Source organism: Allobosea sp. 10N428 (genome assembly GCF_056394545.1).
This window is the reverse complement of sequence record NZ_JBFTIC010000010.1, coordinates 55,892-109,916: the sequence shown is the minus strand read 5'-3', so window position 1 is coordinate 109,916 and position 54,025 is coordinate 55,892. Positions and strand designations below refer to the sequence as shown.

At 66.0% G+C, this 54,025-nt stretch carries 59 protein-coding genes and 1 tRNA gene (2 of these 60 cut by a window edge); 43 read left to right on the top strand and 17 right to left on the bottom strand.

Annotated elements, in window-relative coordinates:
• The 3 genes from AC1DDA_RS23790 to AC1DDA_RS23780 form a co-directional block, all read left to right on the top strand.
• Positions 1-213 carry the 3' portion of a Tim44 domain-containing protein gene (locus AC1DDA_RS23790; protein WP_476797644.1) on the top strand. It extends 762 nt beyond the left edge of the window, so only the last 213 of its 975 coding nucleotides appear in the window; the start codon falls outside the window, past its left edge; its stop codon occupies positions 211-213.
• A 162-nt stretch (positions 214-375) separates the two neighbouring features.
• Positions 376-1,182 carry a 4-hydroxy-tetrahydrodipicolinate reductase gene (gene dapB, locus AC1DDA_RS23785; protein WP_476797689.1) on the top strand — a complete coding sequence of 269 codons (807 nt, stop codon included), beginning with the start codon at positions 376-378 and terminating at the stop codon, positions 1,180-1,182.
• A gap of 2 nt (positions 1,183-1,184) precedes the next feature.
• Positions 1,185-1,802 (top strand): alpha-ketoglutarate-dependent dioxygenase AlkB family protein, encoded by a 618-nt coding sequence (locus AC1DDA_RS23780; RefSeq protein ID WP_476797643.1) that lies wholly within the window; start codon positions 1,185-1,187, stop codon positions 1,800-1,802.
• Between the two features lie 63 nt (positions 1,803-1,865).
• Here the strand turns inward: AC1DDA_RS23780 and AC1DDA_RS23775 are convergent, their stop codons facing one another.
• From AC1DDA_RS23775 to AC1DDA_RS23765, 3 genes are all read right to left on the bottom strand, one after another.
• Positions 1,866-2,480: a trimeric intracellular cation channel family protein gene (locus AC1DDA_RS23775; protein ID WP_476797642.1), complete on the bottom strand. Its 615-nt coding sequence runs from the start codon at positions 2,478-2,480 to the stop codon at positions 1,866-1,868.
• 4 nt (positions 2,481-2,484) lie between these two features.
• Positions 2,485-3,084, bottom strand: coding sequence for a nucleotide exchange factor GrpE (gene grpE / locus AC1DDA_RS23770; RefSeq protein WP_441513611.1), 600 nt, complete (start codon positions 3,082-3,084; stop codon positions 2,485-2,487).
• 114 nt (positions 3,085-3,198) lie between these two features.
• Complete coding sequence (locus AC1DDA_RS23765) at positions 3,199-5,967, bottom strand: [protein-PII] uridylyltransferase (protein ID WP_476797688.1); 2,769 nt, start codon at positions 5,965-5,967, stop codon at positions 3,199-3,201.
• A gap of 421 nt (positions 5,968-6,388) precedes the next feature.
• Between AC1DDA_RS23765 and AC1DDA_RS23760 the strand changes: the two genes are divergently transcribed.
• Both AC1DDA_RS23760 and AC1DDA_RS23755 read left to right on the top strand, forming a co-directional pair.
• A complete protein-coding gene (locus tag AC1DDA_RS23760) occupies positions 6,389-7,099 on the top strand; it encodes an ATP-binding cassette domain-containing protein (RefSeq protein WP_476797641.1) in 711 nt (236 codons plus the stop codon).
• Positions 7,100-7,141: 42 nt separating this feature from the next.
• Positions 7,142-7,651: an OsmC family protein gene (locus AC1DDA_RS23755; protein ID WP_476797687.1), complete on the top strand. Its 510-nt coding sequence runs from the start codon at positions 7,142-7,144 to the stop codon at positions 7,649-7,651.
• On the opposite strand, the gene AC1DDA_RS23750 is transcribed toward AC1DDA_RS23755, so the two are convergent.
• Positions 7,652-8,836, bottom strand: coding sequence for a DNA recombination protein RmuC (locus AC1DDA_RS23750; protein WP_476797640.1), 1,185 nt, complete (start codon positions 8,834-8,836; stop codon positions 7,652-7,654).
• A gap of 113 nt (positions 8,837-8,949) precedes the next feature.
• On the opposite strand from AC1DDA_RS23750, the gene def reads away from it, so the two are divergent.
• The 3 genes from def to truA are packed head-to-tail and all read left to right on the top strand — an operon-like array spanning position 8,950 to position 11,270.
• Positions 8,950-9,489, top strand: coding sequence for a peptide deformylase (def, locus tag AC1DDA_RS23745; RefSeq protein WP_476797639.1), 540 nt, complete (start codon positions 8,950-8,952; stop codon positions 9,487-9,489).
• A gap of 57 nt (positions 9,490-9,546) precedes the next feature.
• On the top strand, positions 9,547-10,476 hold the full coding sequence (gene fmt, locus AC1DDA_RS23740; protein WP_476797638.1) for a methionyl-tRNA formyltransferase: 930 nt from the start codon (positions 9,547-9,549) through the stop codon (positions 10,474-10,476).
• A gap of 53 nt (positions 10,477-10,529) precedes the next feature.
• The gene (truA, locus tag AC1DDA_RS23735; RefSeq protein WP_476797637.1) at positions 10,530-11,270 is read left to right on the top strand and encodes a tRNA pseudouridine(38-40) synthase TruA; all 741 of its coding nucleotides are present in this window, start codon (positions 10,530-10,532) and stop codon (positions 11,268-11,270) included.
• A gap of 7 nt (positions 11,271-11,277) precedes the next feature.
• On the opposite strand, the gene AC1DDA_RS23730 is transcribed toward truA, so the two are convergent.
• The 3 genes from AC1DDA_RS23730 to AC1DDA_RS23720 all read right to left on the bottom strand — a co-directional run bounded on the left by AC1DDA_RS23730 (position 11,278) and on the right by AC1DDA_RS23720 (position 13,695).
• Positions 11,278-11,862 (bottom strand): hypothetical protein, encoded by a 585-nt coding sequence (locus tag AC1DDA_RS23730; RefSeq protein ID WP_441513617.1) that lies wholly within the window; start codon positions 11,860-11,862, stop codon positions 11,278-11,280.
• Between the two features lie 68 nt (positions 11,863-11,930).
• Entirely contained in the window at positions 11,931-13,142 is a 1,212-nt protein-coding gene (gene dapE, locus AC1DDA_RS23725) for a succinyl-diaminopimelate desuccinylase (RefSeq protein ID WP_476797636.1), read from the bottom strand.
• A 121-nt stretch (positions 13,143-13,263) separates the two neighbouring features.
• Positions 13,264-13,695, bottom strand: a complete 432-nt coding sequence (locus AC1DDA_RS23720; RefSeq protein WP_476797635.1) for a DUF805 domain-containing protein — start codon at positions 13,693-13,695, stop codon at positions 13,264-13,266.
• A gap of 234 nt (positions 13,696-13,929) precedes the next feature.
• On the opposite strand from AC1DDA_RS23720, the gene AC1DDA_RS23715 reads away from it, so the two are divergent.
• The 11 genes from AC1DDA_RS23715 to AC1DDA_RS23665 all read left to right on the top strand — a co-directional run bounded on the left by AC1DDA_RS23715 (position 13,930) and on the right by AC1DDA_RS23665 (position 23,324).
• Positions 13,930-14,544 (top strand): ribonuclease D, encoded by a 615-nt coding sequence (locus AC1DDA_RS23715; protein ID WP_476797634.1) that lies wholly within the window; start codon positions 13,930-13,932, stop codon positions 14,542-14,544.
• Positions 14,545-14,702: 158 nt separating this feature from the next.
• On the top strand, positions 14,703-15,479 hold the full coding sequence (gene lptC / locus AC1DDA_RS23710; RefSeq protein ID WP_476797633.1) for an LPS export ABC transporter periplasmic protein LptC: 777 nt from the start codon (positions 14,703-14,705) through the stop codon (positions 15,477-15,479).
• Position 15,480: 1 nt separating this feature from the next.
• A complete protein-coding gene (locus AC1DDA_RS23705) occupies positions 15,481-16,179 on the top strand; it encodes an LptA/OstA family protein (RefSeq protein ID WP_476797632.1) in 699 nt (232 codons plus the stop codon).
• Between the two features lie 56 nt (positions 16,180-16,235).
• Positions 16,236-17,084 (top strand): LPS export ABC transporter ATP-binding protein, encoded by an 849-nt coding sequence (gene lptB, locus AC1DDA_RS23700; RefSeq protein WP_441513711.1) that lies wholly within the window; start codon positions 16,236-16,238, stop codon positions 17,082-17,084.
• 162 nt (positions 17,085-17,246) lie between these two features.
• Positions 17,247-18,779, top strand: coding sequence for an RNA polymerase factor sigma-54 (rpoN, locus tag AC1DDA_RS23695; RefSeq protein WP_476797686.1), 1,533 nt, complete (start codon positions 17,247-17,249; stop codon positions 18,777-18,779).
• Positions 18,780-18,909: 130 nt separating this feature from the next.
• On the top strand, positions 18,910-19,494 hold the full coding sequence (gene hpf, locus AC1DDA_RS23690) for a ribosome hibernation-promoting factor, HPF/YfiA family (protein ID WP_476797631.1): 585 nt from the start codon (positions 18,910-18,912) through the stop codon (positions 19,492-19,494).
• A gap of 84 nt (positions 19,495-19,578) precedes the next feature.
• Positions 19,579-20,046 (top strand): PTS IIA-like nitrogen regulatory protein PtsN, encoded by a 468-nt coding sequence (gene ptsN / locus AC1DDA_RS23685; RefSeq protein WP_441513624.1) that lies wholly within the window; start codon positions 19,579-19,581, stop codon positions 20,044-20,046.
• Between the two features lie 167 nt (positions 20,047-20,213).
• Positions 20,214-21,830: a fumarate hydratase gene (locus tag AC1DDA_RS23680; RefSeq protein WP_476797630.1), complete on the top strand. Its 1,617-nt coding sequence runs from the start codon at positions 20,214-20,216 to the stop codon at positions 21,828-21,830.
• The gene (locus tag AC1DDA_RS23675; protein WP_476797629.1) at positions 21,827-22,153 is read left to right on the top strand and encodes a hypothetical protein; all 327 of its coding nucleotides are present in this window, start codon (positions 21,827-21,829) and stop codon (positions 22,151-22,153) included. Before AC1DDA_RS23680 ends, AC1DDA_RS23675 begins: the two co-directional genes overlap by 4 nt.
• A gap of 35 nt (positions 22,154-22,188) precedes the next feature.
• Positions 22,189-22,845, top strand: a complete 657-nt coding sequence (locus tag AC1DDA_RS23670) for an MBL fold metallo-hydrolase (protein ID WP_476797628.1) — start codon at positions 22,189-22,191, stop codon at positions 22,843-22,845.
• Positions 22,846-22,919: 74 nt separating this feature from the next.
• On the top strand, positions 22,920-23,324 hold the full coding sequence (locus AC1DDA_RS23665; RefSeq protein ID WP_476797627.1) for a YgaP family membrane protein: 405 nt from the start codon (positions 22,920-22,922) through the stop codon (positions 23,322-23,324).
• On the opposite strand, the gene AC1DDA_RS23660 is transcribed toward AC1DDA_RS23665, so the two are convergent.
• From AC1DDA_RS23660 to efp, 4 genes are all read right to left on the bottom strand, one after another.
• Complete coding sequence (locus AC1DDA_RS23660; RefSeq protein ID WP_476797626.1) at positions 23,288-23,767, bottom strand: hypothetical protein; 480 nt, start codon at positions 23,765-23,767, stop codon at positions 23,288-23,290. The genes AC1DDA_RS23665 and AC1DDA_RS23660 overlap by 37 nt on opposite strands.
• Before the next feature lie 247 nt (positions 23,768-24,014).
• Positions 24,015-24,530 carry an N-acetyltransferase family protein gene (locus AC1DDA_RS23655; protein ID WP_476797625.1) on the bottom strand — a complete coding sequence of 172 codons (516 nt, stop codon included), beginning with the start codon at positions 24,528-24,530 and terminating at the stop codon, positions 24,015-24,017.
• A gap of 18 nt (positions 24,531-24,548) precedes the next feature.
• Positions 24,549-25,067 carry a DUF1993 domain-containing protein gene (locus tag AC1DDA_RS23650; protein WP_476797624.1) on the bottom strand — a complete coding sequence of 173 codons (519 nt, stop codon included), beginning with the start codon at positions 25,065-25,067 and terminating at the stop codon, positions 24,549-24,551.
• Between the two features lie 90 nt (positions 25,068-25,157).
• Positions 25,158-25,727 (bottom strand): elongation factor P, encoded by a 570-nt coding sequence (gene efp / locus AC1DDA_RS23645; RefSeq protein ID WP_441513632.1) that lies wholly within the window; start codon positions 25,725-25,727, stop codon positions 25,158-25,160.
• Positions 25,728-25,843: 116 nt separating this feature from the next.
• On the opposite strand from efp, the gene epmA reads away from it, so the two are divergent.
• From epmA to AC1DDA_RS23630, 3 genes are read left to right on the top strand one after another with little or no spacing between them, the layout of a single operon-like run.
• The gene (gene epmA / locus AC1DDA_RS23640) at positions 25,844-26,908 is read left to right on the top strand and encodes an EF-P lysine aminoacylase EpmA (RefSeq protein WP_476797623.1); all 1,065 of its coding nucleotides are present in this window, start codon (positions 25,844-25,846) and stop codon (positions 26,906-26,908) included.
• Positions 26,905-27,969 carry a lysine-2,3-aminomutase-like protein gene (locus tag AC1DDA_RS23635; RefSeq protein WP_476797622.1) on the top strand — a complete coding sequence of 355 codons (1,065 nt, stop codon included), beginning with the start codon at positions 26,905-26,907 and terminating at the stop codon, positions 27,967-27,969. The genes epmA and AC1DDA_RS23635 overlap by 4 nt, the downstream gene beginning before the upstream one ends.
• Positions 27,941-28,651 (top strand): DsbA family oxidoreductase, encoded by a 711-nt coding sequence (locus tag AC1DDA_RS23630; RefSeq protein WP_476797621.1) that lies wholly within the window; start codon positions 27,941-27,943, stop codon positions 28,649-28,651. Before AC1DDA_RS23635 ends, AC1DDA_RS23630 begins: the two co-directional genes overlap by 29 nt.
• A gap of 25 nt (positions 28,652-28,676) precedes the next feature.
• Here the strand turns inward: AC1DDA_RS23630 and AC1DDA_RS23625 are convergent, their stop codons facing one another.
• On the bottom strand, positions 28,677-29,441 hold the full coding sequence (locus AC1DDA_RS23625; protein WP_476797620.1) for a TSUP family transporter: 765 nt from the start codon (positions 29,439-29,441) through the stop codon (positions 28,677-28,679).
• 239 nt (positions 29,442-29,680) lie between these two features.
• Here AC1DDA_RS23625 and AC1DDA_RS23620 point away from each other — a divergent pair, with 239 nt between their 5' ends.
• A complete protein-coding gene (locus tag AC1DDA_RS23620; protein WP_476797619.1) occupies positions 29,681-30,157 on the top strand; it encodes a hypothetical protein in 477 nt (158 codons plus the stop codon).
• A 288-nt stretch (positions 30,158-30,445) separates the two neighbouring features.
• On the opposite strand, the gene AC1DDA_RS23615 is transcribed toward AC1DDA_RS23620, so the two are convergent.
• Positions 30,446-30,661, bottom strand: a complete 216-nt coding sequence (locus AC1DDA_RS23615) for a hypothetical protein (protein WP_476797618.1) — start codon at positions 30,659-30,661, stop codon at positions 30,446-30,448.
• 247 nt (positions 30,662-30,908) lie between these two features.
• Between AC1DDA_RS23615 and AC1DDA_RS23610 the strand changes: the two genes are divergently transcribed.
• Positions 30,909-31,523 carry an LbetaH domain-containing protein gene (locus AC1DDA_RS23610; RefSeq protein ID WP_476797617.1) on the top strand — a complete coding sequence of 205 codons (615 nt, stop codon included), beginning with the start codon at positions 30,909-30,911 and terminating at the stop codon, positions 31,521-31,523.
• Between the two features lie 151 nt (positions 31,524-31,674).
• On the opposite strand, the gene AC1DDA_RS23605 is transcribed toward AC1DDA_RS23610, so the two are convergent.
• Positions 31,675-33,462 (bottom strand): peptide ABC transporter substrate-binding protein, encoded by a 1,788-nt coding sequence (locus tag AC1DDA_RS23605; RefSeq protein ID WP_476797616.1) that lies wholly within the window; start codon positions 33,460-33,462, stop codon positions 31,675-31,677.
• Positions 33,463-34,129: 667 nt separating this feature from the next.
• On the opposite strand from AC1DDA_RS23605, the gene AC1DDA_RS23600 reads away from it, so the two are divergent.
• The 5 genes from AC1DDA_RS23600 to AC1DDA_RS23580 all read left to right on the top strand — a co-directional run bounded on the left by AC1DDA_RS23600 (position 34,130) and on the right by AC1DDA_RS23580 (position 37,075).
• The gene (locus AC1DDA_RS23600; protein ID WP_476797615.1) at positions 34,130-34,465 is read left to right on the top strand and encodes a hypothetical protein; all 336 of its coding nucleotides are present in this window, start codon (positions 34,130-34,132) and stop codon (positions 34,463-34,465) included.
• Between the two features lie 140 nt (positions 34,466-34,605).
• The gene (gene pyrF, locus AC1DDA_RS23595) at positions 34,606-35,313 is read left to right on the top strand and encodes an orotidine-5'-phosphate decarboxylase (protein WP_476797614.1); all 708 of its coding nucleotides are present in this window, start codon (positions 34,606-34,608) and stop codon (positions 35,311-35,313) included.
• Positions 35,314-35,351: 38 nt separating this feature from the next.
• The gene (locus AC1DDA_RS23590; RefSeq protein WP_441513643.1) at positions 35,352-35,639 is read left to right on the top strand and encodes a DUF1330 domain-containing protein; all 288 of its coding nucleotides are present in this window, start codon (positions 35,352-35,354) and stop codon (positions 35,637-35,639) included.
• A 3-nt stretch (positions 35,640-35,642) separates the two neighbouring features.
• Positions 35,643-35,954, top strand: coding sequence for a DUF1330 domain-containing protein (locus AC1DDA_RS23585; protein WP_476797613.1), 312 nt, complete (start codon positions 35,643-35,645; stop codon positions 35,952-35,954).
• Positions 35,951-37,075 carry an anhydro-N-acetylmuramic acid kinase gene (locus tag AC1DDA_RS23580; protein ID WP_476797612.1) on the top strand — a complete coding sequence of 375 codons (1,125 nt, stop codon included), beginning with the start codon at positions 35,951-35,953 and terminating at the stop codon, positions 37,073-37,075. The genes AC1DDA_RS23585 and AC1DDA_RS23580 overlap by 4 nt, the downstream gene beginning before the upstream one ends.
• Positions 37,076-37,216: 141 nt before the next feature.
• Here AC1DDA_RS23580 and AC1DDA_RS23575 read toward each other — a convergent pair whose 3' ends face one another.
• Positions 37,217-38,356, bottom strand: a complete 1,140-nt coding sequence (locus AC1DDA_RS23575) for a helix-turn-helix transcriptional regulator (RefSeq protein ID WP_476797611.1) — start codon at positions 38,354-38,356, stop codon at positions 37,217-37,219.
• Positions 38,357-38,451: 95 nt separating this feature from the next.
• Positions 38,452-39,423: a PfkB family carbohydrate kinase gene (locus AC1DDA_RS23570; protein ID WP_476797610.1), complete on the bottom strand. Its 972-nt coding sequence runs from the start codon at positions 39,421-39,423 to the stop codon at positions 38,452-38,454.
• A 50-nt stretch (positions 39,424-39,473) separates the two neighbouring features.
• Between AC1DDA_RS23570 and AC1DDA_RS23565 the strand changes: the two genes are divergently transcribed.
• From AC1DDA_RS23565 to AC1DDA_RS23515, 11 genes are all read left to right on the top strand, one after another.
• The gene (locus AC1DDA_RS23565; protein WP_476797609.1) at positions 39,474-40,256 is read left to right on the top strand and encodes a GntR family transcriptional regulator; all 783 of its coding nucleotides are present in this window, start codon (positions 39,474-39,476) and stop codon (positions 40,254-40,256) included.
• Positions 40,257-40,410: 154 nt separating this feature from the next.
• Positions 40,411-41,016, top strand: coding sequence for a helix-turn-helix transcriptional regulator (locus AC1DDA_RS23560; protein WP_476797608.1), 606 nt, complete (start codon positions 40,411-40,413; stop codon positions 41,014-41,016).
• A 116-nt stretch (positions 41,017-41,132) separates the two neighbouring features.
• Positions 41,133-41,927 (top strand): bestrophin-like domain, encoded by a 795-nt coding sequence (locus AC1DDA_RS23555; protein ID WP_476780895.1) that lies wholly within the window; start codon positions 41,133-41,135, stop codon positions 41,925-41,927.
• A 141-nt stretch (positions 41,928-42,068) separates the two neighbouring features.
• Complete coding sequence (locus tag AC1DDA_RS23550; protein WP_476797607.1) at positions 42,069-43,625, top strand: ABC transporter substrate-binding protein; 1,557 nt, start codon at positions 42,069-42,071, stop codon at positions 43,623-43,625.
• A gap of 168 nt (positions 43,626-43,793) precedes the next feature.
• Complete coding sequence (locus AC1DDA_RS23545) at positions 43,794-44,771, top strand: ABC transporter permease (protein WP_476797606.1); 978 nt, start codon at positions 43,794-43,796, stop codon at positions 44,769-44,771.
• Positions 44,772-44,925: 154 nt separating this feature from the next.
• Complete coding sequence (locus AC1DDA_RS23540) at positions 44,926-45,762, top strand: ABC transporter permease (protein WP_476797605.1); 837 nt, start codon at positions 44,926-44,928, stop codon at positions 45,760-45,762.
• A gap of 8 nt (positions 45,763-45,770) precedes the next feature.
• A complete protein-coding gene (locus AC1DDA_RS23535; RefSeq protein ID WP_476797604.1) occupies positions 45,771-47,378 on the top strand; it encodes an ABC transporter ATP-binding protein in 1,608 nt (535 codons plus the stop codon).
• Positions 47,379-47,499: 121 nt separating this feature from the next.
• Positions 47,500-48,789: an ArgE/DapE family deacylase gene (locus tag AC1DDA_RS23530; RefSeq protein ID WP_476797603.1), complete on the top strand. Its 1,290-nt coding sequence runs from the start codon at positions 47,500-47,502 to the stop codon at positions 48,787-48,789.
• Between the two features lie 52 nt (positions 48,790-48,841).
• A complete protein-coding gene (locus AC1DDA_RS23525; protein ID WP_476797602.1) occupies positions 48,842-49,762 on the top strand; it encodes a DMT family transporter in 921 nt (306 codons plus the stop codon).
• 196 nt (positions 49,763-49,958) lie between these two features.
• Positions 49,959-50,600 (top strand): ankyrin repeat domain-containing protein, encoded by a 642-nt coding sequence (locus AC1DDA_RS23520; protein WP_476797685.1) that lies wholly within the window; start codon positions 49,959-49,961, stop codon positions 50,598-50,600.
• A 10-nt stretch (positions 50,601-50,610) separates the two neighbouring features.
• Complete coding sequence (locus AC1DDA_RS23515) at positions 50,611-51,084, top strand: nucleoside deaminase (protein ID WP_476797601.1); 474 nt, start codon at positions 50,611-50,613, stop codon at positions 51,082-51,084.
• Between the two features lie 102 nt (positions 51,085-51,186).
• Here the strand turns inward: AC1DDA_RS23515 and AC1DDA_RS23510 are convergent.
• Positions 51,187-51,261: transfer RNA gene (locus AC1DDA_RS23510), tRNA-Gly, on the bottom strand.
• 183 nt (positions 51,262-51,444) lie between these two features.
• Between AC1DDA_RS23510 and AC1DDA_RS23505 the strand changes: the two genes are divergently transcribed.
• From AC1DDA_RS23505 to AC1DDA_RS23495, 3 genes are all read left to right on the top strand, one after another.
• Entirely contained in the window at positions 51,445-52,602 is a 1,158-nt protein-coding gene (locus AC1DDA_RS23505; RefSeq protein ID WP_476797600.1) for a VOC family protein, read from the top strand.
• Between the two features lie 303 nt (positions 52,603-52,905).
• Positions 52,906-53,169 (top strand): PilZ domain-containing protein, encoded by a 264-nt coding sequence (locus AC1DDA_RS23500; protein ID WP_476797599.1) that lies wholly within the window; start codon positions 52,906-52,908, stop codon positions 53,167-53,169.
• Between the two features lie 232 nt (positions 53,170-53,401).
• On the top strand, positions 53,402-54,025 hold the beginning of the coding sequence (locus AC1DDA_RS23495; protein WP_476797598.1) for an HAL/PAL/TAL family ammonia-lyase. Its footprint extends 978 nt past the window's final position; the window shows 624 of its 1,602 coding nt (coding positions 1-624); it begins with the start codon at positions 53,402-53,404; its stop codon lies off the right edge, out of view.

Genomic DNA, 54,025 nt, shown 5'->3' with positions numbered 1-54,025 from the left:
CAGGGCGACCTGTCGCAGGCCTGGCACGAGGGCGGTGCCGACTATGCCACCGTCGCGATGCGCTTCAGCCTGGTCAACGCGCTCTACGATCGCAAGAGCGGCCAGGTCGTCGAGGGCAACCCGGCGCAGACCCAGGAGGTCAAGGAATACTGGACCTTCCTGCGCGAGCGTGGCGGCGCGTGGAAGCTCTCGGGTATCCAGCAGGCGGCCTGATCCGCTATCGCGCGAGAAACCAGAACGGCCGGGGCAACCCGGCCGTTTTGCTTTGCGCGGCTTTCGGGTGTTGCGCTGGCGGAAGCCGGCCTATTGCGATACTGGCCAAGTCATGGCGTCTTTGCCGTCGAAGGAGCCCGGAGCCTGCCTGCCATGAGTGACATGCGTCTCGTTGTCGTCGGAGCCGCCGGGCGCATGGGGCGGATGCTGATCCGTACCATCGCGCAGGCCGAAGGCTGCCGGCTGGTGGCGGCCATCGAGCGGCCGGGCTCCGCTGCCCTTGGAACGGATGCGGGCGTGCTCGCCGGTCTGCCTCCGCTCGGCATTGCCGTGACGAGCGATCCCGCCGCCGCCTTCGCCGCTGCAGATGGCGTGCTCGATTTCACGGCGCCGGAAGCGACAATGGCCTTCGCCGATCTCGCTGCCGAGGCCGGCATCCTGCATGTCGTCGGCACGACCGGGCTGGAGCCTGCGCATCTCGCCCGGCTGGCCGATGTCGCGCGCCGCACCCCGATCATCCGCTCCGGCAATATGAGCCTCGGCGTCAACCTGCTGGCGGCGCTGGTGCGCAAGGTCGCGGCGACCCTGGGCACGGACTGGGACATCGAGATCCTCGAGATGCATCACCGCATGAAGGTCGATGCGCCGTCAGGAACGGCGGTGCTGCTGGGCGAGGCGGCCGCGGAAGGCCGCGCCGTCGATCTGGCGCAGCATCGCGTCGCCGTGCGCGACGGCATCACCGGCGCACGCGAGCCCGGCACGATCGGCTTTGCCGCCCTGCGCGGCGGCACGGTGGTCGGCGATCACAAGGTGATCTTCGCCGGCGCGGGCGAGCGGCTCGAACTTGCCCATGTCGCCGAGGATCGCAGCCTGTTCGCACAGGGGGCGGTCAAGGCCGCGCTCTGGGGGCGAGGGAGGGCGCCCGGCCTCTACTCCATGGCCGACGTGCTCGGCCTCGATACGCTCTGACCATGACCCGCCTCGTCGTCGCGCCGGGCGTCGTCCATTGGCCGGGCAAGCTCGCCCCGGTGGAGCAGGCGGCGCTGCTGGCGGAGCTGCGCGCGGTAGCCCGCAAGGCACCGTTCTTCCAGCCGCGCATGCCGAAGACGGGCAAACCCTTCTCGGTGCGGATGACCAATTGCGGCCCGCTCGGCTGGGTTTCCGACAGCAGCGGCTATCGCTATCAGCCGGAACACCCGGAGACCGGTGAGCCCTGGCCGATCATGCCGGCGCCTTTGCTGGATCTGTGGAGCGAACTCTCCGGCTATCCTCATCCGCCGGAGGCCTGCCTCGTCAATTTCTATGCGAGCAACGCGAAGATGGGGCTGCATCAGGATCGCGACGAGCAGGAGTTCGATGCCCCGGTCCTCTCGGTCTCGCTCGGCGACGCCGCGATCTTTCGCATCGGCGGCACGGAGCGCGGCGGCAAGACCACCTCGCTCAAGCTGTCCTCCGGGGATGTGCTGCTCTTCGGCGGCGAGGCGCGGCTCGCCTATCACGGCATCGACCGCATCCTCTCCGGCTCCTCGACGCTTCTGCCGGAAGGCGGGCGGATCAATCTGACGCTCAGGCGCGTGACGAAGCCCTGACCCGGAGCGTTTCGCGTGAGCCGGATGCCGGGACGTGCGAAGAAAACACGATAAAACAAAGGCCTAGAGTTTTCCGGGCAGGCCCGGGAATGCCCAGCCCCACAGCAGCGAGCCGGCCCTGAGCCCGAATCCGGCTGTCAGGCCGCCCAGCATGACGACCGCGGTCGGAACGCCGAGCCCCACCAGCAGGGCTGTGACGGCCGCTCCGGCTGTCGCCGCGGTGACATAGAAATCGCGGCTCCAGAGCACCATCGGCCTGTCGCCGGCCAGAATGTCGCGCAGGATGCCGCCGAAACTGGCGGTCATGGCCCCGAGCGCCACGGCTGACAGGACCGGCGCGCCGGCCGAAAGTCCCTTGAAGGTGCCGACGACGGCGAAAAGGGAAAGCCCGGCCGCGTCGGCCCAGATCAGCACCTTGCGGCCGGCCCAGCCCTCGAGGAGCCCGGGCCGGAAATAGGCCGTCGTCCAGGCGCTGAGCGCCACTACGACGCAGACCGCGACATCGGACGGGTCGTTCACCCAGAACGCGCTGTTCCCGAGCAGGACGTCCCGCAACGTGCCGCCGCCGGCGCCGGTCACGGTCGCCAGCAGGATGAAGCCGAAGGGGTCCATCCCCTTGCGGGCCGCGACGATCGCGCCGGTCAGCGCGAAGATGGCGACGCCGGCGGCCTCGAACACGGCGTCAGTGCTTGGGTGCGTCGCCGGCCGGCGGTTCCGCAGCCTTCGGCGCGCCGGCCGAGACGCCGACCAGCGCCGGGCGCAGGACGCGCTCGCCGATCTTGTAGCCGACCTGCACCACCTTCGAGACGAGGCCCTTGGCGATCGCGGCGTCGGGCGCCTCGAACATAGCCTGGTGCAGGTGCGGGTCGAACTTCTCGCCCTGCGGGTCGATACGGCGCACGCCGTGACGTTCCAGCGTTTTCAGCAACTCGCGCTCGGTCAGCTCGACGCCTTCATGCAGTGCCTTGGTGGCAGCATCGGCCGTCGTCAGGGCTCCCTCCGGCATGCTTTCCAGGGCGCGCCGCAGATTGTCCGAGGAGCCGAGCATGTCGCGCGCGAAGCTCGTCACCGCATAGGCTTTCGCATCGGCGATCTCGCGCTCGGTGCGGCGGCGCAGATTCTCCATCTCGGCCAGGGTGCGCAGCAGCTTGTCCTTGAGGTCGTCGCGCTCGGCCTGGAGCTTCGCGACCAGGGCTTCGGTGCCCTCGGTGGCCGCGGCCTGCTCGGGGGCATCGGCCGCGGCTTCGAGATTGGGGTCTTGCGTCGCAGGGTTCTGCGTCATTGTGTCTTCAGGTCCCTTTGTCTGGCTGGCTGCGCCGCTCCTTGCCGAGCCGGGGCCGGTCACGTCGGGGCGCTGCCGCGTTCGTGCCGGATATCGGCCTTATAGCCCGTTAAATCAAGCGCGAGCTGGCATTTTGACCTTGGTGGGTGCCGGCTTCTCGGCCTCGAGCGTGAAGACGTCGAGCAGCGCCTTGCGGATCGAGAGCTGCCGTCCTGTCGAGACGATCTTTGCATGGGTCAGGTCGGTGACGTAGAACACGTCGACCGCCTTCTCGCCGAAGGTCGCGATATGGGCCGAGGCGATATTGAGGTTGAGCTTTCCGATTGCGGTGGTGAGATCGTAGAGCAGCCCCGGTCGGTCGAGGCCGGAGACCTCCAGCACGGTGTGGCGCGTCGAGAGCACGTTGTCGATGATGACCTCGGGCTGCACCTGGAAGGTCTGGCCGCGGGGCGGCGGCGCCCGGCGCTGGGCCACCAGATCGGCGATCTTGATCTCGCCCTTCAGCGCCCGCTCGATCGCAGCCGCGATCCGCTCGGCGCGGCGCAGTTCGTCGTCATCGCGGTCGAAGGCGCGCGAAACCGAGATGGTATCGAGCACGAGCCCGTCGCTGGTGGTGAAGATCTGGGCGTCGACGATGTTGCCGCCGGCCGCCGCGCAAGCCCCGGTGACGATGGCGAGCAGCCGCGGATGGTCGGGCGCGAGAACGGTAAGCTCGGTGACGCCGCGGAACTGGTCGGTCTCGACGATGGTCGCGGTGGTCCGCCCTGCCTGCTCGGCCTCGCGCAGGAAGCGGGCGTGCTTCTCCTGGCGGTCGGGATCGACCTTGATCCAGTAGGCCGGGTAATGGCGCGCAATATAGGCGTCGCGCTCCTCGCTGCTCCAATCCGCCAGGCGCTGGCGCAGCGCGTCCTGCTTCACGGTGACCCGTGCCTTGCGCTCGACGGCCGAATGGCCGCCGGCCAGCACCAGCTCGGTCTCGTAATAGAGGGTGCGCAGCAACTGGCCCTTCCAGCCGTTCCAGACGCCGGGGCCGACTGCCTTGATGTCCGCCACGGTGAGAACGAGCAACAGCTTCAGCCGCTCCAGCGTCTGCACCGTCGCGGCGAAGCTCTCGATCGTCTTGGGGTCGCCGAGGTCGCGGCTCTGCGCCACGGTCGACATGTCGAGATGGTGCTCGACGAGCCACGCCACCGTCTCGGTCTGGGCGCTGGTCAGGCCGAAGCGCGGGCCGAGCTTGCGTGCGATGCGGGCACCGGCAAGCGAATGGTCGTCCGGCCGCCCCTTGGCGATGTCGTGCAGGAACAGCGCGACATAAAGCGCGCGCCGGTTGGCGATGGTCGGCATGATCTCGTTGGCGAGCGGGTGCTCCGCCTCGAGCGCGCCGGCATCGATCTCGGCGAGAACGCCGATCGCCCGGATCAGATGCTCGTCCACCGTATAGTGGTGGTACATGTTGAACTGCATCATCGCCACGACCCGGCCGAAATCCGGGATGAAGCGGCCGAGCAGGCCCGATTCGTTCATGCGACGCAGCACAACCTCCGGCGAGCGCCGGGCGGTGAGGATTTCGAGGAAGATGCGGTTGGCTTCCGGGTCGTTGCGCAAGCCCGGCGTCACCAGCCTCAGCGATTGCGTCACCAGACGGCTTGCGCCGGGGTGGATCGCGAGATCCTCGCGGCTGGCGATTTCGTAGAGCCTGAGCAGATTGACCGGATCACGTTCGAAGGCGCTGTCGTCGACGACGTTGAGGCGCTGGCTCGTCAGCTTGAAGTCGCGATGGCCGAGGGAGCGTTCGCGCTTGCGCTTCGCCAGGGTGTCGAACAGCCGCGAGAGCGTCGCGCGCGGCTTCTGCTGGCGCGCTTCCAGCGCGGCGCAGACGATGGCGGTGAGGTCGCCGACGTCCTTGGCGATCAGGAAGTAGGCCTTCATGAAGCGCTCGACGGGGGCCTGGCCGCTGCGGCCGACATAGCCGATGGCGGCGGCGACCTGGCGCTGCAGGTCGAAGGAGAGCCGCTCCTCGGCGCGTCCGGTGATGAAATGCAGCCAGCAGCGCACGCGCCAGAGGAATTCCTCCGAGCGCTGGAACATCTGCAGTTCGTCCTCGTCGAAGAGCCCGGCCGCGACCAACTCGCGCACGTCGTCGACGCGGTAGGAGTATTTGGCGATCCAGAACAGCGTGTTGAGATCCCGCAGCCCGCCCTTGCCGTCCTTGACGTTCGGCTCGACCAGATAGCGGGAGGCGCCGGCCCGTTGCACCCGCGTCTCGCGCTCGGCGAGCTTCGCCTCGGTAAAGGCCGCGGCCGTGCCCTCCACCACCTCGGCATTGAAGCGGCGGGTCATCTCGTCGAACAGCGCCCGGTCGCCCACCAGGAAACGCGCTTCCAGCAAGGCCGTGCGGATCGTCATGTCCGCCCGCGCCTCGCGCACGCAATCGTCGATCGAGCGTACGGAATGGCCGACCTTCAGCTTCAGGTCCCAGAGCGGATAGAGCATGGATTCGACCACGCTCTCGCCCCAGGCCGTCTGCTTGTGCGGGAAGAGGAAAAGCAAATCCACGTCGGAGCCCGGCGCCAGCGTGCCGCGGCCATAGCCGCCGACGGCGACGACCGCGATCCGCTCCGATTGCGAGGGGTTGTCGGCCGGATAGAAATAAGAGGCCGCGGCCTTGTGCAGCCCGATGACGACGGCATCCATCACCGCCGAGAGCCGGTGCGCGCAGGCGAGGCCGCCGCGCGGACCCGTCAGGATTGCCTTGGCCGAAACCCGGCCGTCCTCTAGCAACTGCCGCAGCCCGGCCACGAGCAACTGCCGCTTCTCCGCCTTGTCCTTGCGCCGTGCCGCCTCGAACAGCTTCGCGATGCCCGCCTCCGGGTCGTGCAACATGTCGGAGAGGGCGAGCGCGGGCGTTGTGGAGGAGGCTGTCACGTGGGCACGGTTCCGTCGTCTGGGGCTGTTCTAGCACGCGTGGAAAGGGGACGAGAGGGTTAAAATCCACGGAAGTTTCCTGGTGATTGGCCAATTGACGGTCGTGATTGTGTTGATTGGCCAGCAGAACGATCGGACCTGAAGGACTGATGCGCGTCTCTGCGCGACGAGGCCCCGCATCAGGAAAAGGCGGCCGAAAATGCCGGCATGTGGCGGTAAGTGCCGTTTGACAAAAAGGACGATCGGACCTTAGAAGAGGACACGCGCCGATTTGAGCCTCAGCTTGCGGGCGCGAAACAAATGCAGCTAAAGCGCGGGAACGACGGGACGGCCCGATGCCGTCTGCGCTCCTTCCGCCTTGTTATGGATGGAGCCAGCGATGTCGGCCGCTCTTCACGATTTCTCCCGCTCTCCCGAATACGCTCCGCCGCGCCCCAGGGCTGGCGAGGTCGTCGCCCTGCTCGGTGCTCCGGAGGTGCGTGGGGCGGCGCTGCGAGCGTTCGCCGGTCTGCGGGCCGATGAGGAAGCGATACCGACGACTGAGATCGGCCTGCTCTGCGCCCGGCCGCGCTTCTTTCCCTGGCTCGATCTCACCGAGAACCTGGCTTTTGTCCTCCCGAATGTGACGCCGTTCGAGCGCGAGGGCCTGATCGCCAATGTGCTGGTTCGCCTCGGCCTCTCCGGGCAGGCGAAGCAGCGGCCCGCTGCGCTCTCGCCCGAGGAGCTGCTTCGGCTCGCCATCGCCCGCCTCTTGCTGGTCAGACCGCGGCTGCTGTTGATCGACGAGCCCTTTGCGGCGCTCAATGCCGATGCGCGCGTTCGGCTCACCGCCTTCCTGCCGGAACTATGTATGCAAGCGCGCCCCGCCGTCGTCATCGCCACGGGCTCCGTCGAGGAGGCCCTGCGCCTGGCCGATCGCATCCTCGTCCTGCCGCGGCAGCCGGGGCCGGCCGCCTTCAACCTCGACAATCTGCTGGCGCGTCCGCGCGAGGAGGGCTCCGTCGGCTTCGTCACCTTGCGTCGCGAATTGCGCCGGGCGCTCGAAAAGGAAAGCCAGCCCGCTGCGCCGGAGGTGGAGGCGGCGGCCTGAAGCGGCTACAAGCCGGCTGACCGCTTCAGAAGGATCACGATGATGGACGTCACCGCGCTGCGTGCCTTGCAGGCTCCTCTCAAGGACGAATACCGCACCAATCCTGAGGCTGCGGTCATCACGCTCAAGGCCCATGGCGAGCTCGACGACCAGCACATCGCCTGCAAGGTCGAGACCGGCCGCGCTATCGCGCTTGCCGGCCTGCATCCCGCCTCAGGCGGCTCGGGCGCCGAGCTCTGCTCCGGCGACATGCTGCTGGAGGCGCTGGTCGCCTGCGCCGGTGTGACGCTGAAGGCGGTCGCCACCGCGCTCGAGATCGAGCTGAAGAAGGGCGTCGTCCGGGCCGAGGGCGATCTCGATTTCCGTGGCACGCTCGGCGTCGCCAAGGATGCGCCGGTCGGCTTCCAGGCCATCCGCCTCTTCTTCGACGTCGAGAGCGACGCGCCGCAGGAGAAGCTCGACACGCTGCTCAAGCTTACCGAGCGCTACTGTGTCGTTTTCCAGACGCTGAACGTGAAGCCGGAGCTTTCGGCGGTGCTCAGCCGCGGCTGATTACTCCGCCGCGGCCTTCAGCTCCAGCCCCTTGGCGAAGGGCAGCTTCGGCTCGCTCTTTTCGTCGTCGAAATCGAGCGCGCCGATCTTCTCGGCGCGGCTGGTGACCTTGCCGGCCGAGGTTTTGATCTGGCCGACATCGTCCTGAGCCTGGCGGAAATGGGTATCGAGCTTGTCGACCCGCTCGCCCAGCCGGCGGACGTCGTCGAGCAGCTTGCCGACCTCGGTCTGGATGACCTGCGCCTCTTCCCGCATGCGCGCATCGCGCACCAGCGACTGCATCAGCTGGATCGCCAGCGCCAGCAGCGAGGGCGAGACGATCATCACCCGCGCCCGGTGCGCGCGCTGCACGACATCGTCGAAATGCTCGTGCAGATCGGCATAGATCGATTCCGACGGAACGAAGAGCAGCGCGACATCCTGCGTCTCGCCGGGCAGGAAATAGCGTTCGGCGATATCCCTCACATGCACGCCGACATCGCTGCGCACGCGCTGACCGGCGGCCTTGCGCGCGTCGTCGCCGCGCGCCTCGCGCAGCAGCGTGAAGCTCTCCAGCGGGAACTTGGCGTCGATGACGAGGCCGCGCCCGTCGCCCGGCAGGGTCACGAGGCAGTCCGGCCGGCGCCCGTTCGAGAGCTGCGGCTGGAAGGTGAAGAAGGCGGCGGGCAGGCCGTCGCGGACGATCGCTTCCATGCGGCCCTGGCCATAGGCCCCGCGCGCCTGCTTGTTGGCGAGCACGTCCCTGAGCGTCACCACTTCGGAGGTCAGGTCGGTCAGGTTCTTCTGGGCGGTGTCGATGACCGCCAGTCGCTCCTGCAGCTTGCCGAGGCTTTCGGTGGTCTGGCGGACATTTTGTTCGAGGCCCTGGCCAACCTTGTGGCTCAGCCCGTCCATCCGGTCGGCTACGAGCCGGGCAAGATCGCCCTGCCGCGTCGAGAGGATTTCGGCCATGGACTGCATCCGGCCGGCGAGTTCCGCCTGCTGGCGGTTCATCTCCGCGACCTTGTCGTCCATTTCGCGGGCACGCTCGGCCGCCATCGCGACCTCGATCGCGCGGCTCCTGCCGCCCCGCCAGCCGGCGATCACGGCCATGAGCAGGAGCACAAGGCTCAGGGCTGCAAAGCCGAGGGCGGCTTCGGCCCAGCTCACCGGGCGCTCCAACAGGGTGAAGGCGATCTCGTTCATGCGCCGAGCCTAGCCGATTCGATGGCGAATGGCGAACGAAAGCGGAACAGTTTGACCGCTTGCCCACAAATGCTTATGTCCCGGGCTCAACAGCTCTTTCTCCTTGGAATCCCATGTCCGTTCGCCCGCTCGTCATCCTGCCCGACGCCCAGCTTCGCCTCGTTTCGAAGTCGGTCGCAGCTGTCACGCCCGAGATCAAGGCGCTGGTCGCGGACATGTTTGAGACGATGTACGACGCACCGGGCATTGGGCTCGCCGCCATCCAGATCGGCGTGCCGCTGCGCGTGGTGACGATCGACCTCTCGAAGCCGGAGGCGAAGGAGGGCGAGGAGCCGGAACCCAGGAAGCCGCAGGTCTTCATAAATCCGGAGGTCACCTGGTCCTCGGAGGAATTCAACGTCTATGAGGAAGGCTGCCTCTCGATCCCGGAATATTACGAGGAGGTCGAGCGTCCCTCAGAGGTGAAGGTCCGTTATATGGATCTCAACGGCAAGACGCTGGAGATCGCGGCCGATGGCCTGCTCGCCACCTGCCTGCAGCACGAGATCGACCATCTCGATGGCGTGCTCTTCATCGATCATCTCTCGCGGCTGAAGCGCGAGCGCGTCACCAAGAAATTCGCCAAGGCGGCCAAGCGCGAGCGGGCTGCGTAATCGGCAGGCTGTTTCATTCTTCCGGTGCCATGCCGGAGCTGAGGTAAAGTCGAGCGTATGAGTTTGCGCGTCATTTTCATGGGCACGCCGGATTTCGCCGTGCCGGTCCTGACCGAGATCGTCGGGCAGGGGCATGAGGTCGTCTCCTGCTACACCCGCGCCCCGGCGCAGGCCGGCCGCGGCCTCGATCTCAAGCCCTCGCCGGTGCACAGGGCGGCGGAGCGCTTCGGCATCCCGGTCTTCACGCCCGCGACGCTGAAGACGCCGGAGCAGGCCGAGATCATCGCCTCGCATCAAGCCGATGTCGCCGTCGTCGTCGCCTATGGCATGATCCTGCCTCAGGCGATCCTCGATCTGCCCGAGCTCGGCTGCCTCAACCTCCATGCCTCGCTGCTGCCGCGCTGGCGCGGCGCGGCGCCGCTCCAGCGTGCGATCATGGCCGGCGATGCCGAAACCGGCGTCTGCGTGATGAAGATGGAGGCGGGGCTCGACACCGGCCCTGTCGCCATGGTCGAGACGCTGCCGATCGGGCCCGACCTGACCGCCGGCGAACTCCACGACCGGCTCAGCATCCTCGGTGCCGATCTGATGGTGCGCGCACTCGCGGCGCTGGGCCGAGGCGGCCTGCAGTTCACGCCGCAGCCGGAAGACGGCGTCACCTATGCCGCCAAGATCACCAATGCCGAGGCCAAGCTGAACTGGACGCTGCCGGCGCAACTGGTGCATGACCGGGTGCGCGGCCTCTCGCCCTTCCCGGGCGCCTTCGCCGAGATCGACCTCGGCAAGGGGCCGGAGCGGCTGAAGATCCTGCGCACGGCGCGCGCCGGCGGCGCAGCCGAGCCGGGCACGCTGCTCGATGACGAGGGCACCGTCGCTTGCGCCGTCGGGGCGGTGAAGCTGCTGCAGGTCCAGCGCGCCGGGAAGGCGCCGATGAGCGGGGCCGAGTTCCTGCGCGGCGCGCGGCTCGGGGCCGGCGACAAGCTTTAACGGAGCGGGCCGTTGTCCAAAAACCGCTTCGCACTTTTTGGCGGCCACCTCTGATGCCGCGCTATAAGCTCGTCATCGAATATGACGGCACGCCGTTTTCGGGCTGGCAGCGCCAGGCGAGCGACCCGTCCGTGCAGCAGAGCGTCGAGGAGGCGGTCGAGGCCTTCTGCGGCCACCCCGTCCGGCTGCACTGCGCCGGGCGCACGGATGCCGGCGTCCACGCCACGCATCAGGTCGCCCATGTCGATATCGACAGGGAATGGCGGACCGACGTCGTACGCGATGCGAGCAATGCCCGGCTGAAGGCGCGCTTTCCGGTCAGCGTGCTCAGCGCCGAGATCGTCCCCGATGATTTCGACGCCCGCATTTCGGCAAAGCGCCGCTACTACATCTACCGCATTCTCGACAGGCGGGCGCCGCCCGCTCTCGATCGCGGCCGCGTCTGGCACGTTCCGGTGAAGCTCGACCACGAGGCGATGGACCGCGCCGCCAAGGCTCTGCTTGGAAAGCACGATTTCACGACCTTCCGCGCTGCCGAATGCCAGGCCAACAGCCCGATCCGTACGATCGACCGGCTCGATGTCCGGCGCGAGGGCGCGGAGATCGTGGTCTACGCCCACGCCCGCTCCTTCTTGCATCATCAGGTCCGCTCGATCGTCGGCAGCCTGAAGATGGTCGGGGCGGGGCGCTGGCCCGAGGAGAAGCTCGGCCAGATACTGGCGGCGCGCGACCGTGCGCAATGCGCCGCCCTCGCGCCGTCCTGCGGGCTCTACCTCGCAGGTGTAGACTACTGAGACGGGCTCAGAACAGGCTGAACAGCCGAATCACGCCATAGTCGAGCACGATGCTGGCGATGACCAGCGGCAGCGCGATGCTGTGCCCTTCCGGGCCAAAGGCCGCACGCGCCACGCAATAGCGCAAGCGCAGCACGATCGCCGCGAAGAATGCCGCCTGCACCAGCGCCAGCTCCGGTGTCGACCACCCCAGCGCGAAGACGGCGGCGGGCACCGCCATGAGGCTCGCCGAAACGATGCCGGCCCAGTTCCAGGCGATGACGAAGCTGGTGAACCGCGGCGCCTGCGCAAGCTCCGGGCGCAGCGCGATCAGCAGGGCCGGCACGGCGAGGATGGCGAGGCAGAGCGCGCCAATCACCGCCAGCACGAGCTCAGGCACGGTGAAGAGGCCGGCGCTGTTCGGCAGGCCGGCGAACAGGCGGGCCGCGGCGAGGATCGCGACGGTCGCCGGCAACATCAGCGCGAAGGCGAGGAAGGAGCGCCAGAAGCCGTCGCGGCTGAGGTCGAGTTCGGCAAGCGCTTCAGTGCCGCGGGTCATTAGATGCCAGGAACCGCGCAGCGAGCGCGCGATGTCGTCGGCGGCAAGCCTCATCACGATCTCCATTATCTGCGTTCTTAGACTTTCGTCTAACGGCGATAATGGCTCGCAGTTCCGGCGCGTCAAGCTTTATGTTGCGCTGCAAAATAGCTGGCGAGTAACCGATGCGTGATCCGCTCCAGCGCAGCGAGGTCGGCGACGGCCACGCTTTCGTCGATCTGGTGCATCGTCTTGCCGACGACGCCGTACTCGACGACAGGGCAAAAGCTTTTGATGAAGCGCGCGTCGGATGTGCCGCCGGTCGTCGACAGGGCGGGGCGCTTGCCGGTCTCGGCTTCGACGGCATCGCCGACCATCGCCACGAACGGGCCGGGCGCGGTCAGGAAGGCGACGGCGTTGGTCGGCTGGAAGCCGACCTCGTAGCGCACGGTGTTGCCCGCGGCCTCGTGCAGACGCCGCTCGATCTCGGCTGCGAGCGTCTCGGGCGTCCAGACGTCGTTGAAGCGGATGTTGAAGACGGCCCTGGCCTGGGCGGGGATGACGTTCGACGCGGGGTTGCCGACATCGACCGTCGTGACTTCGAGATTGCTCGGGTCGAAATGCTCCGTGCCGGTGTCGAGCGGCCCGGCGTCGAGCGCCGCCAGCAGCCGGACCATGCCGCGGATCGGGTTATCGGCGAGGTGCGGGTAGCCGACATGGCCCTGGATACCATGGACGGTGATCTGGCCGGTCAGCGAGCCGCGCCGGCCGATCTTGATCATGTCGCTCATCGTTGCCGGGTTGGTCGGCTCGCCGAGGATGCAATGGTCGAAGCGCTCGCCACGCTCATGCGCCCAGGCCAGCAGCTTCACCGTGCCGTTGACGGCGGGGCCCTCCTCGTCGCCTGTGACCAGAAAGGCGATGGAGCCGGGCGCATCGGGGTTCTCGCGGCGATAGCGGATCGCCGCCGCAACCATGGCGGCGAGGCCGCCCTTCATGTCGCAGGCGCCGCGCCCGTAGAGGGTGCCGTTCTCGATTGCGCCGTCGAAGGGCGCGCGTGTCCAGGCCGCCTCGTTGCCGACGGGCACGACGTCGGTATGCCCGGCGATGACGAAGACCGGGGCCTCGCTGCCGATGCGGGCATAGAGATTCTCGACATCCGGTGTGCCCGGCTCGCTGAAGACCGGGCGGTGGACTTCATAGCCTTCGGCCGTGAGCACGGCGGCGAGCAGGGCGAGCGCGCCGCCTTCCTGCGGCGTGACGGAGGGACAGCGCACCAGCGCCTGCGTCAGCGCGACCGGATCGGCGGGATCGAAGGAAAGGGCAGGGGCAGAGGCGGAGGGCGTCGTCGTCATGCCGCCGCTTTAAAGCATCGGACCAAAAAGTGGAATCGGCTCTTCGAAGAGATCCGATGCTCCGACAAAGAGTTAGATCGCAGCTTCCGGGCCGGCAGGACGCGCCGAGATCCGGCGCGCTTCAGGCTGAGCGGGAACCGGCCTCGACGGCGACCAATGCCTCCGCCGGCCCGTCCTTGGCCGAAGGCATCAGGCCGAGATCGATGAGGGCGACCACCCAGGCGATGGTCGAGATCGCTTCCAGCGAAGGCCGCCAGCCGAATGGCATGTAGAGACGCAGGTGCTCCGGCAGCACGATCGCGCAGATCAGCAGGATGCCGAAAAGCGGGCTGCCGCCCCGGTCAGTGGCGCGCTTGGCGGCCAGCGCCACCCAGGGAAACAGGGCAAAAGCGTTTGTGAAGGCAAGGACGGTTCGCGCGGTCTGGGGATCCGTCAGTTGGGGCAGGATCCGCTGCAAGGCAAGCAGCGTGAACGCGACGGCGGCGCTGCCGAGCCAGAAGGCCCGCAGACCGATGCGGCCATCGAGATCGCAGAAAAGGCGAATCGGGGACATGCGTCGTGCTCCATTGTCACTCTTGTCGCATGCCTTAACGAAAGCTTGAAGCTTATAGTGAATAAAAGGTTAACGATGGGGTCGGCCAGTTGTGCCAAATCAGAAAGGGCTTGAACCAGCCATACGAGGCCGCTAGCTGCGGAAGGCGCGCCGTTTCGGCGCGGTCTGCTGCCGTTCCATTCCCGTGAGTACCGTTTAAGGGCGCTTCAGCGCGGCCCGAGTGAGGTTTCGAGCATGACCATCCGTTTTCATCGCGGCGATCTGCCTGACGGCTACGAGGCCGGTTCGAGCGTCGCGATCGACACCGAGACGCTCGGCCTCAATCCGCATCGCGATCGGCTCTGCGTGGTTCAGCTCTCGCGTGGCGACGGCACGGCGGACGTCGTCCAGATCCTGAAGAATGGCGAGCGGCCCAAGAACCTGATCCGCCTGCTCGAAGACCCGGCCGTGCTGAAGCTCTTCCACTTCGCGCGCTTCGACGTGGCCGTGTTGCGCCACGCTTTCGGCGTGGTAACGGCCCCGGTCTACTGCACCAAGATCGCCTCGAAGCTGGTCCGCACCTATACGGATCGCCACGGCCTGAAGGATCTGGTGCGCGAGTTGCTCGGCGTCGAGCTCTCGAAGCAGCAGCAATCCTCGGATTGGGGTGCGGACACGCTCAGCGAGGCCCAGCTCGCCTACGCTGCCTCCGACGTGCTGCATCTTCACGCGCTCCACGCCAAGCTTGAGGCGATGCTGGCGCGCGAGGGCCGCAGCCATCTCGCCCAGGCCTGCTTCAACTTCCTGCCTTACCGCGCCGAGCTCGATCTGGCCGGCTGGGGCGAGACCGACATTTTCGCTCACACTTGACAATTTCGAAGGGTTCTTGCGTCAGTCTGCGGCGAAGACTGGCGCGAGGGGCGCGCCCGTCCGGTCTGGAGCGGGCGGCGCGGGGGCGCGTTGCGGTTCGCCCTAGCGACACGAAAAAGCCGTGAGCGGCTGCCATTGCGCGGGGCATGACTGTGGCAATGACATTGAACGACCCGGCGGGAAGGATTTCCGCGCAGGCGCTGAGCCGTCGCGCGGCGTTTGCCGCGGCGCGTCGCCACACCCGGGCCGTTCACATCCTGCGCACGCTTATTCCCCTGACCGCAGTGACGCTGGTGGTCGCGCTGGTCGTCGTCCCCTTTCTCAACCCGCTCCGCGGCAAGCTCGCCAATGTCTCGGTCAGCTCGGTCGGCATCACCGGCGGCAAGGTGCGGATGGAGACGCCCAAGCTCTCCGGCTACCGCAAGAATAACCTGCCCTATCAGGTCACGGCCGAGAATGCCTTTCAGGAGATCAAGAACCCAACCCAGATCGAGCTTCAGATCCTGACCGCACGCATCCAGATGGAGCGGGAGGGCTGGGTGACGGTCAACGCGAAGACAGGCCTGTTCGACACCCAGAAAGAAAAGCTCAAGCTCGTCGACGATGTGAAGGTTCGGACCGAGAGCGGCCACGACATGCAGATGAGGACGGCCGATGTCGACTTCAAATCCGGCGCCGTGACTTCGACGGAACCGGTCAAGGTCTCGCTCGGCGAGACGACTGTGGACGCCAACACGCTTGACGTGAAGAACAATGGCGAGTTGATCGCATTCGAGGGGCGGGTCCGGGTCTTCATCAGGAACGCGCCAGCAGGTACGATCGCCGGGCCCGAGCGCGAGGGCAGCACGCCGATGCCGGAACTGCTGAACGCGAATCGGGCTGCTCCGGCAGGCGACACGCCCGCCAACGATGCTGGCAACGGGAAGAGACAGTGACATGAGCACGGCAAGCCACAGTTTCCGTTTCGCCAAGGGGTTCCGCGGCGCCGCTCTGCTGCTGGTGGCGGGCGTGGTTTTGGCCGCGGCTCCGCAAACGGCGTTTGCGCAGGCCGCGCAGGGCAAGGCGCGCGGCGGCAATGCCTCGTCCCCGCTGGGCGGTCTCGGCGGCGACAGCAAGGAGCCCATCAAGATCGATGCTGACAAGCTCGATGTGCTCGACAAGGAGAACAAGGCCGTCTTCACGGGCAATGTCGTCGCGGTCCAGGGCGAGACCACGGTGCGCTGCACCGTGATGACCGTGCTCTATGAGGGCCGCAATGGCGGGCAGGGCGGCGCCGGCGCTGCCAAGCCGGCAGCCGCGACTCCGGCCGCGCCGAACGGCAATGACAGCTCGATCAAGCGCATCCTCTGCAAGGGGCCGGTGACGGTCGTCTCCAAGACCCAGGCTGCGACCTCCGACAATGCCGAGTTCGACCGCGCCAACAACGTCGTGATCATGACGGGCAATGTCGCCTTGAATGACGGACCGAACATCACCCGCGGCGAGAAGCTGACCTACAATACGGTGACCGGCGTCGCGAATGTCGAGACCACCAAGGGCGGACGGGTCCAGGGCTTCTTCGTGCCGAACTCGGAAACGAACAAGCCGGACGCGACCAAGCCTGGCGCCAAGCCGGCTCCCAAGCCCACCAACTGAGCTCAACAAGCGACCGTGCCGCAGTGACCGTCTCCGAAGCGCCTCGCCCCGCCGCCATGCCCGCACGCACCCAGGCTCCGAGTCCGGGTGGAGTCTTCGGCCGCCTGCGTGGGCTTTTTGGCAGTGGAAGGCGCGCCGCAGGCGAGGGGGCGATGCGCTCGACGGCCGCCGAGATCGGCGGGCCGGGGATTCTCGCCGTCAGCAATCTGCGCAAGAGTTATGGCGGCCGCACCGTGGTGTCGGACGCCAGCCTCTATCTGCGTCAGGGGGAGGCGGTCGGCCTGCTCGGCCCGAACGGCGCCGGCAAGACCACGATCTTCTACATGATCACCGGTCTGGTCGGGGCCGATTTCGGTGTCATTTCGCTCGAGGGCAACGACATAACCGGGCTGCCCATGTACCAGCGCGCCCGGCTCGGCATCGGCTATCTGCCGCAGGAGGCCTCGATCTTCCGCGGGCTCTCCGTTGAGGACAACATCCGCGCCGTGCTCGAGGTGGTCGAGCCTGACCGCAAGGCGCGCGAGCGTCAGCTCGACCAGCTGCTCGAGGAATTTACCATTTCGCGGCTGAGGAAGGCGCCGTCGATCGCGCTCTCCGGCGGCGAGCGCCGCCGCTGCGAGATCGCCCGCGCGCTCGCCGGAAAGCCATCCTTCATCTTGCTCGACGAGCCCTTCGCGGGCATCGATCCGATCGCGGTGGGCGACATTCAGGCGCTGGTGCGTCAGCTGACCGACCGCGGCATCGGCGTGCTCATCACCGACCACAACGTCCGCGAGACGCTCGGCCTCGTCGACCGCGCCTACATCATCCATTCCGGCCGGGTTCTGACGGAAGGCTCGCCGGCCGAGATTATCGCCAATCCCGATGTCCGCCGTGTCTATCTCGGTGAGGATTTCCGCCTCTGATCGGCGGCGTCTGCCTCGATTTCCATCGGTTTGTTGCGGTGCATCAAATTTCCTGCCTGCAAACGAGGCATGGGCTTTGACGCGGCGCCGAGCAGGCGCTAGGGTCTTCTCACAAGCAAGAAGCGTGCCGTGTGGCGCGCGATCGAGAAGGGCCTTTCGCGCATGGCGATGATGCCGCGCATGGAGTTGCGTCAGGGCCAGTCCCTGGTGATGACGCCGCAGCTGCTGCAGGCGATCAAGCTCCTGCAGCTCTCGCATCTGGAACTCCAGAACTTCGTCGACGGCGAGCTTGAGCGGAACCCGCTGCTCGAGCGGAACGACGGCCCGGAAGTCCCGCTAGGCGGCGGTGCGGAGGCCGAGAGCCCGCACGCCGCCGATCCCGAGAGCTTTGCCCGCGCCGAAAGCCTGCATACCCAGGAGGGCATGGAAGGCCGGCTCGGCACCGGCCTCGACAATGTCTTTCAGAGCGAGCAGCCGAGCGCGGCGCGCAGCGATTCAGGCGGCGCCGACAGTCTTCCGGTCATCGGCGGAGCCTATGGCTCCCGCGGCGGCTCCTTCGAAGACGGGCCCGAAGGCTTCGAGAGCGGGCTGACGGCTGAAGCCTCGCTGCACGACCATCTCAGTGCCCAGCTCGACCTCGCCGTCACCGACCCGGCAGAGCGCATCATCGGCCGGCACCTCATCGATGCGGTGGATGACAGCGGCTATCTCGCCGAACCCGTTCCGGACATCGCCGAACGTCTCGGCATCGGTGTCGAGCGGGTGGAAACCGTGCTGCGTATCGTCCAGAGCTTCGATCCCTCGGGGGTCGCTGCACGCGACGTCGCCGAATGCCTCGCGATCCAGCTGCGCGACCGCGACCGCTTCGATCCGGCGATGCAGGCTCTGGTGGCGAACCTCCATCTCGTCGCCAAGCGCGATTTTGCCGCGCTGAAGCGCGTCTGCGGCGTCGATGATGAAGATGTCGCCGACATGGTCGCCGAGATCCGCCGGCTCGATCCCAAGCCCGGTCGGGCCTTCGGCGGCGGGGCGGCGGAGACGGTCGTTCCGGATGTCTTCATCCGCGCCGCGCCCGATGGCTCCTGGCTGATCGACCTCAACCCGGACACGTTGCCGCGCCTGCTCGTCAATCAGACCTATCATGCCCGTGTTTCCAGGGCGGCGCGCAACGACGAGGAGAAGGCCTTCATCGCCGAATGCCTGCAGACCGCGAACTGGCTGACGCGTTCGCTCGAGCAGCGGGCACGCACGATCCTGAAGGTCGCCAGCGAAATCGTGCGCCAGCAGGACGGCTTTTTCGCCTATGGCGTCGAGCATCTGCGCCCGCTCAACCTGAAGACGGTTGCCGATGCCATCGGCATGCACGAATCGACCGTCTCGCGCGTCACCTCGAACAAGTACCTGACCTGCTCGCGCGGTGTCTTCGAGATGAAGTACTTTTTCTCGGCGGCGATCGCGGCGACCGGCTATGGCGAGGCGCATTCGGCCGAGGCCGTGCGCTTCCGCATCAAGCAGATGATCGACGACGAAAGTCCGGGCGACGTGCTTTCCGACGATGCCATTGTCACCAGGCTCAAGGCCACCGGCATCGACATCGCCCGGCGCACCGTCGCGAAATATCGGGAATCGCTGCGCATTCCTTCCTCGATGGAGCGTCGGCGGGAGAAGGTTGCCATGGCGGCCGCAGGGCGTTGAGCAATTTGGTTCCAAAACGCTGGCGCATCGGCGCCATGCTTCCCTTGTCACATTGACATCCCGGACTCGCGGTTCTTAGCTCTGGGTGATGGCCAACCACTGGCCATGGCTAAACAAGGGGAAGCAGTCCATGAGCTTGCGAATCTCCGGCAAGAATCTCGATGTCGGCGAGGCCCTGCGCGGCCAGGCCGAAGAGCGGGTCGCTGCAGCCGTCAGCAAATATTACGAGGGCGGCTATCAGGGGCACGTCACGGTCGACAAGGACGGTACGGCCTTCCGCACCGACACCGTCATTCACCTCTCGTCGGGGATCACGCTGGAAGCCTCGGCCACCGCCCATGATGCCTATGCCAGCCTCGATAAGATGGCTGAGCGGATCGAGAAGCGGTTGCGACGCTACAAGCGCCGGCTGAAGGACCGTTCGACGGCCAACGGACGCGACGCCGGAATCGAAATCCCCAGCTATGTGATTGCGGCTCCGGATGACGATATCGAGGAGTTCGACGGTGTTTCCACCGGCGATCACCCGGTGACCGTGGCCGAAAGCACCAAATCGCTGCATGTTCTGACGGTCAGCGATGCGGTCGCGGAGCTCGACATGACTGGTTCGCCCGTCATCGTCTTCCGCCATGCTGGCAATGGCCGGATGAACATCGTATACCGCCGCCGCGACGGTAATATCGGCTGGATCGACCCGCCGGCATCGCTGTCCTGAGGCCGGCGGGCGACCGCCCCGGCCCTCGAACCTGACCCATGCCGACGGCGTTTCGGCCGGCATGGGACATGCATGGACGGGCGAATGACGCTGACCGATCTCCTGAGCCCCGCCGCGGTGATTTCGCCACTACGGGCCAATGGCAAGAAGCAGGCTCTGCAGGAGCTTGCCCAGCATGCCGCCGCCCTGACGGGCTTGCCCGACCGCGAGATCTTCGAGGCGCTGCTCCAGCGTGAACGGCTCGGCTCGACCGGCATCGGCGACGGCATCGCCATCCCCCATGGTCGCATGCCGGGCATTGACCGCCTGGTCGGCCTGTTCGCCCGCACCGAAAAGCCGATCGATTTCGACGCGCTCGACGGCCAGCCCGTCGACATCATCTTCGTGCTGATCGCGCCGGAGGGCGCTGGGGCCGACCATCTCAAGGCGCTGGCCCGCGTTGCGCGCGTGCTGCGCAACCAGTCGGTGCTTGAGCAGGTCCGCAAGATTCGTGACCCCGCGGCGATCTACGCCATCCTCGCCGAGTCGGCCACTCAGGCTGCCTGCGCTTAAACTCATTAAAGACTGCTTGGACGACGCCGGTCGACGGGCTATGACGCCGGCCATACGGCGCCGCGCGTCCGGCTGGAGACCGTTCTGATCCACAGCGAGCCTGTCGGTGGAGCAGTCTCTGTCCCAAATCGAGAGCGCAGCGCTTCATCGCTTCGGAGCCGCTGATCATGGCCTATACGCATGTCGATCTCTTCCCCCTCGGTGAGGACAAGACGCCTTATCGCAAGCTCGGAAGCGAAGGCGTTAGCGTCGAGAAGATCGGGGATCGCGAGGTCCTGAGCGTCTCCCGCGAGGCGATTCGCAAGCTCTCCGAACAGGCCTTCATCGACATCAATCATCTGCTGCGCCCGGGCCATCTCGCACAGCTCGCCAAGATCCTCGATGACCCCGAGGCGACCTCGAACGATAAATTCGTCGCCTATGACCTGCTGAAGAACGCCAATATCGCCGCCGGCGGCGTGCTGCCGATGTGCCAGGACACCGGCACCGCCATCATCATGGGCAAGAAGGGCCGCAAGGTCTGGACTGACGGCGACGACGAGTCGGCTCTGGGCGAGGGCGTCCATGACGCCTATCTCAAGCGCAACCTGCGCTATTCCCAGCTCGCGCCGCTCTCGATGTTCGAGGAGAAGAACACCGCCACCAACCTGCCGGCGCAGATCGACATCTACGCCGAGGGTGAGGACGCCTATAAGTTCCTCTTCGTCTGCAAGGGCGGCGGCTCGGCCAACAAGACCTTCCTCTATCAGGCGACGCCGTCGCTTCTCACCAAGGACCGCATGATGGCGTTCCTGAAAGAGAAGATCCTGACGCTCGGCACCGCGGCCTGCCCGCCCTACCACCTTGCCATCGTCATCGGCGGCACCTCGGCCGAGCAGAACCTGAAGACGGTGAAGCTGGCCTCGACCCGCTATCTCGACGCGCTGCCGACGGAGGGCTCGCCCTCGGGCCACGCCTTCCGCGATATCGAGATGGAGGAGGAGGTCCACAAGATGACGCAGGCGCTCGGCGTCGGCGCGCAGTTCGGCGGCAAGTATTTCTGCCACGACGTTCGCATCATCCGCCTGCCGCGTCACGGCGCCTCGCTGCCGATCGGGCTCGGCGTCTCCTGCTCGGCCGACCGTCAAGCCAAAGGCAAGATCACCAAGGACGGGATCTTCCTCGAGGCGCTGGAAGCCGATCCATCGAAGTATCTGCCGGATGTCGACGAGGCGAAGCTCGGCGGCGATGTCGTCAAGATCGATCTCAACCAGCCGATGAGCCAGATCCTGGCGACGCTGTCGAAGCATCCCGTCAAGACGCGCCTGTCGCTGACCGGCACCATTGTCGTCGCCCGCGACCTTGCCCATGCCAAGATCCGTGAGCGGCTTGAGCGCGGCGAGGGCATGCCGGATTATTTCAAGAACCATCCGGTCTATTACGCCGGCCCGGCCAAGACGCCCGAAGGCTTCGCCTCCGGCTCCTTCGGCCCGACCACGGCCGGCCGCATGGATTCCTTCGTCGACCAGTTCCAGTCCTTCGGCGGCTCCATGGTGATGCTGGCCAAGGGCAACAGGTCTGCAGCGGTTCGGGAGGCATGCAAAGCCCATGGCGGCTTCTATCTCGGCTCGATCGGCGGGCCGGCCGCACGCCTCGCGCAGGATTGCATTCGCAAGGTCGAAGTCCTGGAATATCCGGAACTCGGCATGGAAGCGGTCTGGCGCATCGAGGTCGAGGATTTCCCGGCCTTCATCGTCATCGACGACAAGGGCAACGACTTCTTCAAGGAGCTGAACCTCGGATGAGGCTCGCACTGACCGTTGCGACGACGCTGTTGCTGGCCGGCCCCGCGCTCGGCCAGCAGCCGCGCCCGGCGACCTGCTCGCGCGACCTCTTCCAGAACGAGGCCGGCTTCCGCTTGCAGCAAACCCGGCTCTCGGCCGCGGCTAGCGCCGATCAGGCGACTCAGTGCCGTACCTTTCGCGAGCATGTCGGCTACCTGCAGAAGGCGCGCTCGGTCTTCGCCGCCTGCCAGAGCGGTGCGGAGCGCGAACGCAATGTCGCGGAGATGGATTCCGAGCTGACGAACTACCGCGCGCTCATTGCCAATCGCTGCGGCGGGCGGTGAGGCTCTTTCATATTGCTCGAACCAAAGGCAATGGCATGACCGACCAGCCCGAAGCGCCGCTCCAGATCGCCGTCGTGCCGGTGACGCCGTTCCAGCAGAACTGCTCGATCCTCTGGGATCCCGAGACGAAGCAGGCGGCCATCGTCGATCCCGGCGGCGACGCGCCCCGTTTGCAGGAAGCCCTGAAGGAACTCGGCGTCACCCCGGTCGCGATCTGGCTGACGCACGGCCATCTCGACCATGCCGGCGGCGCCACCGAGCTCGCCGAGGCGCTCTCGCTGCCGATCATCGGACCGCATGAAGGCGACAAGTTCCTGCTCGACGGCTTGCCGGAGCAGGGCCTGCGCTTCGACATCCTCGACATGAAGGCGGTGAAGCCTACGCGCTGGCTGAAGGAAGGGGACGAAGTCTCGCTGGGAGGCCTGACCTTCTCGGTTCAGCACGTCCCCGGCCACACGCCCGGCCATGTCACCTTCTTCCAGAAGGATCTACGCTTCCTGCTGGCGGGCGATACCATATTCGCCGGTTCCGTGGGGCGGACCGATTTCCCCTATGGCGATCACGAGACGCTGATCTCGGGGATCAAGACGAAGCTGCTGCCGCTCGGCGACGACGTCCAGTTCCTGCCCGGCCATGGCCCGGCCAGCACGCTGGGCGAGGAACGGCGGAACAATCCGTTCCTGCTGGGTTAGCGTAAGTCTGGGAATGTGAGCCCTCATCCTTCGAGGAGCCGCCCCTGCTGGAACGGCTCCTCAGGACGAGCGGCATGCGAAGCGCCCGGGCCTGTGCGCTTGCCGCCCAACGGGCGGAGAGCGTCAGCCTCGACGGCGGCATCGTTGCCCTGCGGGCCGCTGGCTCGCCGGTCGTCGGCAACGCCGGCCCGCGCCTGTCGATCTTTCGGCAGGTTCAGCTGATCGTCGGAGCCATGGTCGCGCTTCTGGTCCTCGCCGGCTTTGCCGGTTTGACCGTGGCTTTTGCCATTGCCGGGATCACGGGGGCGATGCTGGCCTTTGCCGGTGCAACGGACTGGTGTGGCCTGGCCATGCTGCGCGCTGCCCTGGAACCGCGCGGCGCCATCCTCATGGCGGCGCAGCCGGTCGCTGCTGAAGCTGTCAGGCTCCGTGACGCGACACGTCACTGGCAGACCAGCACACGGCGGGAGACGACATAGCCCCACGGGTCGAAACTGCGCCGCCACACATAGTAGCAGTCATCGCCGTAATAGCTGTTGTAATAATAGGGCGCGCCTACGCCCAGCGCGAAAGCCGGACCGAAGAAGAAGCGGTTATTGTGGAACCGCCGGTCGTGGAAGAACACCGCCCGGTTGGCAAAGCCTGGCCGGACGAAGCCGGGCCCAACGAATGCCGGGCGGGCGAAACCGGGACGTGCGAATCCGCCGCCCCGGAAGCCGCCCATCGGGACGCCGCCGCCGCGGAAGGCCATGCCGCCGCCATGGAAGCCACCGCCGCCATGGAACGCCATGCCGCCGCCACCGAAGCCGCCACCCCCGAAGCGTGCCTCGGCGGGGGCCGACCATGCGATGACGCCCATCGAGATCGCTGCCGCGGCGAAAGCCGTGGCAACCATCTTATTGCTGCTGAAGGTTGAGATCATGACGAACCTCCCATCACATGAGCCTCGCCTTCCGCTCAATCTGCGCCTTTTGATATGAACATACAATGAACATTGATTGCGCTTCCGTTGGCCGGGCGCAAAGAAAATGCCCGCAACGCCAAGGCGTTACGGGCATTCGAAAAGCCAACGGCCATGTCCATAACGGGCGCGCGTACATCCGGCGTCACACGTTCGGCTCATGGCCGTCTTCAACGATGATGGAAGGCGGTGGAACGCCCTCGATACATCATCGTGACCCTGAAATGGGATGCGTGGTCGCCGATTGCAAGCCCTCGGTGGAAACAGATTTGCGCCATTCGTAAAGCGCGTCCGGCTCCCCTTCCTCGTTGCGCGTGCCGTCATTGAGGTCGACGAGACGGAAGTCGTGGCGCTCATAGAAGGCCCGAGCTGCCGTGTTCCGCTGGAAGGTGAACAGGCTGAGGCGGGCGGGGCTGCGCGCCCTGGCTCTGGCGAGCAGCAGCGAGCCGATGCCGCGCCTGAAATGCCCGGGCAGCAGATCGAGCTGGTCGAGTTCCTCGCCGTCGAGCGACATGAAGCCGAGGATGCGCCCGGCCTCGCGTGCGACCCAGGTCTCTCCGCGGGCGAGCCTGACGGACTCGATCCAGCCCCGCACCTCGTCGTCGCTGTGGCAGCGGCGCAGATAAGGCAGCGCTTCGGTGCGTGAGGCCAGATAAAGCGACGCGATCTCCCCGGCATCCCGGGGAGAGGCGCGTTCGATCGTGATCGCAGGCGCCGCGGCCATGCCCCGGCCCGTTCTCCCTCAGGCGTCGAAGACGCCGCGCAGGAAGTCCTGCTTGCCGATCTGGAAGCCGTTCTCGCGCAGGATGTCGTAAGCCGTCGTGGCGTGGAAATAGAAGTTCGGGATGGCGAAGCGGGTGAGATAGGCCTCGCCCGTCATTGTCATCGTCGCCGAGGGGCCGCGCGGGAAGGTAACCTCGCGGGAAAGCCCGGCGTCGAGGGCCGCGCCATCGGCGGCAGCGACGAAGGCGAGCGTCTTGGCGATGCGCTCCTTCAACTCGGGGAAGCTCTTCTCCTCGTCGGGGAAGCGCGGGTTCTCGCCGCCGGAAAGCCGCGCCACCGCATTCTTGGCGAAGTCGCAGCAGAGCTGGATCTGGCGGGTGAAGGCCAGCATGTCGGGCGCGAGACGCGCCGTCAGGAGCACTTCCGGTTGGATCTTGCGGGTCTCGGCCTGCTCCAGGGCCTTGTCGAGAATGGCGTCGAGCGCCTTGAGCGTCTGTACGAAGCCGGAAAGGGCGGCGGCCTGGACTGTGAGCGGCATGAGAAGAAACCTCGAAACGACAACGGGCCCGGAAAGGGCCCGCTGCGTTAGCTATAGAGGAGATTGCTCCGCGGCGCGTGCCTCGGCAGATCAATCTTTCGCGCGCTCGACATAGGAGCCGTCGGCCGTCATGACGACGATGCGGGTGCCGACGCCGACATGCGGCGGCACGGCGCTGCGCACGCCGTTCGACAGGATCGCCGGCTTGTAGGACGAAGAGGCGGTCTGGCCCTTCGTCACCGGCTCGGTCTCGGCGACCTCGAGCGTGACGCGCTGCGGCAGCTCGATCGCCACGGCCTTGTCCTCGAACACCGAGAGCGAGACCTTCATGTTTTCCTGAAGATAGGGGGCGGAGTCGCCGACGACGTCCTTGTCGACATGGATCTGGTCGAAGGTCTCCGGGTTCATGAAGACGTACTGCTCGCCGTCCTGATAGAGATAGGTGAAGTCGCGGTCCTCGACATAGGCGCGCTCGACCTGCTCGGTCGTCTTGTAGCGCTGCGTCATCTTCACGCCGTCGGCGATGCGGCGCATGTCGATCTGCGTCGTCGGCGTGCCCTTGCCGGGGAAGAAGCTCTCGGCCGAGATGACGGTGCAGAGATGCCCGTCGAGCTCGAGGACGTTGCCCTTGCGGACGGAGGAAGCGATGACCTTGACCACGTGAATGTCCTTACTGGTGCGCGGCGCGCCCGCGCGCTATGCGAATTCGATTGCCGCGCAACTACCGCATTCGCGCGCGAAACGAAAGCTTTCCGACGTATCCGGTGCGAGATTCGATGAGCTCCTCCCCGACGCCGTTCTGGCGGCCCGATGTCCATGCCGACCGCCGCCCGGCGCTTCTCGCCCGCGGGCGAATCAAGGCGGCGTTGCGGCGCTGGTTCGAGGCTGATGACTTCACCGAGGTCGAGGCGGCGATCCTGCAGCTCTCACCCGGCAATGAGACGCATCTGCACGGCTTTGCCACGACGCTGATCGACAACGCCGCCGTTCCGCACCCCTATTACTTGCACACGTCGCCGGAATTCGCGGCCAAGAAGCTGCTGGCGGCCGGTGAGACCCGCATCTTCGATTTCGCCCGCGTCTTCCGCAACCGCGAGCGTACGGCGCTGCACCACCCCGAATTCACCATGCTCGAATGGTATCGCGCCGGCGAGGACTATCAGGTGCTGATGCAGGATTGCGCGGCGCTGATGGCTGAGGCTGCCCGTGCCGCCGGCGCCACCATGCTGCGCTGGCGCGATGTCGAAGCCGACCCCTTCGCGGAGCCCGAGCGCGTGACATTGCAGGAGGCGTTCAAGCGCCATGCCGGGATCGACCTGCTGCGCACGGTCACTGCCGATCACGATGTCGATCGCGGCGGGCTTGCCGCCGATGCGATCGAGGCCGGCATCCGGGTCGCTCCAGATGACACCTGGTCGGATATTTTCAGCCGCGTGCTCTCCGAGCGCATCGAGCCGCATCTCGGCCGCGGCCGTGCCACGATCCTCTGCGAATACCCGATCAGCGAGGCCGCGCTCGCCCGGCCCAAGCCTGGCGATCCGCGCGTGGCCGAGCGCTTCGAGCTCTATGCCTGCGGCGTCGAACTCGCCAACGCCTTCGGCGAACTCACCGACCCGGCCGAGCAGCGCCGCCGTTTCGAGGCCGACATGGACGAGAAGGAGCGCATCTATGGCGAGCGCTATCCGATCGACGGCGATTTCCTGGAGGCGCTGGCGAGCATGCCGGCGGCGTCCGGCATCGCGCTCGGCTTCGACCGCCTCGTGATGCTCTGCGTGGGCGCGCGCCGGATCGAGGATGTGCTCTGGACGCCGGTCGCGGAAGCGGGCAGGGGAAGGGCATGACCGTTCACCAGCCCCCCGGCGGCCAGCCGCTGCGCAGCATCGACGCGCTCGTCGAAGCGGGGCTTGCCGCGCCCGCGCGCCGCGAGGCGCTGCAGAAGGTGGCGGAGCGCTATGCCGTCTCGGTGACATCAGCCGTCGCCGGGCTGATCGATCCCGCCGATCCGGCCGATCCGATCGCGCGCCAGTTCGTCCCCGATGCCGCCGAGCTGGTGACGCTCCCGCAGGAACTGGCCGATCCGATCGGCGACGACACCCATTCTCCGGTCGAGGGTGTGGTCCATCGCTATCCCGACCGCGCCTTGCTCAAGCTCGTCCATGCCTGCCCGGTCTATTGCCGCTTCTGCTTCCGCCGCGAGATGGTCGGCCCCGGCGGCGATGCGCTGACTGGCCAGAAGCTCGACGCCGCGCTCGCCTATCTCGCCTCCCGTCCCGAGATCTGGGAGGTGATCATGACGGGAGGCGACCCCTTCATCCTCTCCGCCCGCCGCGTCCGCGAGGTGGCCCGGCGCCTCGCCGCGATCTCGCATATCAAGGTCGCGCGCTGGCACACCCGTGTCCCGGTGGTCGATCCCGGCCGGATCACGCCGGACTATGCCCGGGCGCTGCGCATTCCCGGCAAGGCGAGCTATATCGCCATCCATGCCAACCATCCGCGCGAGTTCACCGACGACGCACGCGCGGCGATCGCGACGCTCGCCGATGCCGGCCATGTGCTGCTCAGCCAGTCCGTGCTGCTCAAGGGCGTCAATGCCGATGTCGGGACCCTCAGTGCCCTGATGCGGGCCTTCGTCGAGAACCGCATCAAGCCCTATTATCTGCACCATCCCGATCTCGCGCCCGGTACCTCGCATTTCCGCCTGACGCTGGAAGAGGGGCAGGCGCTGGTCAAAAGCCTGCGCGGACACCTTTCGGGGCTGTGCCAGCCGACCTATATCCTCGACATTCCCGGCGGCGCCGGCAAGATTCCGATCGGCCCCTCCTTCCTCTCCGGTTGCGAGACGCCGGGCGCGGAAGCGATCGCCGAAGACCGGCATGGCGGGCAGCATCTCTATCCCGCCTGATACGAAGGACATCGACATGCAGGACAAGCTGCCGCTCGTGATCGTTTCGGACATTGCCTGTCCGTGGTGCTTCATCGGCAAGACGCGGCTGGAGACGGCTCTGGAGCGCTACGGTCTCAATGAGCGCTTCGCCATCACCTGGCTGCCCTATGAGCTCAACCCGGACATGCCCGAGGAGGGCATGGACCGCACGCAGTATCTCGAGGCCAAGTTCGGTGCAGGCAAGCGCAAGGAAATCGAGCTGAAGCTGTCGGAAGCGGCGCTGGAGAGCGGCGTCACCTTCAACTGGGCGAAGGTGACAAAGAGCGTCAACACGCGCATGGCGCATATGCTGATCGCGGCCGCCTCGACGGTGCAGCGCGGCGGCGACATGACGACGGCTCTCTTCAAGGCCTATTGGCAGGACGGGCGCGACATCGGCGACACCGAGACGCTGGTCCAGATCGCAGTCGAGCAGGGTTTCGACGAACAGGCCGCCCGCGACGAACTCGCCAATGACGAGCTGCGCGAGACCGTGATCGGGCTGGAGGATCATGCCCGCAAGGTCGGCGTCAACGGCGTGCCGTTCTTCATCGTCGACGGCAAGCTCGCGATCTCGGGCGCGCAGCCGCCGGAGGTCTGGTCCCAGGCCTTCCAGCAGGTTCTGGCAGCCCATCAGCAGCCGGAGATGCCGCAGTTCTGAGCGCGGGCGATCTCGGCGCGCGCGGTCAGGCGCTGATCAGATGGATTACGGCGGGCGCCGCGAGCGCGACGCCCGACAGGAACAGCAGGACGAAGACGATCCGCCGCAGCGCCATCGGGGAGATGGCCGGCGGGCGTCGCCGAGCGAGATGCGTCGCCGCCATGACGACGGGTACCGCCAGCAGCCCCGAAAGCACCGATGCGGACGGAATTTGGCCTGATGCGGCCACCAGCCCGGTGCGGCAGAGCGCATTGAGCGCGAAGACCGTCACCAGCGTTTCCCGGATCGTCACCAGCGTCATCGGCTGCCGGTAGAAATGGTAGACCAGTGGCGGCCCGGAGGTGGAGAACATCCCGCCCATCAGCCCGGCGACGCTGCCGAAGAAGAGGAAGCTCGGCGCGCCGGAACGCTGCGCGCGAGGCTGCGGCTTGCGCGCGAGCTGCAGGCTGGAGACGATGATGACGAAGCCGAGCGCCAGCCGCAGCAGGTCGGCCTGGCTGTCGGCGAGCCATTCCAGCAGCCAATAGCCGATGAACAGCGCCGGCAGGCTCGCCGCCATCACCAGCCGGAATTCGCGCCAGGCAACGTCGCGCCAGCCCTTCAGCAGCATCTGCGTCGCGTTGACCAGGGTCAGCAGGCTGACGAGCATCGCCGCATCGGGCAACGAGATCAGCCCGGACAGCCCGACGCCCCCCATGGTGATCAGGCCGAAGGCGAAGCCGGTCAGCGTCTGGGCATAGGCGGCGACGCCTGTCAGTAGGAGGAAGCCGATCAGCGCGGCCACAGACATCGTCGGTCGTCTCCGAAGAATTGAGCGCGAGCCGTAGAACATCGGCGCAGCCGCCGGAATCCATTTTCCGGCAAAGCTGATGTGCGTTGACGTGTCATGGGTCTGTCGCGCTCGAATTGCGATCGGGCCACGCCTGCGAAGGTTCTGCTCTCTGCGAATGCGGCCAAAGGTTGACTCGTCCGGGGCAGAGCGGGCACCATCGGCCCGCTCGCGATCAATCCACAGCAGGAGCGGCGAAGATGCTGTCGATTCCGAACCGCGCAGCCGTATGCTTTTTCGGCTTTGCGCTTTCCGGCTGCATGCAGTCGATGCCGACCGCCGAGACGATCACTCGGCCGACTATGGAAGCCTTCACGCGGCTGAGTTCGTGGACGCCCTGGCGCGCGTCTCCCGAGCAGCCCCCGCCGGTGGTTGTTGCGGCGCAGAATCCGCCTCCGGTCATCGAGCCGATAGAGGAGCCGCCAGCGCCTCCGCTGCGGCCGGCAATCGGGCCGCAGCAGTCCAAGCCCGTGGTCCACCGCACGCCGCAACTGGCCTCATCGCGAACCCGGCCTGTGACCCCGGCGCCGGCCCCCGCCATCATCCCGGCCGCTGCTGTGACGCCGGTGACAACGCCTGCACAATCGGGATCCCCGCTGCTGCCCGCCAGAGTGAGCTGTCAGACCGCGAGCCAGCCCGGGGAGCGTGTGCGGATGGAATGCACGCCGGTCGAGTGACGGGCTGCTCGGGATTCGAGCCTCGATCGGCCTGAAGTGTGGCCTCCGATCGGCGCATGGGCGAGGGACGGGCAATTCCTCCCCAACGACGCAGTCGTTCGATAAGGAACAACCGGCGCGGTCCGGGCTTCCTAGGACATGCCTGCTCGCAAGAAACCGCCGCTGGATTTTTGGCTTTGGCTCGCGGTCATCGGGCTGGTCGCTCTTGTGGGTGCGGTATCCCTGCACTTTCCAGCGCGCATAGCGCAGCCGCTCCCGACGACGGCCGGGCAAGGGTGGCGGTGATGATCAGGCCGATTGGCGATATCGCTCGACCGCCCGCCGTTTCAAATCGTCCTCGTCTTCCGCGACCGCCACGAGGGCCGCGACGATATACGCCAGTCTTGTCCGCTCTCGCTCGTCAAACACGTCGACATCCGCCGGTTTGACGTCCTGCCACGCAGCTTCCAGCGCTGCCTGCGCCCGAGCGAGGTCGACAGGGTCGTTCAGCGATGAGAATGGCACGCTCCTGCTCCCCCCAAGTCCTCCATGCCAACAGATTTAGGAGCCGGATCGCGGTCCGCAAGAAAGAAAAAGGGCCGATGGTCGCTTCGCGAAATGTTTGATCCACCATCGTCGGACCCAACCATGGAGGGGCCAACGCGCCGACTTCGGAGAGAAGCCAGAGACCCGGCGGGACTCAGCTCACGAGCCATCGCAGATACCTGTGCTAAGCCTCCTGAACGGTCGTGCCAGGGACGGAGAGACGGCGGTGAACATTCTCGACGCGCATATTGCCCTATGGCGAAGCTCTCCCTTCGCCTCGTTTTCCAGCGAGGAAGCATGGGGCATCACCCGCAGGTCGGAGGAAATTGTTCGAGGACTGCTGGACGGACTCGATACGAACTATGTTCGTGACGGGCAGGTTGCCGTGCATAAGACTGCGGTCGTGGAGAGTGGAGCGCTATTGAAAGGTCCGTTGATCATTGGACCTAAGTGCTTTGTTGCTGCCGGAAGTTTGCTCCGCGGCGGCTGCTGGATTGATCAAGACTGCGTAATCGGTCCTGGAGCCGAATTAAAGTCGACCATTATGTTCAGAGGCTCGAAACTCGCTCATTTCAACTTCGTTGGGGACAGTGTCCTCGGGCAGGCCGTCAATTTGGAAGCGGGCTCAATCGTCGCCAACTACCGCAATGAGTTTGACCCATCCAACATCCGCTTTTTGTATCAGGACAAGGTGATTGAGACCGGCACTCTTAAGTTCGGAGCGCTCGTTGGCGATAAGACCCGTGTTGGAGCGAATGCTGTGATTGCCCCCGGCGCTATCCTTTCTCCCGCAACCATCGTGAAACGTCTCGCCCTCATCGACCAAAGCCCCGGCTTGTGACGTCGGCCTTCTATTTTTTAGGGCATTCACCGCATCGGGCGTCTCGACTCCTGCCACCCAATAGAAAGCCCCGCCGGCATGCGCCGGCGGGGCATCGATTTATCGGCAGGCCTTCACGGAGACTATCTCTCCGCGAGCGGCTGCTGAGCTCTTAGCTGCGATACCAGGCCGCGAGGTTCCAGGTATCGACGTCCCAGCCGGAATGGTCGTGGGAGAGGTTGTTCGCCGCGGCGACGACCTTCTTGCGCGACAGGATCGGCAGGATGACGTTGGCCTCGCAGAAGATCTCGTTGACCTTGATCAGCAGCGCGGCGCGCTTGGCCGGATCGAGCTCCTTCTGCGCGGCCTTGTAGGCCTCGTCGGCAGCCGGATCGGTATAGCGCGAGACGTTGCGGCCCAGCCACTTGTTCTCCTTGTTGGCGACTTCCCAGGAAACGAACTGGTTGAGGAAGCGCTCCGGATCAGGCTGCGGCTGCGTCGTCGTATACATCTCCATGTCGACATAGAGCTTGGTGTAGGTGTCGGGGTTGGCAACGTCCGACGAGAAGAACACCGACGCCGTGACCGACTTGAGCTCGAGGTCGATGCCGGCGCGCTGGCAGGCCTGCTTGATGATGGCCTGGACCTTTTGGCGCGGGGCGTTGATCGAAGTCTGGTAGACGTATTTGAGCTTCTTGCCGTCCTTTTCGCGGATGCCGTCCGAGCCCTTCTTCCAGCCGGCCTCGTCGAGGATCTTGTTGGCCTTCTCGATGTTGAACTCGTATTTCAGCTTCTGCGACTTGAACTGCTTGGGCTCGTTGACGAAGCTCGCCGTCGCGCTGCCGGCGCGGCCATAGATGAACTTCTGGATCGAGTCGCGGTCGATCAGGAGATTGATCGCCTGGCGCACGGCCGGGTCCGACAGGGTCGGGTGCTTGGTCTTGACGCTCGAGCGCTCGCCGTCGACCTCGGTCCACGGATCGGTCGTGTTGAGGGTGATGAACTCGATGTCGCCGGCAGCCGCTGCGCTGATCTTGCCGCGTCCGCCGGTCTCCATGCGCTTGAGGACCTCGTCCTCGACCAGCGTGTCCCAGGCATAGTCGTATTCGCCGGTCTGCAGCACTGCGCGCGCCGCCGAGACCGCGTCACCGCCGCCCTTGATCTCGAACGTGTCGAAATGCGGCTGGTTCTTGACGTGGTAGTCGGTGTTGATGGTCCCGGTCAGGATGTCGCCCGGCTTGAAGTCAGCGAACTTGTAGGGGCCGGTGCCGACCGGCTTCAGGTTCGCCGGTGCCTCACGCGACTTCGCGCCCTTATAGTCGCCGAAATGATGCTTCGGGATGATCATGCCGGCGACGCCGACGAAAGGATCGGCCCAGAACGGCGTCGGCTTGGCGAAGATCACCTTGACGGTGAGATCGTCGACCTTCTCGACCTTGATGTTGGTGTAGGCGCCGGTGGTGTAGGCCGCGGTCGCCGGGTCGGCGGCATATTCCCAGGTGAAGACGACGTCGTCGGCGGTGAGCGGCTTGCCGTCATGCCACTTCACGCCCGGCTTCAGCTTCCAGGTGACGGTCGTGCCGTCCTCCGAGAGGCCGCCATTGGCGCGGGTCGGCACTTCCGCCGCGAGCTGCGGGGTGAGGTTGCCTTCCTTGTCCCAGCCGGCGAGCGGCTCGTAGAAGACGCGCGAGGCGATCTGGTCCTTGGTGCCGGAGGCGAAATGCGGGTTGAGCAGGGTCGGGGCCTGCCAGAGCAGCATCTTCAGCGGGCCGCCGCCACCGGCCTTGGTCGGCTTGTATTCGAGCGTGGCATTCGCCATCGCCACATCGTTCCATGCCAGGATCTGGCTCGCGATCGGGGCGGCGATGCCCAGCGCAGCCATCCGCTGCATGAAGGAACGCCGCGACAGCCGGCCCTCTTTCAGATTATCGACCATTCCCTGGATATATTGACTGCTCATAACTGACCTTCGCATTGCGCCGGCTAGATATCGACCAGAAGTAGATCAGTATCAGCCTTGTTTTTACTGCAACCAAGGCACGGTAATCCCTTGGTTGCGACTCACCTCGTAGGGCGCGTCACCTTAAGCCCACCTTAAGGCGTTTTGATGGGATGGTAGGGTTGTTTACGGCGCATGGCGGGCATCCGCTTTCTCGCGGGTGCCATACCCCGATGCGGCGAAGCTCGGGCTCCGGGATGTCATTGGCGACGGAGGGACATAATCTGACGGAGAGGCAGGGCGCCAGTACCGGCAGTGGGTCGGAAATCTCGGTTCCGGCACACCGGCGGAGGGCCGCTCAGCCCTCCGCTTTTGTCATGGAAGCTTAGCTCCAGAAGCCTTCTTGATAGCTGCGAGGCGAGAACTCCTTGTCGTCCCGCTGTTCCTCGCGATCATCCCGATGCTCGCTTTGTGTCTCGCATGCGCAGTCGGAATCGTGCCGTTCCAGCATCAGATCTCTCCTTTCAGTTTGTGAGGGAGGGTGCCTTGGGCTTCACGAATATGGGCATTTATGTTGCAGCGCACAAGGCGCGAGTGACATGGGTGGGTTGCCAACAATGTTGGAACAATCCAGCTAGGACTACGTTGGTGCGGTTCGCCGCAACGCGGCCTGAGGATTGGATACCAGATGAAGCATGCGACCTATTTTTTGACTATTGCCGGTGCCTTCGCGATTGCCGGAGCCGTGATTGCCTCGCCCGTGGCGGCCAGCGCCCAGGATTTGCCCGCGAGCGTTGCCACCGGCCTCGATAGGCAGCCGGTCGAGTACAGCATGACCGCCGCCAAGGAGCGCAGGCTGATGATCATGCAGGAATCCATGCGCCAGCAGCAGCATGGCCGCGGTAGGCCCGGATACGGGCGCGGCTACGGCCCGCGGCCTCATCCGGGCTACGGCCCAGGCTATGGCCCCCGTCCTGGCCCGCGTCCCGGTTATGGCTATCGTCGCGGCTACGAGCGTTGGTGATCGATAGCCTCCAACTGGGGCTCCCGCGCGGAGGGAATTGATCCTCCGCGCGGCTTCCGGCGCGGGGCCGCGACCGGGTGGCCTCGCTTGCATCTGGCTTCGAATCGTGCGCCTTCCCGCAAAACGCAGGGAGCCGGTGGATGATGCAGAAGATCAACGATGTCCGCGACCGCCTGATCGTCGCCCTCGACGTGCCCACCGTGTGGGATGCCTACCGCCTCGTCTCGACGCTCGGCGACGACGTCACCTTCTACAAGATCGGCTATCGCCTCGCCTTCGCCGGCGGGCTCGATCTCGCACGCCAGCTCGTCACCGAGGGCAAGAAGGTCTTCCTCGATCTCAAGCTCCACGACATCGGCAACACCGTGACCGAGGGCGTGGACTCGCTGACCAAGCTCGGCGTCACATTCCTCACTGTCCACGCCTATCCGCAGACCATGCGTGGCGCCGTCGAGGGCCGTGGCGATGCGGCCCTCAAGCTGCTCGCGGTCACGGCGCTGACCTCCTATGACGACGGCGACCTGCGCGATGCCGGCTACGGGCTGGCGGTGCGCGATCTCGTGCGCCTGCGCGCCGAGCAGGCCCGCACGGCCGGCATCGACGGCATCGTCTGCTCGGCCGCAGAGACGGAGATCGTGCGCGAGGTCATCGGTCCCGACATGGTCATCGTCACACCCGGCATCCGCCCCTCCGGCAGCGCGGCGGGTGACCAGAAGCGCACGCTGACCCCGGCCGAGGCGATCCGTATCGGCGCCGACCATCTCGTCGTCGGGCGTCCCATCATCCGCGCGCCCGACCCGCGCGCCGCGGCGGGCGCGGTCATGGACGAGATCGTCGCGGCTTCGTAAGCTCCTGCCCGGAACCGATTCAGCGAACGGATAGAACCATGCCCAAGGGATATGTCATCGGCCGCGCCAAGGTCACCGACGCGACCAAATGGGGGGCCTACGCCGCTCGTTCCACCGAAGTGATCAAGCAGTTCGGCGGCGTGCCGGTCGTGCGCGGTGGGCAGATGACGGTCGGCGAGGGCGAGGGGCGCGCGCGCAACATCGTCCTCGAGTTCAAGGATTTCGAGACGGCCAAGGCCTATCTCTTCTCGCCGGAATATGCCGAGGCCCGCAAGCTGCGTGAGGGCGCCGGCGAGATCGATCTCGTCGCCGTCGAGGGGGTCTGAGCCATGGCCGCCAAGGGCTATTGGATCGCGCGCGTCGATGTCGAGAACGAGGAGGCCTATGCCCGCTATCGTTCGCTGAACGCCGTCGCCTTTGCCAAATACGGCGCGAAGTTCATCGTCCGTGGCGGCGAATACAAGCTCGCCCGCGGTGAGGGCCGCAAGCACAACGTCGTCATCGAGTTCAAGGACGAGGCGACGGCGCGCGCCTGCTACGCATCGCCGGAATACCAGGAGGCGATGAAACACCTGAGCGCCGCCGGGAAGTCCGATCTTATCATCATCGGCGGTTACGAAGGTCCGCAGCCGGGCGAATGAGCCCGCCCGAACGCGATCTCGCATGCGCGTCGCTGACCGCGATCGGCGTGATCAGCGGCACGTCGATGGACGCCATCGACGTGTCGCTGGTGACGAGCGACGGACGCGACGCCGTCGCTTTCGGGGCAGGCGCCTCATATCCTTATCGCGATGAGACGCGTCGCGCGCTGCAGGCGGTCATCGCCGATGCCGAGCGAGCCTCGGCCGAGCCGCTCATCGAGCTCGAAGCCGCAGTGACGGCCGACCACCTTTCAGCCATCCGCAGCTACGTTTCCGCCCAGAACTTCGACTGGGCGAGCATCGATCTCGTCGGCCTGCATGGCCAGACCATCTATCATCGGCCGGAACGGCGCTTCACGCGCCAGCTCATCGACGGGCAGGCGGTGGCCGATGCGCTCGGCATTCCCGCCGTCGACCGCTTCCGCCATGCCGATGTCGCAGCCGGTGGCGAGGGGGCGCCTTTTGCGCCGCTCTATCACCGGGCCCTCGCGCAGCGGCTGGAGCAGCCGGTGATGGTGCTGAACCTCGGCGGCGTCGGCAACGTCACCTATATCGACGGCGAGACCGTCATCGCCTTCGATACCGGCCCGGCGAGCGCGATTCTCGATGATTTCGTCTTGCGCCGCCTTGGGCGTCCCTATGATGCGGACGGTGCGCTGGCAGCGAGCGGGCGCGTTCATGACGACCTCGTCGCCGGCTTCATGGCCAACCCTTATTTCGACAGGCCAGCGCCGAAATCGCTCGATCGCAACGATTTCCACCGCCGCGCCCAGGTCGTCGAGGCCTTGTCCGATGCCGATGGCGCGGCCACGCTTGCCGCATTCACCATCGAGAGCCTGGTGTCGGCGCTGCGCCATGTGCCGCGTGCGCCCAAGCGCTGGCTCGTCGGCGGCGGCGGACGGCTGAACCGGCATTTCATGGCGCGGCTGGGCCAGCGGCTCGGCGTGCCAGTCGACCCTGTCGAGGTTGTAGGCTGGGACGGCGACGCGCTCGAAGCGCAGATCTTCGCCTATTTCGCGATCCGTTCGGTCAAGGGGCTACCGCTCAGCTTGCCCTCGACGACAGGCGTCCCGCTGGCGATGACGGGCGGCGAGCTTCGTCGGCCCATGGCGCACAATTGAGCATGGCCGTCATGCCTCCGTCATTTGAAGGATGAGGAGTCCGGCAAGCTCTGCCTAGATGCGCGCCGGGTCAGCGGCGAGAGGAAACCTCGTCGCAGGGGGGAGCTGGCAGGGTCGGGCCCTGCCGGGCGAGAGCCGAACTCAGCGCGGCTGAAGGGGCAGAACCGCGCTGCGCAGCAGCGAGACGAGCTGGCTTTGCTGGCGGGTGTTGGTCTTCTGGAAAATCCGCGCCAAATGCGTGCGGGCGGTCGAGATGCGCACGCCCTGGGCCATGGCCGCCTCCGTCAGAGAGAGACCGCTCGCCAGAGCGGACGCGAACTTGGCTTCGGTATCGGTCAAATCGAACAGCTGGCGCGTGCAGGCGACGATGTCGCTCGCCGTCTCAAGGCGCCTGAGCGCGATCATGATCAGACCGTTTGGCCCGTGGAGCGCCGGGGAGGGCGCCGCAGGCATGACGCAGGCCGAAAGCGAATGACCGCCGTCGCTGCCATGCAGGATCATGCTTGCCTGATGGTTTGCGAGCGGGTCGCGGGAGCAGTGCAGGGCCCCCTCCACCAGTTGGCGGAGCCGGCGCTGGTCGCCCGGCTGGCGGGCGTAGAGGCGCCCCTGCCGCAACCCGATCGGCCCGTCCGGCTCGGCCAGAATCTCGTCGGCGCCCTCATTGGCGTAGGAAATCCGCATCTCCGCATCGAGGATCGCGATTCCGAGGGCCAGCCGGTCGAGCGCGCCGCGCGCCTCGTCGCGTTGGATGGTGACGCGGCCGATATGACGGCGCAGTTCCACCACCCGGCGGAGCACCGGGTAGAGCCTGCCCAGCAGGGCGGCGTCCTGGTCGTCGAACCCGTCCTGGCTGCGGCCGCGCTGCACGTCGAAGAACCAGAACGCCTGCCCCTTTTCCGACAAGCGGCAGGCCATGCCGCCATACATGTCCTGCGGTCGCATCCACTCCTGCCAGACGCGCGAGCGCCGCAGGGACTCTGCGCCGTAGACCTGGTGATCCCGATAGACTTCCCCGAGCGGGATGCCGTGCAGCGCCTGGCCCATCTCGACGAATTCCGGCGCCAACTCGCCGAAGCAATGTTCCTGCAAGGCTTCGTCGGGATTAGTGGCGTAGGCGATCCAGTCCTCCGGGTCGGGGCCGATGCTGGCGAAACAGGCTTTCGAGCCGTCGAAGAGCCGACGCATCGTCTCGGCGGCGACCGGCATCTGCTGCTCGTCCATCGCGCCGGCCAGCAACTGGTCGATCGCGGTCATGACGGTATCGACATCGGGATGCGCCATGACCCCCCCAATTGCGATGGACTAAGTCTGATCTGCTCGGGTCAGGTTAGCAGCATGGCTGGGTCGCGAAAAGTCCAAAAGCAATCCAAAGATCTTTATGCAGTTTGCGGCGGCTGCCCGCCAATCGGCGCTTCCGCGAGTTGGGTGATTTCGGCGGGCCCCGGCAGGGCATCGAAGACGCCGTGCCGCGTCGTCGTCAGCGCGCCGGCGGCAGCCGCGTGGCGCAACGCCTCGGAGAGGGCGCGCCCCTCGGCGAGGCGAACGCCGAGTGTCGCGGCAAAGGCATCGCCGGCGCCCAGCGCATCGACCGTTTCGACGGGAAAACTGGCTTGCAGGACCGGTTGCTCACCGGCCGCGACCGCGATGGCGCCGGCTGCGCCGCGGGTCAGTACGACGAGCTTCGGGCCGCGTTTGAGGATCGCCGGGCCGAGTTCTGCGGCGAAGCGCCCGGGCGTGGCGATGTCCGCGTCCTGCCAGCCGAATGTGGCCGCGAGGCCGCCGGCTTCGGTTTCGTTGACGATGAGAAACGAGGTCGAGCGCAGGATGTCGTCCGGCACCGGCCGGAACGGCGAGGGGTTGAGCAGGGTCGGCACGCCCGCTCGATGCGCCAGGGCGAAAGCCGCGCGGATCGGGTCGTCCGAAATCTCGAATTGCGCGGCGACCAGCGCGGCTCCCGCGATGGCTTCGGCTTTGTCCCGGACATGCGCTTCCGAAACGGCGAGATTGGCCCCCGGCGCGATGGCAAGGCTGGTCTCGCCGGCCGCGTCGATGAAGGCGACGCCGCTTCCGGTCCGTCCCTCCAGGCGCACGAGCATCCCCTCCGGCAGATCGGCGCGTGCCAGCGCCGCGGGGGCGAAGCTGGCAGCCAGATCGTCGCCGACCGCGAGGACCCCGTCCACCGCGGCGCCAAGGCGGCGTGCCATGATCGCCTGGTTCAGACCCTTGCCGCCGGGCTCGATGGTCACGCGCTCGGCGGCGATCGATTCCCCCGGCCGCGGAAAACGCCCGACCTTTGCCGAGCAGGCGAGGACGAAGCTTCCCAGAATGAAGATCGGTTTGTCGAGCATAGGGTTTGATTTTCCTATCCACGAACTGCTACGCGGGTTGTGTCACGATCATGCAACTGACGACAGTGCCTAAGCCTACCAATCCGAAGCCGCCGTTCCAGGAACTGCTGGAGCTGCGCAGCGATACCGCCAAGCCGCTCTATCAGCAGCTTGAGGATCAACTGACGCGACTGATCGGCGACGGCATCCTCCCGCCGGGCACGACCCTGCCGGCGGAACGTGAGCTGGCCGAGCGGCTCAGCATCAGCCGCACCACCGTACAACGCTCCTACAATGCGCTGCGACAGCGAAAGCTGCTGAGCGCGCAGGGCCGGTTGGGGTCGATCGTGCAGGGGCCGGGGCGTCGTCTGCATTCGGGCATGGACCGGCTCAAGGGCTTCACCGAGGAGATGCACGAGCTCGGCCGGGTCCCGTCCTCCCGCATCCTCGAGCGGACGGTAGTGCAGGACCGCGCGATTGCCTCGATCTTCGGCGAGCCGTCGCATGCCAGCTTCCTCAAGCTCGTCCGTGTTCGCTCCGGCGACGACGTCCCGATGTCGCGCGAATGCGCCTGGTACAATCTGGAGCGGGTTCCTGAGCTGGCGCGGGCCGAACTGTCGGGCTCCGTCTATGCTGCCCTCGCCGGATTCGGGTTCCCATTGGTCCGCTGTGATCAGACCATAGAGGCGGCGGCTCCGAGCGACGAGGAATGCGCGATCTTCGGATTCCGGCGGCCGGTGCCCTGCCTGCTGATCAAACGGCGCAGCTACGGCGCGGACGGCGTCATGCTCGAATATGTCGAGGGCCTGTTCCGTGGCGACACCTACACCTATCGGCTGGCGCTGAAGGCCTGATTTGGCGGCCGCGCTCTTGCCAACCCCCCGGTCCGCATCTGCGCGAATTTGAACCGATCTCCATCCTCCTGCGACGAATGGAAACCGAAGCATGTGCGGGGTTGTCTCCTTGCATGTGCGCGGCGATCCCTGGATTGCGGAGATGGATGTTGCGATGTCATTCCATGTTTCGGTCATAGGCAGGGCCGATTTCTCGCCAATGCCGCCGCGCCGGCTGGTTCCAGACGCCACTGATGGAGCGTCGAAGCCTGTCTTCGTTATCGATGCCGGCCTGAGCATGCGCTTCAGCAATCGTTCGGCGGCCGCGCTCATGCGGAACGGGTTGGGCGACGCCGATCGTTTCACCGCCTGCGACAAGGATTTCCTGGCGCGGCTTCAGCTCTGGATGAAGCGCAGCCGCTGCGGCAGCGCGGTCGGCGAGACGCGGCTGCCGCTGGCGCTGCGCTGCGGGCGACAGGTCGCGATCGACGCCGTTCATCTGGCGGGCATCGACCTCTTCGTCCTGACCGTCGACGACCCCGAAAGCGTCATGGAGCGGAACGTCGCCCAGGTCAGCGAAGCCTGCGGGCTGACGCCCACGGAGGAGCGCATGCTGGCGCTCATCGTCGAAGGGCTGGACACGATCGTCGCTGCGAAGCGGCTCGGCATCGCGCCGACGACCGCACGCACCCACCTCCAGCGCCTGTTCACCAAGACCGGAACGGCGCGGCAGAGCGAACTCGTCCGCTTCGTCGCCACCTATGTCGAGGATGCGCGCTGAACGCGTTCTGCAGCACGTCGGCAGTTTGATCGTCGCCGGATATTGACACCGCTGATCATCTTAAGTCTCTGAAGCAGCGTGCGTATGCCCGCACTTTGCCGGGAGCGACCGCGGCCATGCCCGAGACCGTTTCAGCCTTCACTTTCTGCCTGCTGCTGAGCGCCAGCGCGGTTCTGGGCATGAAAATGCGCGGCTGGCTGTCGGAAGAAAATCTCCCCGAGCGCACCATGGAGGCGCTGCGCCTCGTGACCAGCCTGCTCGTCACCTTTGCTGCTCTGGTACTCAGCCTTCAGCTCTCGAACGTGAAGGCAAGCTTCGACAAGGCCTATCGCGACCGCAGCGCCGACGCCGCGCAACTCGCCCAGCTCGACGAATGCCTGCGCAACTACGGGCCGGAGGCCGACCCAACCCGCCTCGCGCTGCGTACCTACACGGCCGCGGTCATTGCCAGTACCTGGCCCCGCGAGCCGAAGCCTGTCGGAATGGTGCTGCCCGATACATCCGCCATGGCTCGCGAAGGAGCCGATCCCTCGCTCGGTGCTCTGCTCAACGGCATCGGGCGCGCCATCAGCGGCCTGCCCTCGACAGACACGCTCCGTGCCAACATCGCGGCCGAGTGCCGGTCGGCCTATCTCCAGCTGCAGCAGCGGCGCTGGGCCGTCATCGAGGATGTGCATGGGCCGATTTCGCCGCTTTTCACCAGTGTCGTGACCTTCTGGCTGATGCTGGTGTTCCTGAGCTTCGGCATTCAGACGCCGCGAAAGCGCGTCGCCGCGATCGTGCTGGCCATCGGTGTCATCTCGATCTCGACGGTGATGTTCGTGATCAGCGATCTCGAGACGCATTATGACGGCCTGTTCGGCATCCCGAGCCTGGCGATGCGCGATGCTCTGGCGGCCATGGCCCGCTGATCCGGAACCCTGCCGATCGGTTGGCGCGGCGCTTGCCAAGAGCGACGTGATCGGGTGCGATGGCACCGATCCGGTCCGCGCGGCCCGATTCAAACGATACGATCTCGGTACGAGGCAGGGGAACAGCAAATGAAGGCCAGGATGACGGGATGGCGGTTCGGCTTGGCGCTTGCGGCGTCGGTCCTCGCGCTAGGGGCGGCGCAGGCGCAGGAGCCGAAGAAGGGCGGTACGGTCCATGTCGTGGTCCAGCCCGAGCCGCCGATGCTGATGCAGGGCCTCAACCAGAACGGCCCGACCAACATGGTCGCCGGCAACATCTACGAGTCGCTGCTGCGCTATAACGAGAAGCTCGAGCCGCAGCCCTCGCTCGCCAAGAGCTGGGAGATCTCGCCGGACGCGAAGGTCTACACCTTCAGGCTCCAGGAAAACGTCAAATGGCATGACGGCAAGCCGTTCACAGCGGATGATGTCGTCTTCACCCTCGACAAGTTCCTGCGCGAAGTGCACCCGCGCTGGCGCCCGATCGTCAATGCGCAGGTCGAGAAGATCGAGAAGGTGGACGACCTCACGGTCAAGATCACGCTGAAGCAGCCCTTCGGCCCGATGATCATGACGCAGGAGGTCGCCTCCGCGCCGATGATCCCCAAGCACATCTATGACGGTACGGATTACCGTGCCAATCCCGCCAACAATACCCCGATCGGCACCGGCCCCTTCAAGCTCAAGGAGTGGAAGAAGGGCTCCTATATTCACCTCGTTAGGAACGAGGATTACTGGCTGAAGGGAAAGCCGAACCTCGACGAGATCTACTGGCAGATCATTCCCGATGCAGCCGCCCGTGCCGTTGCCTATGAGACGGGCAAGGTCGACGTGCTGACCGGCGGCTCGGTCGATGTCTACGACGTCGCGCGTTTGTCGAAGCTGCCCAATACCTGCGTGACCACCAAGGGCTGGGAGATGTTCGCCCCCCATGCCTGGATCACGCCGAACGTGCGCAACGGCATCCTCGGCAACAAGCAATTCCGCCAGGGGCTGATGTACGCGATCGACCGCGAATTCGGGAAGGACGTGGTCTGGGGCGGCCTCGGCAAGCTGCCGACCGGGCCGATCTCGTCCAAGACCAAGTTCTATTCGTCCGACGTGCCGAAATACACCTATGACCCCGCCAAGGCGAAGGAGCTGATCAAGGCCTCCGGCTACAAGGGGGAGACCATCAAGCTCCTGAACCTGCCTTATGGCGAGACCTGGAGCCGCTGGTCCGAGGCGATCAAGCAGAACCTCGAGGATGTCGGCGTCAAGGTGCAGATCGAGAACACCGACGTGCCCGGCTGGACGCAGAAGGCGTCGAACTGGGATTTCGACCTGAACTTCAACTTCCTCTATCAGCTTGGGGATCCCGCCATGGGCGTGGCGCGCTCCTACATCTCGTCCAACATCGCCAAGGGCAATCCCTTCGCCAACGTCGGCGGCTACTCCAATCCGGAGGTCGACAAGCTCTTCGCCGACGCGGCGATCGCGCCGACCGACAAGGAGCGCCAGGACCTCTACACCCAGATTCAGAAGGTCCTGGCCGACGAACTGCCAGTGCTCTGGCTGCTGGAGATGGATTTCCCGACCATCTACCGCTGCAACGTCAAGAACCTCGTCACAACCGGCATCGGCGTCGACGACGGCTTCCGCGACGCCTGGAAGGAGTGAGGGCAGCTCGCCGGCCCTTCACGAACAGGCGCCTGCGCGCTTCTCGTCATGGTCGGGCTTGTCCCGACCATCCACGTCTTCAGTCGTCGGGGACGGTGTTCCGGACGTGGATGCTCGCCGCAAGGGTGAGCATGACGGCGGAGGTGCCGCCATCGGGAACAGGATTGAATGAACCTCGCGCAATTCCTCGCCGGCCGGCTCGTGAAGGGGATCATCGTCCTCTTCGCCATCGCCGTGCTGAATTTCCTGCTGATCCGCGCCGCGCCCGGCGATCCCGCGCAGGTGCTCGCCGGCGAGGCCGGCGCCGCCGACGCGCAATTGCTCGAACAGCTTCGCGCTCGCTTCGGCCTCGACCAGCCCTTCCTGACCCAGCTCTGGATCTACCTGAAGGGCTATCTGACCTTCGATCTCGGATTCAGCTACCGCCAGCAGCAGCCAGTGCTGAGCCTGATCATGGAGCGCCTGCCGGCGACCCTGCTTTTGACCGGCGCGGCCTTCCTCGTCTCGCTCGTCGTCGGCACCGCGATGGGCGCGCTCGCCGCGCGCCGGGCCGGCAAATGGTCGGACAGCCTGATCACCACGTTGGCGCTGATGTTCTATGCCACGCCGCTGTTCTGGGTCGCGCTGATGAGCCAGATCGTCTTCGCGCTGAAGCTGGGGCTCGTCCCCAATGTCGGCTACGAGACGATCGGCGCGAACTATACCGGTCTGGCGCGGGCGCTCGACATCGCCCAGCACCTCATCCTGCCCGCGCTGACGCTCGGCCTCTTCTTCACCGCGCTCTATGCCCGGATGATGCGGGCCTCGATGCTGGAGGTCGCGGGTGCCGATTTCGTCAAGACGGCGCGTGCCAAGGGCGTCTCGCAGGCCAGAGTCTGGCGCCGGCACGTCGCCCGCAACGCCATCCTACCGGTGGTGACGCTGGCCGGCTTGCAGGCGGGCCAACTCGTCGGCGGCGCGGTCCTGACCGAGACCGTCTTCGCCTGGCCCGGTATCGGCCGGCTGATGTTCGATGCGCTAGTCCAGCGCGACTATTCCGTCCTGCTCGGCGTCTTCTTCATCTCCTCGGCGATGGTCGTCTGCTTCAATATCGCGACCGATCTGGTCTACCGGATCGTCGATCCGCGCATCGAGGCGCACGCATGAGGGGCTTCATGTCAGTTTTCCTCAGCCCTCATCCTGAGGAAGCCCGTCAGGGCCGTCTCGAAGGATGTTCCAGAAGACTCCGGCAACATCTGGAGCATCCTTCGAGACGCGCCTGCGGCGCTCCTCAGGATGAGGGCTGCAGGTAAAGGTCGATATGAACTTCCTCAAGCGCTTCGTCCGCAATCGCGGCGCCGTCATCGGCATCGTCATCCTGCTCGCCGTGGTCGCCTTCGCGATCCTGGCGCCGACGCTCTATCCGCAATCGCCCTGGCGCCCGGTGGCGCGGCCCTTCCTCGCGCCCTTCGTCAACGAGCGCTTCCCGCTCGGCACCGACACGCTCGGCCGCAACCTTGCCTCCGGCCTCGTCCATGGCGCACGCGTCTCGCTGATGATCGGCGTGGTCTCGACGCTGGTCGCGCTGGTGATTGGCGTGCCGCTCGGCGCGATGGCGGGCTATGCCGGTGGCTTCGTCGATGACGCGCTGATGCGCTTCACCGAGTTCTTCCAGACCATTCCCTCCTTCGCGCTCGCCATCGTGCTGGTCGCGATCCTGCAGCCGCAATTGGGCTCGATCGTGCTGGCGATAGGCGTCGTCAGTTGGCCGCCCGTGGCACGACTGGTGCGAGGGGAGGTGCTCTCGCTGCGAAGTCGCGAATATGTCCAGGCGGCCGTCACGATCGGCCAGTCGACGCCGCGGATCATCTTCAGCCAGGTACTGCCGAACACCATCGCGCCGATCATCGTCATGGGCTCGTTGATGATCGGCTCGGCGATCCTGCTGGAATCCTCGCTCTCTTTCCTCGGGCTGGGCGATCCCAACCTGATGAGCTGGGGCTACATGGTCGGCGCCGGCCGCACGCGCCTGCTCGACGCCTGGTGGATCAGCTTCTTCCCGGGCTTCGCGATCTTCCTGACGGTGCTCGCGCTCAATCTCGCCGGCGAGGGGCTGAACGATGCCCTGAACCCGCGCCTTGCGAGGGGGCGGGAATGATGGCGCGAATGACCGCTCCCGCGCTCTCCATCGAAGGCCTTACGCTGGCATTACCGGCGATGGCAGACCGCGCCAACGCGGTCGAAAAGGTCACGCTCGCCATCCAGCCCGGCGAGACGCTCTGCGTCGTCGGCGAATCCGGCTCGGGCAAGTCGATGATCGCCCATGCCGTGATGGGCCTGCTGCCCAAGGCGGTGAAGCCGGTTGCTGGCGCGATCAGGCTCGCCGGTCGCGACATCCTCGCCCTCGACGAACAAGCCATGCAGGATGTGCGTGGCCGCGAGGTCGGCATGATCTTCCAGGAGCCAATGACCTCGCTCAATCCGGTCATGTGCATCTCCGACCAGATCGTCGAGACCTTCGAGGCCCATGGCCTGCACGACAAGGCGACGCGCCGGGCCCGCGCCATCGATCTCCTGACCGAGGTCGGCCTGCCCGATCCGCCGCGCCTCGCAAAAGCCTATCCGCATGAGCTCTCGGGCGGCCAGCGCCAGCGCGTGATGATCGCCATGGCGCTCGCATTGGAGCCCAAGCTCCTGATCGCGGACGAGCCGACGACAGCGCTCGACGTCACCACCCAGGCGCAAATCCTCAAGCTCATCGACAATCTGCGCCATCGCCACGGCACGGCCGTGCTCTTCATCACCCATGACATGGGCGTGGTCGCCGAGATCGCCGACCGCATCGCCGTGCTGGAGAAGGGCGTGCTGGTCGAGGAGGGCACGGCCGATCAGGTGCTGGGCTCTCCCGCCCATCCCTACACGCAGAAGCTGCTCGCCGCCGTGCCCTCGCTGACGCCGGCCGTGCTGCCGCCGTTGCCAGATAGCGCGCCGGTGATCTGCGTCGAGGGGCTCGGCAAGACCTATCGCAAGCGCTCGCTCTTCGGCGTCGCACGCGAGGTCAAGGCGGCCGACGACATCTCCTTCACGCTTGTCCGCGGCGAGACGCTCGGCCTCGTCGGCGAATCCGGCTCGGGCAAGTCGACGGTCGGGCGCTGCTGCCTGCGTCTGATCGAGCCCGATCGCGGCCGCATCGCGCTCGGCGATCTCGTTCTCTCCGAACTGAAGCCGGCCGAACTGCGCCGCCAGCGCAAGCGCATCCAGATGGTCTTCCAGGACCCATTCGCCTCGCTCAATCCGCGCCAGACCGTCGGCCGCATCATCTCGGACGGCCCGGTCGCCCATGGCACGCCCCGCAAAGAGGCCTTAGCGCGGGCGAAGGAATTGCTGGAGCTTGTCGGTCTCTCCGCCAACGCCATCGACCGCTACCCGCATGAATTCTCGGGCGGCCAGCGCCAGCGCGTCGGCATAGCCAGGGCTCTCGCGCTCGAACCGGACGTGCTGGTGGCGGATGAGGCGGTCTCGGCGCTCGACGTCTCCGTGCAGGCGCAGATCCTCAAGCTGATCAAGGACATCCAAAGCAGGCTCGGTCTCGCCATCCTCTTCGTCACGCACGACCTTCGCGTCGCCGCGCAGATCTGCGACCGCGTCGCCGTGATGCAGCGCGGACGAATTGTCGAAAGCGGGCCAACCGCTGCGATCTTCACCGCCCCGCAGCATGAGTATACGCGGCAGCTGTTGGCGGCAGTGCCGGGCGGCGCGCGCTTCGGGCACTAATGCTGTTCTCGCCGTCATTCTCGGGCGAGCGAAGCGCAGACCCGAGAATCTCGTAACGAGATGACACTGGTTTCCGAGATGCTCGGGTCAAGCCCGAGCATGACGCTGGATAGGAATACCCATGCCTCTCGATCCCGCCTTGCGTGACAAGATCCTCGCCGCCGTCGAGGCGGGCTTCGACGAACAGGTCGCCTATACGCAGGAGCTCGTCCGTTTCGCCTCGACCCGCGGGCAGGAGCACACGGTCCAGGACTTCATCTTCCGTGCGATGAAGCAGCGCGGCTTCACCATGGTCCGTTTCGCCATGGACAGGGAGGCGATTGCGGCCCATCCCGGCGGCGCACCCTTCTCCGATACGCATTCCGAAGCCCCGATCGTCGTCGGCATCCATCGCCCTCGCGAGGAGAAGGGCCGCTCGCTGATCCTCCAGGCCCATGTCGACGTCGTCCCGGCCGGCCCCGCCGATCAGTGGAAGCATGCGCCCTTCGACCCCGTGATCGAGGGCGACTGGATGTACGGCCGCGGCAGCGCCGACATGAAGGCCGGCTCCGCCGCCAATCTCTTCTGTCTCGACGCGCTGCGCCGCATCGGCATGCAACCTGCGGCGACGGTCTATGTCGAATCCGTCGTCGAGGAGGAATCGACCGGCAACGGCGCGCTGATGACGCATCTGCGCGGCTATCGCGCCGAGGCCGCGCTGATTCCCGAGCCGGAATATGAGATGCTGGCGCGCGCCAATGCCGGCGTGCTCTGGTTCCAGTTCGAGGTGCGCGGCATCCCCGCCCATGTCCGCGAGATGGGCACCGGCGCCAACGCGATCGATGCCGCCTATCGTGTCGTCGCGGCTTTGCGCAAGCTCGAGGAACAGTTCAATATCGAGAAGGCCGGCCGCGAGCATTTCGAGGATGATCCGCATCCCATCAACCTGAATATCGGCAAGATCGAGGGCGGCGACTGGGCCTCTTCGGTGCCGTGCTGGTGCCGGGTCGATTGCCGCGTCGGCCTCTATCCCGGCGTCACCGCCAAGGAGACGGTGCAGCGCATCGAGGATTGCATCCGCGAAGCCGCGCGCGGCGATTCCTTCCTGGCGAACAATCCGCCGAAGGTCACTTTCAACGGCTTCTGGGCCGAGGGCTACGTGCTGGAGCCCGGCAGCGAGGCCGAGGCCGTGCTCGCCCGCGCCCATGAGGCGGCGCTGGGCAAGCCGCTGAAGAGCTTCATGACGGCCGCCTATCTCGATACCCGCGTCCATGCGCTCTACGACAAGATCCCGGCGCTCTGCTACGGCCCGATGGGCGAGAACATCCACGCTTTCGACGAGCGCGTCAGCCTCGCCTCGGTGAAGCGCATCACCGGCGCCATGGCGCTCTTCGTCGCCGAATGGTGCGGGCTCGAAAGCATCGAGGGGTGAGTGCGGCCCGAGCATCGGACCGAAAAGTGGGAACCGGCTTTCGGAGTATCCGATGCTGAAGCAAGAAACGGAATCGTCGCGCGTCCGAGAGGACGCGGGACGATCCGGCCGGGCACTGCTGCTCGTTCCGCTGCTTGGGCTTCTCTGGGGCTTCAACTGGCCGGCGGTGCGGATCTCGCTGACAGAGATCGCGCCTTGGACCTTGCGCGCCGCCGGCATGAGTTGTGCCGGGCTTGTCCTCGTCGCGGTTGCGCTCGCGCGCGGTGTCCCGCTCGCGGTGCCCCGCGCGCAGTGGCCGCGGCTGGTCGTCGCCGGTTTCCTCTCGATCGCCGCCTTCAATGTGCTGCTCGCCTTCGCGCAGCTCGCCGCGCCGACCTCGCGCGCCGCCATCCTGACCTTCACCATGCCGATCTGGGCGACGCTGCTCGCACGCTTTGTGCTGGGTGAGGCTTTCGACGGTCGGCGCCTGGCGGGGCTTGCGCTGGGCATCGCCGGCCTGATCTGCCTCGGCCTGCCGCTGATCCTTGCCGGACAGCTCTCTTTCGGCCTGATGCTGGCGCTCTGCGCTGCGGTGAGCTGGGCTTTGGGCACGATTGTGACCAAGCGCTGGCCGGTCTCGGCCCCGGCGCTCGCGATCGCCGCCTGGCAATTGCTGATCGGCGGCTGCGTCGCCGGCATCGGCATGCTCGTCTTCGAAGGCCTGCCCGTGCCGAAGCTGCTGTCGCCGCGCGTGCTGACGGCGTTGAGCTTCCACATCATCGGCGCCCAGGCGCTCGCCTATTTCCTCTGGTTCACGGTGGTGGCGCGCCTGCCTGCCGGCATCGCGAGCCTGGGCACGCTGATGGTACCGGCGGTCGGCGTGCTCGGCTCGGTGCTGCTGCTGGGCGAGCGACCGACGGCGACAGATTGGTTCGGCCTGGCACTGGTGATCGCGGCCTCGGGGGCGATCATGGTCCCGGCGCGTCGTGCCTGACTCTGCGGACATCCATTCGAAAAGCCACTGGGCAGTATCCGTATAATTAATTTCCGGATGGGCGGCCTGGTTTCTATCTGAAGCAGGCTGCAATCTGCGTCGAGATCGGCTTCGGAGAGGTGCGCGTCGTAGGGGGCGATGCCCGGCACGGCAAGGAGATCACCGCTTGTCCAGATCGTCGCCGATCATTGCCTTCATGCTTCTCCTGCTGGCGTTCTGCCCGCGGATCGCCTTCGGACAGACCATGACGGATACGAGCCTTCACGCCGCCGCCGCCCGCGACGATACCGCCGCGATCAAGCGCCTTGTTGCCGGAGGCGCTGCCATCGACGCGCGCGATGCGCGCGGGCGCACCGCATTGCTGGTCGCGACGCATGAGAACCATGCCGACGCGGCCAAAGTGCTGATCGAGGCCGGGGCGAATGTGAACGCCAAGGACGCGATCAACGACAGCCCTTATCTCTATGCGGGAGCTCGCGGCCATCTCGCCATCCTGAAGCTGACGCTGGCCCATGGCGCGGACCTCAGGAGCACCAACCGCTACGGTGGCACGGCCCTGATCCCGGCTTGCGAGCGCGGCCATGTCGAGACCGTTCGCGCCCTTATCGCCGCCGGTGTCGACGTCGACCACGTCAACAATCTCGGCTGGACCGGGCTGCTCGAGGCGATCATCCTCAGCGATGGCGGGCAGGCGCATCAGCAGATTGTTGCGGATCTGATCGCGGCGGGGGCGAACGCGAACCTCGCAGATCGCGACGGCGTCACGCCGCTCCAGCACGCACGTAGCCGCGGTTATGCCAGGATCGAGCAGATTCTGCATGCCGCCGGCGCCCGGTGAGGGGGCGATGATGAGTGAGGTCCAGCGCTTTCTCTGCGAGGCGATTGAACTCGCCAAGGCCAATATGGAGACGGGCGGCCGGCCCTTTGGCGCCGTCGTGGCGCGGGGCGGCGAGGTGGTAGCCACAGGCGTCAACGAGATCGTCGCGACGAACGATCCCACCGCCCATGCCGAGCTGACGGCGTTGCGCGCCGCGAGCCGCAAGCTGGGATCGCCGAATCTCTCAGGCTGCGTGGTCTACGCCAGCGGTCATCCCTGCCCGATGTGCATGGCCGCGATGCGGCTCGCCGGCGTGGGCGAGGTCCATTTCGCTTATTCGAACGATGACGGAGCGCCCTATGGGCTTTCGACGGCCGCGATCTATGCCGATCTCGCGAAGCCTTTCGCCGAGCAGTCGATGAAGATCAGCCATGTGCCCGTCCGTCTCGGCGATGGGGCTGATCTCTATGCGGAGTGGAAGCGACGGCAGGCGGCGCCGGGCTAGGTTCAGCGTCGAGACGCTGTTCACCCGCATCTCGCGCTTGCCGCCGAGCGAGGCCTGGCGTCGCGCGAGATTTCGGAGATATGGGCCTGACCATTGAAATGATGGAGCGGGCGATCGGGATCGAACCGACGACATTCAGCTTGGGAAGCTGACGTTCTACCACTGAACTACGCCCGCATGCTGTCTTGCGATCGAGACCCGATGCGTCGCAGCGAAGCGTTCTTAGCGTCTTGCAAACCCCGTGTCATCCCGCATTCTGCGGGTCGGAGTCGCGAGCCGGCCAAACCGTGCAGAAATTCTTGCCGGCTCTGCGGCATCATAGGCTGCAGCAGCCCCTGCGGCCTACGATGGGGCCGGACATTGCGCGGGAATGCTGATGCGATTGAGCCGTTCGGCGGTTTTAGGCTAGCATTTTCCAACAGAGGGCGTTTCCGACGCTCCCGTCCAAATGACCGCGCCATTGTCCAAGACGTCTACCAGAAAGTGCCTTCGGATCGCCATGCGGGCGACGGATCGGAAATCAAGACGCAACCGGGCTCGTGCTTCAGGGGAGCGACACCGTTCTGGCGGAGGATCGCAGGCATGACCGGGCGAGGATTGCATCATGTCACGGCGATCGCGACGGATGCGGAGCGCAACCTCGATTTCTATTCGCGGGTACTCGGCCTCCGCTTGGTAAAACGGACGGTGACGCATGAGGATCCCGGCGCCTATCACCTCATCTACGGCAAAGCGGATGGCGCACCGGGCGGCGGCCTTTCGTTCTTTTCGTGGTCGAGCGCGGCCGCGGCCAGTGAACGGCCGGACGGCGGCGAACGCATTTCCTTCGCCATTGCTCCGGGGGCGGTCGCTTGGTGGGAGAGACGGCTTATTGCGTCCGGCGTCTCATTCCGACGCGAGCGGGCGCCAGGCGGAGCCGCTCAACTGAGCTTCGAGGATCCCGACCACGCGCCGCTGGCGCTGGTGGCTTCGGAGCCCGCTGCCGCAGCGCTCTGGTCGCCGCCCGATATCCCAGCGCCTTTCGCAGTCAGCGCGCTGCGCGGCGTGTCACTGAGCCTGCGCGGGACGGCGCTGATGACGCGAATACTCACGGAGATTCTGGGGTTCGCCGAAATGCGGCGCCAAGCCGATTGGATAGAGTTCTCTGCGCACGGGGATGCCGGCGGCTGGTTCTGCCTCCATCGGCGGAACGATCGGCAGCGCCCCAGACTCGGAGCGGGAGCGATCCATCATGTCGCCTTCCGGGCCAGGGACGAGGCTGACCTGGCTAGCATGGCGACAGCGCTCAAGGAGCGCTTCGGAATCGACACCAGCCCGATCAAGGACCGCCATTACTTTCGTTCGATTTACTTTCGCGGCCCGGACGGACTGCTGATCGAAGTCGCGACGGACAATCCCGGCCTTCTGATCGACGAAACGCGCGAGAATCTGGGGACGCGGCTGATCTTTCCCCCGGGCTTGCAGGACCGGCAGGAGGAGCTGCTCCGCATCCTTCCGCCACTCGGCCGGTTTGGCTAGCCTCGCTGAAAGGAACCAACCTGTGTCTTCGACCTGCTCGCCAGCTATGAGCCCGCGATCCCGCGAGCGGCGATCTTGCTGTCGCAGGCGGCCCGCGCCACGCCGCACTTTCAGAAAATGCGGTTTGTCATCGCCGGCATGAGCTGCCGCTTTATGCGGGGAAGGGATGCTGGTAGCGTTGTCCCATCATCGATCGCCGCCGCCGAAACCGCTTGTGGATAAGGACGGGATGAGCCAGCGCTGGTCGAATGCAAACGAACCGCTTCATCCTTGAACAACGAATAGCTTGATATCAGCCCGCCCATGACGACATCCCAAACGCGCCGCTCCGAACGTCGACGGTTGGTGGAGACGGCCAAGATTCAGACGAGCAGCGGAGTCATCTACAGCTGCATCATCCGCGATATATCGGATGGGGGAGCCAAGCTGCGAGTGCCGGCTGGCCTGGAGCTGGAAGGGCAGATTCGTCTGACCTCAGCCCTCACGGGCCCCGAGCGCATCGCGCAGGTGATGTGGCAGGACTGTACCTCGATCGGAATCGCCTTCGAGAAGCTGGCCGCCAGCTAGGCCGTGCCGTTCTTCCCCGGAAACGGGAAGTCATTCCGGACAAGCGGCGACGGTCGATCGGAGGTCGGCTTGCCCTTCGGTCATCGGCATGCGCGGCGCATGAATACGATTCACGCGCACGTAATTTTTCATCATTTGCGAACGTATATCGAAATTACCAAGCTCTTTCCCTACATAAAGGGGAAGAGAAATGTCAAAATATAGCCTTCTATCGTGTATTGCCGGAAGTTGTATGTTACTGGCATCCGCGGCGCACGCTGATGTAATCTTGACGGGGCGCGATACGACGCCCGAGATGATCGTGCGAGTGGCCAGGGGAGAAAAGGTCGTCGTTCCTTCCGAGAGCCTCGAAAAAGTTTCGAAGGCGTTCGATATTTTGCTGCTTGGTGCCAAGGAAGGGCAGGACATCTACGGTCTTACGGTCGGCGTCGGCTGGAACAAGGACCGCAAGACGGTGGATGCGAAGGGCGAGCTGACGCCCGAGCTGCTGGAAGCGTCGCGCCGCTTCAACGAGGGGCTGCTGCGCGCGCATTCCGTTGGTGTCGGCCCGGACACCGAATTGGATGTTGTCCGTGCGGCGATGGCGGTGCGCCTCAACAACATCCTGACCGGCGGCCCGGGCGTGCAGAAGAGCGTGGCCGACATGCTGCTTGCATTTCTCAACGAGCAGATCACACCGATCATGCCGTCGCGCGGCTCCGTCGGACAAGCGGACATGACCCTGCTCAGCCATGTGGGATTGGCGATGCTGGGTGAAGGGGAGGTCGACTACAAAGGCAAGCGCGTGCCTGCCGCCGAGGCTTTGCAGGCGGCCAAGATCGAGCGGCTGAAGCCCTTCGGCAAGGATGGCTTGGCC

Excerpts from the sequence above, each read along its gene's own strand:
- dapB (WP_476797689.1), top strand. The coding sequence starts at position 376 with ATGCGTCTCGTTGTCGTCGGAGCCGCCGGGCGCATGGGGCGGATGCTG.
- AC1DDA_RS23780 (WP_476797643.1), top strand. The coding sequence starts at position 1,185 with ATGACCCGCCTCGTCGTCGCGCCGGGCGTCGTCCATTGGCCGGGCAAG.
- grpE (WP_441513611.1), bottom strand. The coding sequence starts at position 3,084 with ATGACGCAGAACCCTGCGACGCAAGACCCCAATCTCGAAGCCGCGGCC.
- AC1DDA_RS23765 (WP_476797688.1), bottom strand. The coding sequence starts at position 5,967 with ATGTTGCACGACCCGGAGGCGGGCATCGCGAAGCTGTTCGAGGCGGCA.
- AC1DDA_RS23760 (WP_476797641.1), top strand. The coding sequence starts at position 6,389 with ATGTCGGCCGCTCTTCACGATTTCTCCCGCTCTCCCGAATACGCTCCG.
- AC1DDA_RS23755 (WP_476797687.1), top strand. The coding sequence starts at position 7,142 with ATGGACGTCACCGCGCTGCGTGCCTTGCAGGCTCCTCTCAAGGACGAA.
- AC1DDA_RS23750 (WP_476797640.1), bottom strand. The coding sequence starts at position 8,836 with ATGAACGAGATCGCCTTCACCCTGTTGGAGCGCCCGGTGAGCTGGGCC.
- def (WP_476797639.1), top strand. The coding sequence starts at position 8,950 with ATGTCCGTTCGCCCGCTCGTCATCCTGCCCGACGCCCAGCTTCGCCTC.
- fmt (WP_476797638.1), top strand. The coding sequence starts at position 9,547 with ATGAGTTTGCGCGTCATTTTCATGGGCACGCCGGATTTCGCCGTGCCG.
- truA (WP_476797637.1), top strand. The coding sequence starts at position 10,530 with ATGCCGCGCTATAAGCTCGTCATCGAATATGACGGCACGCCGTTTTCG.
- AC1DDA_RS23730 (WP_441513617.1), bottom strand. The coding sequence starts at position 11,862 with ATGAGGCTTGCCGCCGACGACATCGCGCGCTCGCTGCGCGGTTCCTGG.
- dapE (WP_476797636.1), bottom strand. The coding sequence starts at position 13,142 with ATGACGACGACGCCCTCCGCCTCTGCCCCTGCCCTTTCCTTCGATCCC.
- AC1DDA_RS23720 (WP_476797635.1), bottom strand. The coding sequence starts at position 13,695 with ATGTCCCCGATTCGCCTTTTCTGCGATCTCGATGGCCGCATCGGTCTG.
- AC1DDA_RS23715 (WP_476797634.1), top strand. The coding sequence starts at position 13,930 with ATGACCATCCGTTTTCATCGCGGCGATCTGCCTGACGGCTACGAGGCC.
- lptC (WP_476797633.1), top strand. The coding sequence starts at position 14,703 with ATGACATTGAACGACCCGGCGGGAAGGATTTCCGCGCAGGCGCTGAGC.
- AC1DDA_RS23705 (WP_476797632.1), top strand. The coding sequence starts at position 15,481 with ATGAGCACGGCAAGCCACAGTTTCCGTTTCGCCAAGGGGTTCCGCGGC.
- lptB (WP_441513711.1), top strand. The coding sequence starts at position 16,236 with ATGCCCGCACGCACCCAGGCTCCGAGTCCGGGTGGAGTCTTCGGCCGC.
- rpoN (WP_476797686.1), top strand. The coding sequence starts at position 17,247 with ATGGCGATGATGCCGCGCATGGAGTTGCGTCAGGGCCAGTCCCTGGTG.
- hpf (WP_476797631.1), top strand. The coding sequence starts at position 18,910 with ATGAGCTTGCGAATCTCCGGCAAGAATCTCGATGTCGGCGAGGCCCTG.
- ptsN (WP_441513624.1), top strand. The coding sequence starts at position 19,579 with ATGACGCTGACCGATCTCCTGAGCCCCGCCGCGGTGATTTCGCCACTA.
- AC1DDA_RS23680 (WP_476797630.1), top strand. The coding sequence starts at position 20,214 with ATGGCCTATACGCATGTCGATCTCTTCCCCCTCGGTGAGGACAAGACG.
- AC1DDA_RS23675 (WP_476797629.1), top strand. The coding sequence starts at position 21,827 with ATGAGGCTCGCACTGACCGTTGCGACGACGCTGTTGCTGGCCGGCCCC.
- AC1DDA_RS23670 (WP_476797628.1), top strand. The coding sequence starts at position 22,189 with ATGACCGACCAGCCCGAAGCGCCGCTCCAGATCGCCGTCGTGCCGGTG.
- AC1DDA_RS23665 (WP_476797627.1), top strand. The coding sequence starts at position 22,920 with ATGCGAAGCGCCCGGGCCTGTGCGCTTGCCGCCCAACGGGCGGAGAGC.
- AC1DDA_RS23660 (WP_476797626.1), bottom strand. The coding sequence starts at position 23,767 with ATGATCTCAACCTTCAGCAGCAATAAGATGGTTGCCACGGCTTTCGCC.
- AC1DDA_RS23655 (WP_476797625.1), bottom strand. The coding sequence starts at position 24,530 with ATGGCCGCGGCGCCTGCGATCACGATCGAACGCGCCTCTCCCCGGGAT.
- AC1DDA_RS23650 (WP_476797624.1), bottom strand. The coding sequence starts at position 25,067 with ATGCCGCTCACAGTCCAGGCCGCCGCCCTTTCCGGCTTCGTACAGACG.
- epmA (WP_476797623.1), top strand. The coding sequence starts at position 25,844 with ATGAGCTCCTCCCCGACGCCGTTCTGGCGGCCCGATGTCCATGCCGAC.
- AC1DDA_RS23635 (WP_476797622.1), top strand. The coding sequence starts at position 26,905 with ATGACCGTTCACCAGCCCCCCGGCGGCCAGCCGCTGCGCAGCATCGAC.
- AC1DDA_RS23630 (WP_476797621.1), top strand. The coding sequence starts at position 27,941 with ATGGCGGGCAGCATCTCTATCCCGCCTGATACGAAGGACATCGACATG.
- AC1DDA_RS23625 (WP_476797620.1), bottom strand. The coding sequence starts at position 29,441 with ATGTCTGTGGCCGCGCTGATCGGCTTCCTCCTACTGACAGGCGTCGCC.
- AC1DDA_RS23620 (WP_476797619.1), top strand. The coding sequence starts at position 29,681 with ATGCTGTCGATTCCGAACCGCGCAGCCGTATGCTTTTTCGGCTTTGCG.
- AC1DDA_RS23605 (WP_476797616.1), bottom strand. The coding sequence starts at position 33,462 with ATGAGCAGTCAATATATCCAGGGAATGGTCGATAATCTGAAAGAGGGC.
- AC1DDA_RS23600 (WP_476797615.1), top strand. The coding sequence starts at position 34,130 with ATGAAGCATGCGACCTATTTTTTGACTATTGCCGGTGCCTTCGCGATT.
- pyrF (WP_476797614.1), top strand. The coding sequence starts at position 34,606 with ATGATGCAGAAGATCAACGATGTCCGCGACCGCCTGATCGTCGCCCTC.
- AC1DDA_RS23590 (WP_441513643.1), top strand. The coding sequence starts at position 35,352 with ATGCCCAAGGGATATGTCATCGGCCGCGCCAAGGTCACCGACGCGACC.
- AC1DDA_RS23585 (WP_476797613.1), top strand. The coding sequence starts at position 35,643 with ATGGCCGCCAAGGGCTATTGGATCGCGCGCGTCGATGTCGAGAACGAG.
- AC1DDA_RS23580 (WP_476797612.1), top strand. The coding sequence starts at position 35,951 with ATGAGCCCGCCCGAACGCGATCTCGCATGCGCGTCGCTGACCGCGATC.
- AC1DDA_RS23575 (WP_476797611.1), bottom strand. The coding sequence starts at position 38,356 with ATGGCGCATCCCGATGTCGATACCGTCATGACCGCGATCGACCAGTTG.
- AC1DDA_RS23570 (WP_476797610.1), bottom strand. The coding sequence starts at position 39,423 with ATGCTCGACAAACCGATCTTCATTCTGGGAAGCTTCGTCCTCGCCTGC.
- AC1DDA_RS23565 (WP_476797609.1), top strand. The coding sequence starts at position 39,474 with ATGCAACTGACGACAGTGCCTAAGCCTACCAATCCGAAGCCGCCGTTC.
- AC1DDA_RS23560 (WP_476797608.1), top strand. The coding sequence starts at position 40,411 with ATGTCATTCCATGTTTCGGTCATAGGCAGGGCCGATTTCTCGCCAATG.
- AC1DDA_RS23555 (WP_476780895.1), top strand. The coding sequence starts at position 41,133 with ATGCCCGAGACCGTTTCAGCCTTCACTTTCTGCCTGCTGCTGAGCGCC.
- AC1DDA_RS23550 (WP_476797607.1), top strand. The coding sequence starts at position 42,069 with ATGACGGGATGGCGGTTCGGCTTGGCGCTTGCGGCGTCGGTCCTCGCG.
- AC1DDA_RS23545 (WP_476797606.1), top strand. The coding sequence starts at position 43,794 with ATGAACCTCGCGCAATTCCTCGCCGGCCGGCTCGTGAAGGGGATCATC.
- AC1DDA_RS23540 (WP_476797605.1), top strand. The coding sequence starts at position 44,926 with ATGAACTTCCTCAAGCGCTTCGTCCGCAATCGCGGCGCCGTCATCGGC.
- AC1DDA_RS23535 (WP_476797604.1), top strand. The coding sequence starts at position 45,771 with ATGACCGCTCCCGCGCTCTCCATCGAAGGCCTTACGCTGGCATTACCG.
- AC1DDA_RS23530 (WP_476797603.1), top strand. The coding sequence starts at position 47,500 with ATGCCTCTCGATCCCGCCTTGCGTGACAAGATCCTCGCCGCCGTCGAG.
- AC1DDA_RS23525 (WP_476797602.1), top strand. The coding sequence starts at position 48,842 with ATGCTGAAGCAAGAAACGGAATCGTCGCGCGTCCGAGAGGACGCGGGA.
- AC1DDA_RS23520 (WP_476797685.1), top strand. The coding sequence starts at position 49,959 with ATGCTTCTCCTGCTGGCGTTCTGCCCGCGGATCGCCTTCGGACAGACC.
- AC1DDA_RS23515 (WP_476797601.1), top strand. The coding sequence starts at position 50,611 with ATGAGTGAGGTCCAGCGCTTTCTCTGCGAGGCGATTGAACTCGCCAAG.
- AC1DDA_RS23500 (WP_476797599.1), top strand. The coding sequence starts at position 52,906 with ATGACGACATCCCAAACGCGCCGCTCCGAACGTCGACGGTTGGTGGAG.